A 56,482-nucleotide genomic window follows, 5' to 3' on the forward strand; every position below is an offset into this window, starting at 1 on the left:
GATTCCTTCCCATTCTGGCTGGATTAGCGTGAGGGGAACATGCGTTCTATCGAGACACACTTTTTGTCCTATAAGCCAAAATTGAGGCTGCAAAAACCCAGCCGAATTCATTCTGCTGGGTTTTTTTGACTTAAAACAAAGCAAAGACCTTAAATAAATAAGCTAACGTTTCATAATTTTTTTCCTATATTAGCTCGGTACTCCCACGTCAGAAAATCTCAATAATATTAGGACTCGTAAATTTATCTGCAATAATAGGTCGGGGGGGGGTATACTCAGAGATATATGGAAACTTTATGATACCAGTGTAGGAAATTGACCAACGTAAAGAAGTATGGATGAGGGGTGACTATCGTAAATAGGGCGAATACCGTTCGCGTACCAATTTGCAGATTAAACGTATGACACACAGGGGGAACGCATGAAGAAAACCGATACGTCGCTCAATAAAAAAGCGGTGAGCGTAGTCGCGGCTGGCGCTTTGGCGCTTTCGCTTACGCCGGCGATCGCTTTCGCTGACGCTGATGAGGCGAGCCAGGGTGGTGTGGCAGCGCAGCAGGCCAATGCGGCGGCAAGCGCTGAAGATTCTTCTGTCGATCCTGCTGCTGATGAAAGCGTTAATTCTACTAGCGATGCGAATGATGCGTCCGACACCGAAGCGGCACCTCAAGCGGAAGTTGCCGCTGCGGCTGCGACTGCCGCCGAACCCAAGGTTGCCAAAGCTGGAGCCGAGGCCGCTGAATTTAACGGCATCAAGTATGCGTCTTTCGATGAGGCGCTCGCTGTTGCCAAAAACACGAACGGCGCAACCATTAAGCTCCTCGCCGACGCCGAAACCGCCGGTCTTAACCTTGATAAGGATCTCACCATCGATGGCGATGGTCACGCCTTGAAATTCACCGACAAGGGCATCGCCCTTTGGGGCCATGCGCTCGTGCTCAAGAACGTCAATGCCAGCATGGCCGGTATTGGTTCCACCCCGTATACCGCCGAGTGGAATTGGCAGTCTGTGTGCGCAAGCAAGGGCGCATCCCTTACGCTCGATGGCGCTGCGCTTACCATGGACGGCGCGGGGACCGCTAGCAAAACGCATGCAATTTACTTCTGCAGCAACAACAAGCTCAACCTCAAAAACGCTTCGACGCTCACCATCAAGAATTACAGCCAGGACGCCCTTGAGTGGGATGGCGGCGACGGTGGCTACAACGTGAACATCGAAGGCGGTTCTACCTTCGTCTCCGACCACAACCGTTCCGGTTTCACGGGTTCGTTCTACGCCACCGTTGATTCGTCTACGGTAAAGGTGATCAACAGCACGGGCAATGGCTCGAACGGTACGTACTACACCATCAAGAATAACTCTGACGTCACGTTCGAGAACAGCGGCAATTGGGGTATTTCCGCTTGGCGAATCGATATGAGCAACGGCTCGAAGCTTCATGCGAACAACAACGGGTACAGTGGTGTTTGGACGCGCGTCCTTAACGTCGATTCCTCCTGCACTGTGGACGTAGAAGGCAACGGCGCAAAGGGATTTGCCGCAAAGACTAATGGTGGTATTTTCTTCCAAGGCAATGGAAAGATTGCCAGCGTGATTGAGAAGGGCGCAAATGTCATCATCGAAAATAACGCCGGTTCTGGTATTTACACTGCTCAAAAGGCGTGCAATCTGACTATCGGTTCTGCGACCATCATCAACAACGGCACCGGCGTCTGCAATGAAGACGGAATCGGAGCCGATATGGGTGGCGGTGTCTACAACGTGGGTACCATGAAGCTCGATCCGTCGGTTGTTATTTACAACAACCACGCCAAGAATGCAGGCGATGATATCTACGGCACTGGCGTTACCGAATTTGGCAATGTCGGTAACGATTGGGTGCTCGACGACTGCAATCATGCGATCGACGGTTGGTATGTTGATGGGGCGAGCTCTCGCTGGTCTGCCCATGGCGAGACTAAGCATGTAGAGGCTGCGCAGTCCGGCACATACGAAGCGACTGCGGAAGCCCCTGTTGCATTCAAAGCAGCCCATGGCTTGCTGAGTGTCGATTACCAATATGTCGGTGACGCTCCCGAGGGCGCCGTTCTTCCAGATGCCGACGCTGACCTTGAAGTCGGTACCACCTATACCGCTAAGGAGCAGCAGCCTGTCGATGGCTGGACGTTCGATGGTTGGTATACCGACGAAGACTGCACTGCTAAATGGAATGATGGCGCCGAGCTTGCAACTTCCATGACGCTGTTCGGCAAATGGACCAAGAATGCGGATCCCGTTGTGCCTGCCGAGCCTACTCAGCCTGCTGACCAGCAGAGCACCGATCAGAAGAAGGCCGACAAGCCTGCGAAGTTCGCAAAAACGAACGATACTTCTGCTGCTTTTGGCTTTGGAGCCGCCGGTGCAGCAATCGCGGCATCTGCTGCAGCATTCGCAGCTCGTCGTTTGGCTCGCCGTAAGTAGCATGGAGCAAAGTTGCGCGTCGAACGCGAAGTGGCGTTTGGAGTGGCAGCGTAAATGAAATAAATGCTACTGAAGGGAATGGTTCGAACGGCTCGAAAAGGCCGCAGGCGAACATCCTGAAAGCGGAAGAAGCAAAAGAGAATAATGTGTCGAGGAGGAACGGTATCGCTGTTCCTCCTCTTTTTATGCCCGAAAGACTTTGCGGAATCGGGGTCCGTTCTCCTATAGAAAGAAAACGAATGTGGCAAACAGGTGTCACCAATGCCGCATCTAGCCGCCCCGCGTTTTCGCTCGTTATCGCGTCATGGCTATTCTGATTCTCCGCCACACAAGTATCCCCATGAAGAACCATAGCGCGTTGAATCATACGAAGGGGGAGTGACATCGTGTCAAAATTCAATTTGTTGCGCAACTTCTGAGCAGTTCTCCCCAAAGCCGCAAATCTATGGGTTTTTATTGGGCGTGACGGCCGTTAAACGGGCAAAACAGGGTGTGGAAGTGGCCTTATACCCCATCTTTTACCGTAAAAATAAAACGAGTCCGCGTTCAAGTGATAAAATCACAGGTTGAGGAGCTATCTTTGATACCCCTGGTTCACTTTCTTTTAGGAACTATTCTTATTTTAGTATCGCAAAGGAGCTGCTCAACCATAAGAAGGCAACCGATTGAAGGTTAATACGGTTGATGGGGGACGGAAATGACTGAAAGAATGAGGAAAAAGACAAGAAGAGAAAGTGTGGCAGACCGCTACTCTTTTGGACACAAAGCCCTTTCGGTAGTGCTCTCGGTAGTGCTGCTGGGCTTCGGTTGGCCGGCGGTGAACCCGTCGGAGACTTTCGCGAGCGATGAATCGGCGCAGGCCGATCAGGTGCAAGCCGAAGTTGCGCAACCTGAAGAGACTCAAGCCCAGGAAGAGGCGGCAGACGATTCTTCCGCAATGGCTTTGGCGACTGTCGATGAGGCCGCCCCGGTTGTGGCTTCCGACGAGCAGGCTGTTGCTGAGCCGGCGGCTGATGAGCCGGCAGCGGCATCGGCGCCGAGCGTTTCCGGTGAGGAAAAGGCTTCTGCTGCGGAAGATGCTGTGGAAGAGGATTCCGCGGTAGACAACCAAGGCTCTTCGCAGGCGGCTGCCGCCCAGGCGAAAACTGAATACGACATTTCGCTTGTGCTGAAAAACGCCTCGATCAAGAAGGCCGACGGCACCGATGAACTCGTGAGCTTGCCCGCCACGAAGGTCGCGGTTTCCGCCGATAAAAATTTCAAATTCACAGTTGTGCCCGATTCTGCTTACAAGCTGAATCGCGTGCTCGTAAACGTTGATGGTCAGGAATCCCCCCTTACCCCTGACGCTGATGGCGTTTACGTTGTTGCATCGAACGATATCGCCAAGGGCGCAACGTTGACCGTTGAGGCCAACTCTGCTCCTGGAAACGTTGGCACCGTGCTTGGCGGAGTGCTTGGCGGTGGCGCTGCTGCTGCGAGCGATGTGAGCGGTAGCGCTGGGGAAACTACCATCGCCAAGGTTGGCGATAAGGTGACCCTGAATGGCACTTCCAACAACAATTGTAGCTATGCAGGAAAATGGACCGTTAAGAAAAATGGTGAAACTACCAGCGCTGGCACCGTTAAAGGAAACGGAAACAACGTTACGGCGGAATTTTCCGAGGCTGGAACGTTCACGGTCGAACATACATACTGCGAAGCCACTCATTTTCTTGGCTTCGGTGATCACACCGTGAAAACCGAGACGTTTACCGTCGAAGTTCAGCCCGCCACGCCCGCTCAGTCTATCTCTATTTCCGGTAGCGATACCGTTACGCAGTTCTCAGACACTCAGCTGACGGCAACGGTTGATCCCGCAGAAGCTACAGGAACGTATACATGGTCCTCGTCTAATGAAGACATCCTGACGGTTGACAACAGCGGTAACGTTACGGGCGTTCGCCAAGGAACGGCAACGGTCACGGTTTCATTCAGGAGCGCCGCCGATGGTTCGGTGATTTCTGCGTCTAAAGATGTGACGGTTACCGCAACGGAAGAAGCAACTGACCAAGCGCTCGTTTACTACCTGGTCGACCCCACCAAAGACGCCAACTCGAACGACTCAGGCAACTGGGGAGCAACATCGCTTGGCACCGCAATGGTGAATACCACCGGTGCTACGTGGACGGGTGGCAAGAATTGCTTCGATAACGTGGATCAGCGCGTTGTTTCGTGGCCCAATGGCACCAACGTTGTGCCGAGGGGCTCTGACGCTTGGAATGAAATCTTCAATAACTATAGGACGACCATCCAGGCCCAGCTTCCGGGCGTTACCTTTACTAAGGATGATGTAGAAGAGATCGCTCTTGTTCCCGCAAAAATCTCGAAGAACAACGGGACTAATCCCGACATGCATCTTGACTGCAACGTCTCCATCAAATGCAAGAACGTTTCGCTCGTGAAGTACTACCTGCGTGATGCGGGCAGCACGCAGTTTGAGCAAAAGGGAGCTAAAAACTACATTTCTGGTAACACCACGGAGCCTTCCGATGTGATGAATGAGCAGTTCCCTGAAACCAAGACGGTTGATGGCGTAACCTACACCTTCTCTGGCTGGTATTTGGATCAAAGCTTCACGCAGCCTGCAACGTTCCCGTATAAGGTTAACAGCTCTACGAACTTCTATGCTAAGTACGTGGGCGGTTTCCAAGTTACCTATGACCTTGCTGGCGGTTCATGGAACAACTCCGACGCAACCACATATATTGCCCAGGAAGGTTCGACGCAAACGGTGAAGAGCGAGCCCACTCGCGAGGGATACAAATTCACTGGTTGGACCATCGAGGACCTGCCCGATACCACCGCGCTTAAGAGCGGCGATGCCTTCGCTATGCCCGCAGGCAATGTAACCATCACGGCAAACTGGCAAGAGCTTCTTTCCTACCAGGTTAAATATCTTGAAAAAGATACCAAAGAACAGCTCGTCGACCCGGATACTCGATATGGCGATCAAGGTGAGACGGTTTCCGCAGATGCGAAGGCCATTGACGGCTATCACCTTGCGGATGGATGCCTCGGCCATATTGAGAAAACCCTCGAAAGCGGCAATAACGATATCATCTTCTGGTACGAGAAGGATTCCGTTGAATATACGGTGAACTACTACCTGAATGGTACCGAACAAAAGGTTGCTGACTCTGAAACGAAGAGTGCTCCTTGGGGTACCCAGGTAAAGGCGTCTGATCTTACGAAGGTTATTAACGGGTATACCGCCGTGCCCAACCAAGATGCGACCATCACCGTTAATCGCGATGGCAGCAATTCCATCAATGTGTACTACTACCAGAACGTTTCCCTCGAAGCCAATTCTGCAGAAGTGACCTATAACGGAAAAGACCAGAGTGTTTCTGGCTTTACCGGTGCGCCTGAAGGCGCTGATTTCTCCGACATTACCGTCGGCGCAAACGGCACCGATGCGGATACGTACCCTGCTCAATTTGCAGACGGCACCGTTGGTACCATTGACAAAACTGGGAAATATATTGTTGCAAGCGTCGAGAATGGCTCACTTGTAATCGGCAAGGCTGAGGTCACCCTGAAGTCCGCCGACTTGAGCAAGAAATACGATGGTACCGCGCTCGAAAACGGCGGCACCGCGCTCGAAACCGAATCCGGCTTCGCCGAGGGCGAGGGCGCGACGTACGAGTTCACGGGCTCCCAGACCCTCGTCGGATCTTCGGCCAACGCGTTCGCCTACACGCTGAACGAGGGCACCAAGGCCGATAACTACATTATTACCAAGAACGAAGGCACGCTGACCGTTGCCGACCGTGATGAGGCTGAAAAGTACGAGATTACGGTGACCGCCAATTCCGCGACGAAGACCTACGACGGAACCGAAAAGACCGCCTCTGGCGTGACCGGCACTACGTTTGCCAACGACAAGGGCGCTCAGTTCACTGTCGAGGGCCTTAGCGCAAGCGTGTCTGGAACAGATGCGGGCGAGTATGCGAACGAGGTTAGCGGCACCCCTGTCGTTAAGGATGCAGCAGGCAACGATGTGACCTCCCAGTTCAAGGTTAAGACGGTTAACGGCGAGCTCACCATCGACAAACGCGCCGTGACCATTAAGCCCAAGAATGCTACCAAGGCCTACGACGGCAAGCCTCTTAAGGCTACCGAGTGGGAGATTGTATCGGGTTCGTTCGTCGATGGCCAGAGCATCGCCGACCCGCAATACGACGGCTCTCAGACCGTGCCCGGATCCAGCGAAAGCTCGATTACGAAGTGGGGCTATGCCGAGGGTACCAACGCCGCCAATTACAACATCACTGCAGCGAAGGGGTCGCTGACTGTTACCGACCGCGCTGACGGTGAGAAATACAAGATTACGGTGAAGGCTCATTCCGCCGAATCAACCTACGACGGCAACGAGCATGCGGTCGAAGGTTTCGAGACCATCGAGTTCACGGTTGACGGCAATAAATACACCGTGTCGGGCCTTAGCGCGAGCGTGTCTGGAACCGATGCGGGTACCTATCCCAACAACGTTACCGGCACGGCCAAGGTTACTGACGCTGCGGGCAACGACGTGACCTCCCAGTTCTCCGTGACCACTGAGAACGGCTCGTTGCTAATCAAGAAAGCTCCGGCTACTATTGCGCCTAAAGACGCGACCAAGGCCTACGACGGCACCGATCTCAAGGCGAGCGAATTCACAACTACTGGCTTCGTGGAGGGTCAGGGCGTCAAGAGCGCCAGCTTTACTGGCTCCCAGCTGAATGTGGGTAAGAGCGAGAGTGGCATCGATGGCTACGTTCTCGCCGATGGAACGAACGCCAATAATTATGAAATAACGAAGGGAACGGGTACCCTCGAGGTAACTCCGGTCAGCGATGAAGTGACCGTTACCATTACGGGCAACTCCGCGACCCTGAAATACGATGGAACTGAGCAGTCCGTGACGGGCTATACCGTTGCATACTCCAATGGCCTGTATACCGCCAATGACTTCGCTTTCGCTGGCGAAGCCGTTGCCAAAGGCACGAACGTCGGTGCCTACGATATGGGCCTCGAAGCCGACCAGTTCTCCAATACGAGCGCGAACTTCTCGAATGTGAAGTTCGTGGTTGAAAACGACGGCTCGTTGACCATTTCTCCGCGAGAGATTGTTCTGACATCCGATTCTGCCGAGAAGAGCTATGACGGAACTGCGCTTACGAAAAACGAGCAGTCCAATGTGAAGGTGTCTGGTGACGGCTTCGTTGCTGGCGAGGGTGCGAGCTTTGACATTACTGGTTCTCAGACGAATGCTGGGTCGAGCAAGAATACGTTCAAGTACACCCTGAACGAGGGCACGCAATCTGCTAACTACGTGATCGCGCAGCTCGAGGGCGACTTGACGGTCAATGCCATTACCTCGCCCGTCGTTGTTGCTATTGTTGGCAACACCACGCAAGCAACCTATGACGGTGAAGAGCATACGGCCGAGGGCTACACCTTCGCTTCGGATAATAAGCTGTACACGCAGGACAAGGTGAACTTCTCTGGCGAAGCGAAGGCTAATCGCACCGATGCCGGTACGACCGCCATGGGTCTGGAGGGCCAATTCACCAACGCCGATGCGACCAACTTCAAAAACGTGACCTTTAAGGTGACCGACGGCTTTGTTCAGGTCGATAAGGCACAAGTGACCCTTAAATCCGCCGATTTGAACAAGAAGTACGACGGTACCGCACTCAAGAACGGCGGCACCGCGCTCGAGACCGAGTCCGGCTTCGCCAAGGGCGAGGGCGCGACGTACACGTTCACGGGTTCCCAGACCGTCGTCGGATCTTCGCCCAACGCGTTCACCTACACGCTGAACGAGGGCACCAAGGCCGATAACTACAACATTATGAAGTCCGAGGGCACGCTGACCGTTACCAACCGCGACGCGAAGTACGAAATCGAGGTTGAGTCGAACTCCGCCGAGTTCACCTACGACGGCAATGAGCATGCGGCCGAGGGCTTCAAGACCCTCGAGTTCACGGTCGATGGCAACAAGTACGCCGTGTCGGGCCTCAGCGCGAGCGTGGCCAAAACCGATGCGGGCACGTACTCCAACGCCATCACGGGCACACCCAAGGTCGTTGACGCCTCTGGCAACGACGTGACCGATCAGTTCTCCGTGACCACCAAGAGCGGCTCGCTGGTAATTAAGCAGGCTTCTGTGCATATGAAGTCCGCTTCCGGCGAGTGGGTCTATGACGGCAACGAGCACGCCAAGCATGAGATGGAATCTGTGACCGGCTTTGCCAAGGGTGAAGGCGCGACATATTCCTATACGGGCGCAATCACGAATGCGGGCACCGTCCAGAATATGTTCACCTACACACTGAACGAGGGCACCAAGGCCAGCAACTATACGTTTGACGGCCCTGAGTACGGTACTCTTGAGGTGACTCCGGTCAGCGACGAGGTGACCGTGACCATCAAGGGCAACACTGCGACCGAGACCTACGATGGCACCGAGAAGACGGTGCGCGATTACGGCTTCGAAGCTTCCAACGGCCTGTATGGGGCTGGAGACTTCGCCTTCTCCGGCGATGCTGTCGCCAAGGGCACGAATGTCGGTACCTACAAGATGGGTCTCGATAAGGGCCAGTTCTCCAATACAAGCGCGAACTTCTCGAACGTGACGTTCGTGGTTGAAGATGGCTGGCTCAAGATTGAGGGCGGTGAGATTGACACAAACGACGTCGCTTGGACTACGCAAGACGTGCAGAAGGTGTATGACGGCAAGCCGCTTTCGGCCTTCGTCGCTCGTGCGACCGATAAACACGGCAATGAGCTCAATGTTGAATACAGCATCGATGGCGAAGCGTGGACTTCTGACCCGGCCGAGATTAGCCTGACGCATTTCGGCTCCCAGAAGGTGCTGCTTCGCGCCACGGGCTCCAACTACGCTGCTGACCAATACGCAACGAGCTCTGAAAATATCGAGATTACCAAGCGTCCTGTCACGTTGACTTCTGCTGGCGCGAACAAGGTGTACGACGGCAAGCCTCTTACCAATGACACCGTCACCTCCACTCCGCTTGGCGTGGACGTTGGTTTCCTTGATGGCGAGGGCGTGACTTGCAACGTCACCGGCTCTCAAACGAATGTCGGCGAGAGCGATAACGAGTTCACGTTCACGTTCAATGAGGGTACGAGCGAAAGCGACTACCTGGTTACGTACGAGTTCGGCAAGTTGATCGTAACCCAGGACGATACCGAGGTCGTCGTTACCATCACCGAGCACAGCGGAGCCTTCGAATACGATGGAACCGAGAAGACGGTGAGCGGCTACGACTTCAGCGCTTCCAACGAGCTGTATAAGAATACCGACTTCGAGTTCACGGGCAACGACTCTGTGAGCGCGACCAACGTCGGCACCTATGACATGGAGCTCAAGTCCGAGGACTTCAAGAACACGAACGGCAACTTCTCCAAGGTGACGTTCGTAGTCGTCGACGGCCAGCTCACCATTACTCCGAAGAGCGTTGACCCCGAAGCCGGCAAGGGCATGAGCGTGGGCAAGCTTCCCAATGTCACGTACAACGGGAAGTCCCAGAAGCAGAAGCCTGAGGTGAAAGACGGCAACACGCTGCTTACGGAGGGTACTGACTACACGCTCTCGTACAGCAAAGACACGACCAACGTCGGCACCGTGACCGTGACCGTCGAGGGCAAGGGCAACTACGCCGGCGAGGCCGAGGTGACCTATGAAATCATGAAGCGCCAGGTGACTCTTGAGTCTGCGAGCGCCTCCAAGGTCTACGATGGCACGCCGCTCACTAAGCCCGAAGTCGCCATGGGTGGCGACGGCTTCGTCGAAGGCGAAGTGTCTGGTCTTAAGGCGATTGGCGCTGTGACGAATGTGGCCGATGGCGAAGTCGACAACGAAATCGTTTGGGATTGGGCCGAAGGCTTTGGCGAAGGCAACTATGACATCACCAAGACCGAGGGCAAGCTGAGCATTGAGTCTCAGTCAATCGACCCCAACAATCCGGAATCCTATACCGGTATTAAGGTTGGCGAGCTGTCCGACCTCGTGTACAACGGCGAAGACCAGCTTCAGGAGCCCACGGTTACCGATGCGAAGGGCAACCTGCTCGTTAAAGATCGCGACTACACGCTCGCCTTCGATGGCGATGCCAAGAACGTGACCGAGACTGGTGTTTTCGTGACGGTTTCGGGTATCGGCAACTACAAGGGTGATTTCTCGCGCAGCTACAAGATTCTTCCGCGTGAAGTGACTGTTGAGTCCGCGAGCGCTTCCAAAGCCTACGACGGCACACCGCTCTTCTCTCATGATGTTGTTGTGACCAGCGCTGCTGGTTTCGTCGAGGATGACGTGGCAAGCTTGACGGCACCTAATTCCATCACGGAAGTCGGGTCGCTCACGAATGAGATCGTCATCGAGTGGTCGAATGACGTTGCGGCTGGTAACTATGTTGTCTCTAAGGAAGAAGGCGTTCTCGAGGTAACTCCCAAATCGGTGACCGCAGAAGGCTTCTCCGTTGAGGATTTGAACGACGTTACTTACAACGGCCTTGTTCAGCAGCAAGAGCCGACCGTCAAAGACGGCGACAAGACGCTGACGAAGGACAAAGATTACACGCTGTCCTTTACCGAGGATGTCACGAATGTCGGCACGGTTCGCGTTACCGTTACGGGCAAGGGCAATTACGCTGGTAGCGTCGATGTGGCCTATCAGATTTTGCCTGCCAAGCTTATTGTGACCACTCCGTCTGAGTCGATGGTCTACAACGGCAAGCCCCTTACGGCCGAAGGCGGCGTCGAGGGCTTCGTCAACAACGAGACTGCGGTCTTCGAGACCACTGGCTCCCAGACCGAGGTCGGCGAGAGCGAGAACACCTACGCGATTTACTGGTCGGATGAGGGTACCACTGCCAAGCGCAGCAACTATACGGTCGAGGAGCATATCGGTACGCTTACCGTGACTGAATATGCAGATGAAATCGTGGCTGTTGCCAATGATGCGACCATGACCTACGACGGCATGCCGCATCGCGCTGAGGTTACCGTGACCGGTGTTCCCGAGGGCTATTCCGTGAAGACGGCCTGGTCTGGCGCGGAAGCAACCGACGTGACTGGTGCCGACGGCTTGGTCGCCAATGTTGATGAGATCGTTGTCGTGAACGCCGAAGGCAAGGATGTTACGGACAGCCTGAAGATCACCAAGAAGCCTGGCAAATTGGTGATTGAACCCAAGGAGCTCACCGTGGTTACGATGGGCGCGAGCAAGCCGTACGATGGCACGCCCCTCACAGCCAACGGCAAAATCGAAGGCTTCGTCAATGGCGAGACTGCGGCCTTTGCCGTGATCGGTTCCCAGACCGAGGTCGGTGAATGCACCAACGATTACGCAATCGAGTGGTCCGGCAATGCCAAGCAGGGCAACTACACGGTCAAGGAAGAGCTGGGCAAGCTCGAAGTGACGAAGAGCCAGGCGGCAATCGTAATCGTGCCGAAAGACGGCAAGAAGACCTACGACGGCACCCCGCTTGTGAGCGAGGGCGCTGATGCCTATGGCTTGCCTGCCGGGTTTACGTGCGAGGCAACGACCAAGGGTTCTGTTACGAACGTGGGAAGCGCCGTTGCCGAGATCGATACGTACGTCATCAAGAACGCCGACGGGAAGGATGCTACCGACCAATTCGGCAACGTGAGCACTGGATTCGCCACGCTCCTGGTTACCAAGCGTCCCGTGACCGTGACTTCAGAGGATGCTTCCAAGGTCTACGACGGCACACCGCTCACCAAGCACGAGGCTGGTGTAACCGAGGGCAGCATGGTTGACGGCGAGAGCTTCGTGTATGAATTCACGGGCACCCAGACCGTTGCGGGCGAGAGCGCCAACTCCTTCATGATCAGCGCTGGCGACGGCACGAACCTTGACAATTACGAGATTACCAAGCAGGACGGCACGTTGAAGGTCGAGCCGAAAGGCATCGTGCCTGGCGAGGACAACGGGATGAAGGTTACCAAGCCCGTCGACAAGGTCTATAACGGCAAGGAGCAGAAGTTCGTCCCCGTTGTGACCGACGGCGAGAAGGTGCTCATCGAGAACGTTGACTACGTCGTTACGTACACCGACGCTCTCGGCTTTGAGGATGACGCTGCGGCCAAGGATGACTTCACCAACGTAACCGGCGACATCTTTGTCACCGTTACGGGCATCGGTAACTACGCCGGCAGCCTCACGCAGAGCTATCAGATCACGCCGAAGCCTTACACGGTTACGACGGTTTCGGGTAGCAAGGTCTACGACGGCACGCCTCTCGAGGGCGCGTCGCTCGAAGGCAACTTCGTTGGCGGCCTGGTGAATAGCGACGATGCAACGTTCGTGGTTACTGGCACGCAGACCGAGGTTGGCGCTTCCGACAACACGTATACGCTTGAGTTCGTTGACGAGCAGATGGCCAAGAATTATAAGCTCGTTAAGGAAGACATCGGCACGCTTGCTGTGGTGAAGGACGAGAGCGAAGCTTCGCAGAATCCGAACGGTAATGGCGAGTCGAAGAACAAGGGCACGCTGCCCAAGACGGGCGACACGACGTTGACTACGCTGCCCTTCGCCCTGGCAGTCGTAGCGGGTGCTGTGCTTTGCGCGGCGCCTGTTGCCCGCCGCCGCTCGAAGTTCTAGAGCGAGCGCAGCGGCGAACTGGGTTTAAGCCTGCAGGATCGAAAGGCTTGCGTCTAAACGGCGAAGCCGGTTTTTTCGAAATCGTGGGCTTTCCCAGAAGGCCTTGATCCAATGCGTCAAGGCAATAGGGTATAGAAACCCGGTCGAGTACAGCTCGGCCGGGTTTTTTGTTGCCTCGTTTGGCGGCGAGTCGGGCTTCGAAATTGAAGGGGGGCACTCAAGTAAAACAAGGGCCATTTGCCTAAATATGCACTGCTACCTTGACTTTCTGCTAGTGGCGCGTGCGAATAACCCGATAAACCTGCTATAGTTCACGTCATAAAAGTGGAACCGCCATGGCTTACTGTAGCTAGGAATGGGGTCTGCGAGTTAATGAATGAATCCCGTAACAGGATGCATGTCGTGTTTTGGGAAAAGGAAGAGAGAAGGTGGGCTATGTTTTTGGAAGAGGGTAATGCCCGAAAAGCAGCATGGGGGTGGTGCGCTTTTGCCTCGCTGCTTTTTGCGCTGGCGGCTTGGGCTTTAATGCCGAATTCCGCGTTTGCGCAGGAGGATGCCGGATCGGGCGTATCCGATGAAGGTGCCGTTGCTGAGTCTTCGGTAGAGCCGGCGGTTGTTGCCGAAGCGTCTGAGACTGGAGCTGCGCCCGCCGCCGTGGCTACTATCACCAATGCTCGCACTGGCAAGGCATACACCGATCTGGCCACCGCAACCGCAGAAGCTCAGAGTGGCGACACCATCAAGCTCGGCGAGGGCAACTACACATTGTATAAGGTGCCCTCTGAGGGCCATACCAAGGGCAAAGACCTCACGTTCGAGGGGCTTGGTGCCGATAAGACGGCATGGAATATTGGTGCGCTCGTGCCTGACCCCGCCAATTATGGTACTGAGTACAACAGCGATTATTCGTTTGATGGCGCGGGCACTGTTACATTTAAGAACATGACGATGCGTTCCGCGAAGGCCGATTACCTTGGCTTTGTTCGCGCCGACAATACCGTGCTTGATGGCTGTGTCGTTAACGGCAAGACATTCTATTGGGGCTACAAGACCGCTGTTTTCAAGAACACCACATTCAACGCCCCGAGCGGCGATTACGCTCTTTGGACATACAGCTCGCCGACCATGACGTTTGATAACTGCACCTTTAACGCCAGCGGCAAGGTTATTAATGTCTACACCGATGCCGGTGCCGGCAAGCATGACATCACCGTTAACGTGAATAATTGCACGTTCAACTCGAAGGCGCTTTGGGGCCTTTATAAGCAGGCGCTGAACATCAACGATTCGAACATGGGGAACTATAAGTACATTCTCAACATTACCGGCACCAATAAGGTTACGGCCGAGCGCGACAACACCACCTGCTCTCAGCTCTTTGGCTTTGGCGGTAAGTCGGGTAACAACTCCGGCCGTACCGACGTCAACATCGATGGCGAGCTCGTGTGGTCCGGCGGCAAGATGCTTACCCATGACTACACCGACGGCGAGCACGACAATGCTTTCGATGTCACCTACACTGAGTGGACCTCTGACGATGCCGGTACTTGGACTCGCACGGGAACCCCTAAGTGCAAGTACTGCGGCTTCACCAAACCTGAGTTGGAGGAGAAGGCATTCGATCTTACCTATAACCTGAACGGTTCCGAGGATGAGCAGCCTGCCGATTTCGCTACCGTTGAGTGCGTTACCGAAACCGAGATTGCGGCCGATCAGCCGGTACGCAAGGGCTATTCCTTCGTGGGCTGGAATACCGCCGAAAACGGTTCTGGCACGGGCTATGCCGCGGGCGATAAGGTTGAGCTTTCTGCCCCGGTGACGCTGTTCGCGCAATGGGAGAAACAGGCATCCGAGCCTACGGTTACCCCCGCGACCCCTGGCGATCAATCTAAGCCCTCTGCAAACGCTGGCTCCAACAGTGCTACCTCGCAGGGCGGCTTTGCGAAGACCGCCGACACGTCTGCCCTTACCATTCCTGTCGCGCTGGTGATTGCTGCGGGCGCTGCGACGTGCATGGCCTTTGCTGCGCGCCGTCGCTCAAACCGTTAAAGAAGGCAGCGTCAAGGCGGCAATAGCTATAAGCGCATAGCTTTCGACACATAGCGTGCTGCGTAGGCGGGGTTTGTTTCGGCCGGGATTGAACGGCGCCGCGCTTAAATGCCGCCTCGCGCACTGAGTGATGCGATATGAAAAACCCGACCGGGCGTATGCCTGGTCGGGTTTTCTTTTTATGAGGGTTGCCGTTTGGCTGCGATTGGGCCGCTCGCTTGTGAGCTTGCCAGCTGCTCTCGTGTCGCCTGATGTCGTTCGGCGTTGCCGGCTTCGGTGTGCCACCTTCGATTGAGCGCGAAAGTGGTGGAATTCAGGGCAGGTGCCACTTTTAAGCGTCCGCCCTGTTCCGTATACCTTTACGGGTTGCACTGCTTGCAGGGCGAATAGCCTTCCGAAATAAGCTCGTCGCGGGTGGCTGTAGCCTCTTGTTTGTTGTTGTCGGCTATGTCGTCGACCGAAGAGCACGTCGGGCGATGGAACTTCATGCTCTTGGTATTGAGCACGTATTCTTGCGGCTCATGTGAGGTGACTGAGCTTTCCTCGGAACTCGCTCCGTTGCCAGAGTTCTTTGCGTCGCTTGAGCCGGCTGCGTTGTTTGCACGGTTGGTTTGGCTGCTTTCGGCATTATCCTTTTGGGCGCCATTTTCCGAGCGGGCATTTCCGTCGGAGCCTTTGGTGGACGCGCTGCTGGCTTCTTTGCCAGTCGCGTTCGGCGTCGCGCCCGCTCTGGTGGTGGTTGCTTCGCCGCCAGTCGCCACGTTTGGCACGCCGCTCGACTCCCAGCTTTTGCCCGTGACGTAATCGATTTCCACGCCGGGTTCCACGTTGTACACGAACACGTTGAAGCGAATGGCTTGCCCGCCGTCTTCGATTGATTCTGCTTCCATCTGCACGCCGCGCGCCACCAGGTCGTTCGCGGCAAAAATGGGCGTCACGCGATAGAGCACGTGGTTGCCCGTTTGCTTCACGTAATTGGCTACGATGTTTTCGTAATAGGTCATGCCAACGGAATTCATGGTGCGCGTGCCCGTGATGAGGTTTTTCTCGTTGGCGTCTTCGCCGCAAAGCTGATGCGCGATTAAGTGGCTGCGGTTGTAGAGCATTTCCTGGTCAACGAAGTCGTAGCGGTGCTGCTCCCAGCCGCTTGGATGCACCTGCGAAATATCGCCGCGAGGCGCATTGCTCAATGTGTCAGTGCCGATGCGCGCGAATGCCGCGCCGCAACGCCCTTCGAAATCGAGGTCGGAGAATTCCATGAATGCGCCGCGTTTGAAGTCGCCGTCGGTAAAGCCTGGCTCGCCGTCGTTGACGTCAATGCAAAGCGCTCCCGAGTACTCGGGGATGTCGGCAATCTGCACGGCGGCGGGGTTACTCGCCTGGGAATCGCCGAAAGAGTTGCTCTCGCATGCGGCGAGCGGCAACGTGCAGCACAGCGCAAGGGCGACGGCGGCAAACAGCGCCGCAAAACGCGCGGGTATGGTGCGAGACTCATGCTCGCGAGAGGGTGGCTGCATCAAAGCGATGCCTTTCCGAAAAAAGGCGGGATGACGAGCTCTTCACCCGTCATCCCGCTCTCGTCATGTTTGGCCCGGTTGCTTATTCCGCGAACTTCAACAGCTCGTCGGGCGCGTCGATGAGCGCGCCGGGGTTGTTGCCCGTAAGGTGATCGAGCGTTTGATAGCCCCATTTCGCGCCAATGGGGAAAGCGCCAGCGTTGTTCGCGACCTGCATGTCCACGTCGGAATCCCCGACATAGGCCACGCGCTCGACTGGCACGCCGAGCGTTTTCGCGACGAGCGTGAGGCCTTTCGGGTCGGGCTTGCGTGGCACGGGGCCATCGCCAAGCGCGAAATCCATGAGGTCGGCGAAATAATGCCTGGTAAGAATTTGCACGCCGCCGTCATATTTGTTTGACAGCACGGCGAGCTTCATGCCGCGCGCCTTCAGCTCGGCCAAGGTGTCGAGCATACCGTCGTATACGGTCGTTTTCCGGTTGCCCACTTCGTCGTAACGCGTTTTCCACCAGGCAAGCGCCGCCTCGGTGGCATCGTCGCTCAAGTTTTGCGGAAGCGCTTGCAGAATAAGTGAGCGCAGGCCGTTGCCAATCATGGCCAAGATTTCTTCGGTGGTGTGCGTGGGGTAGCCGAAATGCGTGAGCGTTTCGTTGGTCACGTCGACCAAATCGGGCAGCGAATCGAGCAGTGTGCCGTCCATATCGAACACGAACGCCTCGAGCGGTTCGTGGGTGCGAAGCAATTCCATCGTGGGATCCTTTCGTGTTGGCGCGGCCGTGCCGCGCAGGTTTTGACCGGCTCGCAGTATACCTGTCGCATTTGACGCGCGTGTGGTGGGTGTTTTCCGAAAAGGCGGAGGCTTCGGTAGTTAATGTGGTAAGGGATTCGTTGAATCTGAATCCGCCCCATTCCCGTTGACAAGTCGATTTCCGTTTCGGCATGGTGGCCGCAATGGGGGAAAGCGAGGCGGGTCATGGGCAATCCATCTCCCAGGCATACGACGGAATTCAAGCAGAGGGCCGTTGGGCCGTGCAGGAAATTGCGGCCGCCGAGCGCGCACGCCATGCGCGACGAGGAGTTTGCTGTCGCGATATCCCGAGTCAGGGACGAGGCTTGAGGCGTCTACGGCGCGCCCCGCCCAAAGGCGTTCAAGGAGGCGCGCGGCAGGGTTCGCGCCATCGACGCTCGCGCGGCCCAGCTGGGCATGCGCCGGTCGGATTACCTGAGGCAACTGGTCGAAAACGACCTGGAGTGCGCGGGCATCGCCTGAACCCGCTGCATGAGAAAGTCAGAGAAGCGCGTCGGCATTGGCTACGATTCCACCGGAAGGCTCCTCGAGGTCGTGACGGTGAGGAACGGTGCGGACGACTGGCTGGTCAAACACGCGCACCGATGCCTTTGCGAAAGAGCAGTCCAAATGGGGCCATTGAAAAATTGAATACGAGTACGGCGGCGGTCATGCGGCGGTTCCGTGGACCTATGCTGGCAGATTGAATTTCGCCGCCAATCCGGCAATGATGATTTCGAGGTCTCGATCGAACGTCTCTTCGGTGAAAAGCGAGATGAATCGCTGCGCTTCTGCGGACAGGCTGTCCTTACGGGCGGATTTCGCCATGCTCTCGACAAGCTGAAAGCCCGGGAGAAACGAGTGCATGACGCTCAAGAAAATGAGGGGCATGTCCTCAGGGATGTCCTGATGCCCATGAAGTGAGAATACGTTCTCGGTGTAAGAAAGAATCGGTTCTTCAAAAGAGGGTGTTTGCACGAAGAGCATGAACGCGCCCGGATGCGAAAGCGCCATGGCGCGATGGCAGTGGGCCACGCGCCGAAGCGTATCCTGCCATGCTTCGCCCGGAATCGCGTCGGCTTGATGTCCTTCGAGCATCGCCGACAGGACGGCTTTCAACAGCGACTCCTTGGATCCGAAGCGGTTGCAAATCGTCATCGTCGGAATACCGGTGGATTCGCTGAGCTTTCGGAACGACAAGGCGTCGATTCCGTGTTCGTCGATGAACGAGAGCGCTGCTCTCGCGATTTCCTCGTTGCTGACGGCGCTGCCGCTCTGTCGGACCATATAAGAACCTTTCCTTGTGCGTGTCGGCCATTATAAGGGCGGCTGCGACATGGCTGGGAAACTTCCTAAATTGCACTTGACCGTCCGTCTGTCCGAAATTACAATTTGGTACATCGTACCATGGTACGGTGTACCATACCTGTGCAGAAGATGGAGGGAGCATGAACGTAAGCAGGAGAAGTTTTCTGAGCGGAGCAACGGTTTTAGGAGCAGGGGCGGTGCTGGGCGGCCTCGCGGGATGCTCGCCACAAGCCGAGCTGAAAGAACCTGCCGAACAGGGCGGCGAAAAGACCGCGGCGCATAATCCCGTGCGGACCGAATCGTTCGACGTCGTCGTCGTCGGGTCCGGCACGGCGGGAACGTGCGCCGCTCTTCGCGCGGCCGAGTTGGGCGCCTCGGTACTTTGCGTCGAGAAGAACTCTGGCCTCTGCGGCACTTCGGCCTTCGCCGAGGGCCTTTGCGGCATCAGCACGCGCTTTCAGTTGGAGCAGGGCATCTCCATCGACAAGCTCCAGGTGGTCAAGGACACGATGGATTACCACCACTACGCATGCAGCGGCCCGGTGGTAAGAAGGTTCGTCGAGGAGTGCGGCAGGGTGGTCGACTGGGTCGAGGGCCAGGGAATCGCGTACGCCGCGGTCGAGGCCCTAGGCGAGTCATACCAGGTATGGCATCTTCCGGCGGGCGAAGGCGGGCCAACGAGCATGAAAGCGGTTCTCGACGTGCTGCAGGCGAAGGCGACGGAGCTTGGCGTCGAGTTCAGGACCGAATGCCCCATGACGGGCATCGTAGTTTCCGATGGCTCCGTGACTGGAATCTTCGCCACCATTGGCGGGGAAGAAATCCAAATCGACGCGAAGGCTGTCGTTCTCGCGACGGGTGGGTACGCAAACAGCCCCGAGATGTTCGAAAGGTTCACAGGCCGGCCTTACGATGCGGTTCACGTATGGGGCATGGAGGGGCGCGACGGCGATGGCATCGCGCTGGCCTCGTCCGAGGCGGCCGCAGACACCCATATCCCGAGTGCGGTCATGTACCACACGGGCATGTTGGATGGCACGAGCGCATTTTCCGACATCCCCAACTACGTCTTGACCATGCAGCCCACGCTTCGCGTGAACGAGACAGGGGAGCGCTATTTCAACGAGAGTGTCACCTCGAACTTCTCCGCGTGCGGCAACGTGCTCACCACGCAGGCGGAGAACTACGTTGTTTTCGATGACGGATTCATCGACTACATCGAGCAGAGCGGTCCTTTCATGCCCATGCCCAACTTGGGTGCGCTCGCGGGACAGCCCTTCGAGTGCCGCGAGGGACTGCTTTCGTGCGAGGGCATCGTAAAGGGTGACTCGATTGCCGATGTGGCGAAAGGACTCGGGCTGGACCCAGACGTGCTCGAATCGACAGTTGAGCGTTACAACGGTTTCTGCGATTCAGGAATCGACGAGGACTACGGGAAGCCCAAAGAACAGCTCCTCGCAGTATCCAAGGCACCGTTCTACGGCGCGAAAATCACCCCGACGTTGTTCACCACGGTTGGCGGCCTGCGTGTGGACGAGCGTATGCGCGTCATGAGCACGAGCGGCAATCCCATTTCTGGCCTGTATGCCGCCGGCGGTGATGCCGCTGGTTTATACGGTGCGAACTACGACGTCAATGTGTGCTCCGGCTCTCAGCAGGGCTGGGCGGCCACGTCTGGCGTGCTGGCCGCTGAAGACGCCTTGGCATAGGACGCTTGCGAAACAGCTTGACCTAAACGGGTGGTTACCAAATTGGGTCGCCGCCCGTTTTTCTCACATTTGCTAGAGAATTCAATTAATGCGGCCAAGTGGCAAATCATTCCATGCAGCTTATGCGGCAAGTCATCCCATGATAGAAATATGATACCTAACTAGGGACAACGCATTGAATGGTCTTCCCCTAACGCCAAAGCGTTCGGCGGTTTCTGAGTAACCTGTCGAAAGATATCTGATTGCCTTAACATTTTTTACAGCTGATAGCCTATTTGATACTTAGCTTAGAGTGCATTAGTTCGCTTTGTTTCTATTTCTACTCGATATAAGAAATCGCACTAAGTCATGGCATCCGCTTCGGGTTAAATGAAGGACCCAGTGCAACTTTCTTTCGAGTTGCATGCAAAGACGCATTGAGTCGATCAACACCCGCCTCGGATGACGAAATACACGTGCAGCGACTCCTTCAATTCGAAGATTCCGATGCGGAACGGCTTCCTTTGACGTACGCTAATCTACACGAGCTGAAACCCCTGGCAAGGCTTTGAACGAGTCATTGCACGTTTTTTTGCCAGGGACTTCGGCACGATGGCTATCCGGTTGAAATCCTGTCTCCCGGCGTTTTCTCGATTGATGGGCTGCTCCTTGCCTTCGCTTCTGCCAATTGGTTTCCTGCGACAACAGCAAGCTGCCAAAACCGAACCAGACGTCGACTCAATCGCTGCGGGCAACAAGATTGCAGCGAATCTCATTTCTCTTCAATCGCCACAATCAATCAGGTCAATAATGTCTTGTTTGGAATGCAATCCCATTTTCTTATATATTCGTTGTATATGCGTCGAAACAGTGGAAGGGGCCATGCCGAGCTTATTTTGAATGGTTTTTGAATCCCGTCCGCGGGCAAGTAAGAGAAGGACTTCGAATTCCCTAGGCGACAGCCCGGCCTCCATCGCGACTTTCCTCAAGGCATCGCTTTCCCCACGCGTTAATCCACCTTTTCCCGTATCGCCTGCCTCGTTTTTGCCGAATTCGATATATTCAGGAAGCACAAACAAAATCAGAGCGAACAGGAGAAGAGCGCTTGCGTACGCACCCGCCTCCGCCATCGCGAGCGTCGATGTCTCTCTGGAAAACAACATGAATCCGGCCGATATGCCTAAGCATTCCGCGAACGCCAGAGCGGAAAACAAGCCCCCGTTCGCCATTCTCCCTTTGCAGACGTCCCATGTGAAAGGAGCGATAATCCAAAAAAGAATGAGGAACATCGCATCCCCGGCAGCGACGCCTATGTAGGGCAAGAAAGCAACCTCGTAAGGACATACGTTCAAAAGCACGCAGCATCCCAAAGCAATGGGCATCACTTTGCAAAACGCAACGAGCCGCCTTGAATTACGGGGAGGAGCCACGAGGGGTATCCACACTGCGGCGCAGGCGATGATTCCGCAAAGCGCGACCAAATCATCCGGAGCCGAAACTCCGGAGTTTTTGAGCGCCTCTTGCGCGAAAGTCGGACATACCACGCTCGCAACACCCGCAATCAGGACCAATAGCAAAACAAGACCCAAACCGACCGGGCTGCGATTCAGATTCTCTCGGAAGAGTTGACCGCAGGACGAGTCCCCCTCTTTGCTTTCAACCATCAGGCTATACGCGCGAAAAACGCCGATTGCGCATAAAGGAGCGCTCAACAAGGCGACCACAGGAAATATCACAGGTTGTGACGGAAGGAAAAGACCTCCGCACTTCAGGATGGCGACAGAGCTCGACACAATCAAGATGCTTGCAGAGATATCGAGCATAGATAGCATCCGCCCGAGATGCAGCACCACGATGCCCTTGCCCGCTCCTCCCAAAAATGCAAGTGCCAAAGCGACCGCATGCGGCATTCCGACCACAGAATAAAGGGGGCTTATAGCAAGGAGGGTGGCAGCAACCGCAAGCGGCGCGAATTCGCAGCACACCGCCCTCGCCCGAACCGAGATGGCAATCGCAAACAGCGAGCACAGCATCCCGAACGAAAAAACATCGTACGGAGCAGGCGTGTATTCGACGAGATGGTTGGACACACCGTTGCTTGTCAGAGTGTCGACTCTTGTATACAGGTAGAAGCAGAAGAAGCCTATGAACGCATAGAAGGTCGTCGAACGGGACAGTTTTTGAAGGGAGAGCCTCCGAGGCAACACAAATCTACCCATCGCCCCTCCCTCATGAGGTTCCGCTTCGAGGCCCGAGCTCCATTCGTTTCGACAACCACCGCCGCATTCGCCAAGCGATTTCTCTCGATAGGCCGGCATAGTGGCAAAATCGAACAAGGGCTTTGGATAATACTACCCGCTTTAACCAATCCGTCAAGTCGTAAACGGCAACGCGACGCAACCCCGAACAGATTGCGTCGCGTTTTCAGCACTGATGTCTATCGGGTCGCGTGCAACCGGCCTATAAAGCGAAATCTCCTTCGAGAATCCTGCTGTATATCGCAGCAGCGAGATATCGATACTCATGAAGCTGATAGGCCTTGTTGGTCAAGCTGTTGGCGAACAAAACGGCATTCCAACCCTCGAACGTGCAATCGATGGCCTGCAGCGAGCCTTTGTATTTTTCAACGTGGTCAGCAGTCATGAATCCCTCAACGAACGGATTGTTCGTTATGGACAAGAGTCTTGCAGCGGCATCTGGCGCCTTTGTCATCATGGCTCCGCCATGTCCATAGAACCGAGAGTCACCACGCTTGGCGTACGCTACGGTCACGATGCTGTCGCTTTCGAACTTCACATTGGCCAAGGCATCGAAATCCCCCGATTTCGTCGGCTTATCGCCGTCGTCAAGAGAGCAATCAACCTCAAGCCCCGCATCCCTAATCGAGGAAACGGCGACGGAGCCATAACCAACATACGGCTTACCTTGGGCAACTTTTGCCGCCTCATCCTCGGACAACGCCCCATTGCCCACGATGATATCGGCCTCATCTGCGGACGCGGCAAGCGCAAACCCCATCTGCTTCTCAAGGGCGAATCGATCCCATGCGAGCGCGGTATTGAGCAGATTCCTGTAATTCTTGACCCCGTATTCCCTACCTGTCTCGTCTGAGTCGTATTCGGGAAGCGCACCAGGCACGTAGACTTTCACCCCCGACTTGATTATCTTTGCCGGAGGGACCGCATCCGTCTTGGTCACCTCTATGACGAAGCGATCGGCAACATCCGCAAGCGAATCTGAGGAAACAACGTAATCTCCTGCGTACTCGCCCTCAAGAATCAAGCCGACAGGCGTTCCGGCATCGAGGAGGGCATTCACCGCGAGAATCGCTTGCACCGTGGTGTTCGCAATAATGGCTGCGGAACCCTCGCCCGATACGGAGCTGGCCACTTCGGGAGACGCATCGACATCTACGAGCATATCCTCGGCGAATGCCCCAGGTGTATTGACGGATACCGCATCGAAATCATGGAAATCGGGGAAGTTGGTCACAGGCTCGGAATACAGTCCCGTCCAGTCATCGATGGTCAAATTCGAATAAAGAGCCACATGGGCCATGTTCCTCTTTGCCTGATGCATGTCGACCACTATCGACCCCGCTTTAAATGACAACGAATCGCGATATTCGTTCGCCTCGAGCGAGACATCCTGGGTCAAAGACTTCACTGCCACATCGTTGCGTAGCAGGTACTCCACGATATCAGCGGCGGCAGCTCTGTTTCTCTGAGATTCGCCGTCGATTGGAATCACGTAGTATTCTGGGAAGAAGTTTCCGTTTTCCTCCCTGCGAGGACGGAATGTCGAAGCATTGCCCCCCAGCTCATCCGCCTGCGAGACATAGTACGGCCGTAACGTGTCCGCGTCTATATTCTCTATACCGCGGCGATAGCGTTCGAGCTGATTAACGAACATCCTATCTTTATTCTCGGGTCGCGAGATGAAGTCTGCATTCCCTACGAATCCGAACAGAACCGCCTCGACAGAATCCTGCGAACCAAAAGGAACTTCAATGGTGAATGCATTGGCGCCGTGCAGCATCGCATACTGAGGGGTGTAGCTCGACGTCATGTCATCGAAGGGAGACACCCAATTTGTCGAACCGTCCTCGAGAATCTTCAAGTAATCCCTCATCGGCATCTGCGCGGAATTGATGGACACGTTATTTGCGATTGACGCCGAAATGAATGCCTCTCCCTGGCTAACTGCGGTATCAATAAACAGGTCGTATTCATTATTCGGATCATGCGGAGGAGTACAGGGTTCGACTTGATACTGAGTGTAGAAGCCATGGATTTCATGGAGCGAAATCGGATTCCAGGATGCGATGAATTTCGTCATCGCCTGGGTTTCGGGCTGGGTTTGATATGTGTTGTCGCGATTTAGATCGAAGCCGTTTCCATTTGTTCGGGTGTTGTACGTACGTCCATCGGGGTTTTCGACGGGTACAAGCAGGAAGAACACTTGATCAAGAATTTGAGCGGGATCGAACGTCCGTTTTTCGACCTCGTAGTAACGGCCGAATTCGTCTTCCGCCATATCGACGGTCATATGGTATAGGTCAAAGGGATCGAGAGAGAACTCTGCCTCTTCTGCGCCTGGATACGTTGGATTTTTCACACCTTCGCCTCGGATGTACCCTACGCCGCTGACCTGATCGGCTACCAGAAGAGACCAATCCGTCGAATCCCTGTTCATCTCGGCAGAAAGTGTATCCACCCCTTCCTTCGTCAGAGCTCCGATGTAGTTGTATTCAACGGGCTGATTCGCAGCAAGAAGACGGAGAAACTCCATTACGCCGTCGCTTCCCGGCGTTTCATCAGAATGGATATTGCTGTACATGATGGGCACCTTGTACGAAAGCGACCCAGTATTGACCTCTTCTTGTACTTTCGCGGGCTCCGATTTCATACGGTCGGAAAGTGAGCGGTAGTTTTCGACGTCAGACTGCTCCTTGGCAATAATCACAGCATAGATATCGCGCCCGTCGGCAGATTGGCCAATAGTCTGAAGTTCAGCATACAGTCCGTTTTCGTTCGCCTCCTGGACAAGTCCAGGTAACTCTTCGGCGATTTCGGCAAATGTGGCATAGGAATCATACGGACGCACTGGCACTTCAACGGACGCTATTTCATTTTCGCCGTCGATACATTTCAGGGTATAAACGCCAGTCCAATCGAGAATCGAATCCCGAACGAGCTTCCTGTCTCTGTTGTCAATCCCGTCATATCCAAACAACAAGTTGTTGGAAAAAACCAAGACGACAGAGGTCACTCCGTCAACTTCTTCGACGGTTGTAGAGACACCGGAGAAGAAATCCGTTTCGGGCTGAATCTTGGTGGCCACAGTTTTCCACTGGCCAAGCGGTCCTCCCAGCCATTGATGAGGAAAGAGTTCCACATCCTGCTGCCCCGCTTCGCGCACCAACTCCCAAGCAATAGACTCGCCATCTATTTTTTCTTGAATCTCCTCCTTGCTTCCCCCTATAGGAACGACCATCTTGAATGTTCTCGCCTCAGTAAAGGAAATCGCGTTAGGCCTGAGTCGACGCTCGACGCCTTCAGTGATGTTCTCGAAGGTCACTGCGCCATCCCCGGCACTAGTCGAGCATGAACTCAGAACACCCAGCGTGGTACCGGATATCGCTGCCATAGCGCCAATGGCAGCGGACCCCTTGATAAACGTACGACGCGTAAAGCCGTGGCCTACGACCATATCGCCCTTGCGCTCCTCCAGAATGAAACTCTTGCGCTCGTCCATAATGAACCCCTTCTTTGCGCTTTCCCTTTCCTCTGCGGCTTCGCGAAAGCTCTGTTGGCGATTCCGCCTTTCGAACGCTACGGGCATAAGTTAAACAAATCAATCGGGCTTTTTGCCGCAAGTCATATCATGCGCGATGCTCGATACCGATTTAGATGCTGTAGTGCAAAATACCCGATAGGGCCTGAGCTGGCTTTATTCAAATGAACGCCATATGTCGACCGCCTTGCACCCCTACGCGAAAGAAAATCAAAACCACCCTTCAAAAAGGTGCTTTGCTCTTAGGGTGCAACCCTAGGGATCCGGGCCAGGGGCTCAAGCCCCCGGCCCGAACTTCGTTCAGGCCCGACTGCATTTGACCCGTGGCAGCCGGTCGAACCGGCGTGCCGGGCGCGGCACTTCCTCTTGAACGGATTGGCCACACTGTCCTGGACAGATGTTTTTCATAAGGGTTTTCTTTCTGAAGGGGCTGCGTTGGAAATCCTGGACCAAGTGTTCAGTTTTAAGCTACCACTGACAGCCCGCCGCGCAGATTGGATAATCTGACGTTCTCGGCGAAGCGCGTGGCGAAGGAGAGCGCGTGCGAGGCCGCAATTGCCGCCGTCCCGGCTCTGATCTTTTCCGTCAGAACATAGCCCAGCAAGCGGATTGATTAGTCTGCGACGGCGCATCACATTATTTAGTTCGCATGGAAACAGTTAAAAACAAGTACCTAAAAGTGCAGTTCTACAGGTTGGGCTCCGATGTATATGCCCTATTTTCTGGAACCTCAAGGCTTTTGTTGCTTTCCCGCCGCACCTGGAAATTGCCGCGTGAGCATGTATTATGAATAGTCGCAAAATACAACGAAGAGAAGGATGCGTTCATGCAGATTTTCGTGACCAAAGACTATCAGGAAATGAGCGAAGCCGCCGCCGACATGATTGTCGACCTGGTCGAGGAAAAGCCTGGCTGCGTGCTGGGCCTGGCCACCGGCTCCACGCCTGAGGGCCTCTACGCCGAAATCGCCAAGCGCCACGAAGCCGAGGGCATCGACTTCTCGCGCGTTGCAACGTTCAACCTGGACGAATACCGCGGCCTGCCTGCCGACCACGAGCAGAGCTACCACTACTTCATGCAGAAGCACCTGTTCAGCAAGATCAACGTGCGCCCCGAGAACACGCATGTGCCCAATGGCGCCAACCCCGACGCTCAGGCCGCATGCGATGCCTACGAGGCTTCCATCCTGCTCGCTGGCGGCGTTGACCTGCAGCTTCTGGGCCTGGGCCACAACGGCCACATCGGCTTCAACGAGCCTGCACCTGAATTCCCGAAGGAAACCCACTGCGTCGACCTCACGGAATCCACCATCAACGCGAACAGCCGCCTGTTCGATTCTGCCGACGAAGTGCCCCGCCAGGCATACACCATGGGCATTGGCACCATCATGGCCGCCAAGCAGGTGCTCGTCGTGGTGAGCGGCGAAGACAAGGCGCAAATCGTGCGCGATGCTTTCTTCGGCCCCGTGACCCCCGAGGTTCCCGCGTCCATTCTGCAGTTCCACCCCAATGCGGTGGCCATCGTGGACGAGGCAGCGTTCTCGCTGTGCGGCGACCTTGCCGATGACGGCTGCGGTTGCGGCGATCCCGATTGCGATTGCGATCACGACCACGAACATGGCGAAGGCTGCGGCTGCCACGAATAGTGAAACCGAGGAAGCGGCCCCTGCGGCCGCTTCTTTTTTGGGCTAGGTGTGCGGGGCTGGCCCTCGCGCAACGTTTCGTCAAAGCGTTGACGCTGCGCGCGTGTCGCGGTTTCGGCTTCGCGGTTCGCGGCGTGCATTTCACCTGGCCCAGAATTGAATCGAGGCAGAGTTTTTCTCCGCCTATAACGAAAGGAAGCGCGACATGCTGAAAATTGCTGGTGCGAAAGTTTTTAAGAACGGCGAATTCGTTGAAGGCGATATCTTCATCGAGGGCGACCGCATTGTTGCGACCGGCGACGAGGCGGGCGAGGTCATCGACGCCAAGGGGCTGCGCGCCATTCCTGGCTTGGTCGACGTGCATTCCCATGGCGCGGTGGGACACGATTTCTGCGACGGCACGCATGAGTCGATTGACGCCATCACGCGCTATGAGGCCAGCCGCGGCGTAACCGCGTGGTGTGGCACGACCATGACGTTCCCCGAAGAAAAGCTCGCGGGCATTATGGAATGCGCCGCCGAGCATACCGACGCCCCCGATGCTGCCGCGCTGGTGGGCATCAATATGGAAGGCCCGTTCATCAGCCCCGAAAAGGTGGGCGCCCAAAACCCCGCCTATGTGCAGCAGTGCGATGCGGCGATGTTCCGTCGCTTGCAGAATACGTCGGGCGGCAAAATCAAGCTTGTCGATATCGCCCCCGAGGAGCCCGGCGCGCTTGAATTCATCGACGAAATGCACGATGACGTGCGCATTTCCGTTGCCCATACGTGCGCGAACTACGATCAGGCGGCCGAGGCGTTCCTTCGCGGCGCCAAGCATGTGACGCATTTGTATAACGCCATGCCAGGGCTGCATCATCGTAAGCCAGGCGTAATTCCCGCGGCGCTTGAGGCTGGCGCGACCCCCGAGATCATCGCCGATGGCGTGCATATTCACCCTGCTATGGTGCGCCTTGCGTTCTCGATGTTTGGCGCTGATCGCATGATTCTGATCAGCGATTCCATGGAAGCCACCGGCATGCCCGATGGCGAATATAGCCTGGGCGGGCAGGCCGTGACGAAGAACGGTTCGCATGCCACGCTGCACGATGGCACGCTGGCCGGCAGCTCGACCGACCTGATGGGCTGTATGAAAGTTGCCGCTACCGAAATGGGCTTGCCGCTCGAGGTGGCTGTGCGCGGCGCGACGGAAAATCCTGCGCGCGCAATCGGCGTGTTTGACGAGCGCGGCAGCCTCGACGCGGGCAAGATTGCCGACGTGGTGCTGCTCGATGCCGACCTGAATGTTGCGGGCGTCATTCTGCGCGGCAAACGCATTCGCTAACTTGTTCAAAAACGGCCTCGAATGTGGCAACAATTCATGTCTGCGCGCGCTTCTGCCGTCGCGTAGAGTAGTGTGGCCTGGGGTTTTCTGCAACGAATTGCTTAGCCTCGATTTGCGCGAGGTGAAAATGCCACATTCGAGCACCTTTTTGAACAGATTTGGCAAGCGGCGTGCCCCTCGCTAAGTTTTCGCTTCACTTTCGCTTTCGTCCCCTTGCCTTGTTTCGCCCTCGTTAAATTTCCACCCCGCCTCGTCCCACTACGCTTCCGCCCTCGCCCCGCGCTGCGCTTTCGCGCGCCCGCCCCGCTTCGTGCTCCTTCATGCGTGGTTTTGGCTTGCCGTTTTCCACACGTGTACATGTTCGCGCTATACTCGCAGATAGATGGCACTTTAGAAAGAGGCACTCATGAAATACGAAGAGCTCAAAGATGAAATCAAGGCTGCGATGAAGGCGCACGACAATGTGCGTCGCGATATTCTGCGCCAGGTGCACGGCGAGATCAAGAACATCGAGGTCAACGAGCGCCGCGAGGTGACCGATGCCGACGTCGACGCCATGCTCAAGCGCGTCATTAAACAGACGAGCGAAACGCTCGAGGGCTCTATTAAGGCCGCGAACAACGATGAGCGCACGGCCATGCTGAAGGAGCAGGTCGAGATTCTTGAGGGCTATCTGCCCAAGCAGCTCGCGGGCGACGAGCTCGTGGCGCTTGTCGAGAAGACCATTGCCGAACTTGGCGCCACCACCAAGCGCGAAATGGGCAAGGTCATGGGCGCGCTTACCGCTGCCACCGGCGGAAACTTCGACAAGGCTCAGGCCGCCAAGGAAGTTGGCAGCCGCCTGTCGTAGTTGGCGCTCAGCACGATTGAACAGAGTTTTAGCTACCGAGAAGCGCGGTTTTCGAATCGCGCTTCTTTGATAACGAAGCAACGCGGAAGAGCCTTGCGCCCCAGAGTTGTTCGTGCGCTCTTTTTGAGGTGCGACGGGAGCGCTCAATGCGGCGTATAATCGCACAAGCTTTCTGCAAACCATCTTTTGAAGGAACTGCATTTATGGCAACCGAAAAACCCGACTTCATTCCCGTTCTCATCGGCGGCGATATGAATTGCTACAGCGTCGCGCGCGCCATCCATGAGGAGTATGGCGTGAAGAGCTACGCGTTTGGTCGCTTCCCCGCGGGCGACACCATGCATAGCCGCATCGTGGAGTGCTTCTACGACGAGCATATGGACAAGCCCGAAGTGGTGTTGGCGAAGGTGGAGGAATTTGCCGCGCAGCACCCCGACAAAACGCACTTGGTGTGGGGCTGTGCTGACGTATATGCGCAGGTCATTTCTGAAATTCAGAACGATTTGCCCGAAAATTGCGTCACGCTCTACATTCAGCCCGACCTGCGCGACAAGCTCGAAAGCAAGCTGAGCTTCTACGAGATGTGCGACAAATACGGCATTCCGTACCCCAAAACGTTTGTGGTGCGTCCCAGCGAGTGGGAACAGGGCGTGGCCGAGGCCGACCTTACCGAGGAGAAAATCGGTTTCAAATACCCCATCATTGTGAAGCCGTCCATGAGCTCCACGTATTGGGAGCACCCGTTTGACCACATGAAGAAGGTGTACACCGCGCAAGACCCCGCCGAAGCGGCGCACATTCTGGGTCTTATTTTCGGTGCGGGCTATCCCGACGAAGTGCTGCTGCAAGACATGGTTGTCGGCGAAGATTGCAACATGAACGTGCTCACCGCGTACTGCGACCGCAACTGCAAGGTGAAGCTTATCTGCTTCGGCCGCGAGGGCCTCGAGGAGCACACGCCCACCGCACTTGGCAATCCGTGCGCCATTATCACGCAGCCCAACCCCGAGCTGCAGCAGCTCATTAAGAATTTCCTTGAGGAGATTCATTTCACGGGCTTCGCGAACTTCGACATTAAGCGCGACGATCGCGACGGCTCGTACAAGGTGTTCGAGGTGAACCTGCGCCAAGGCCGCACGAACTACCATGTGACCGCCGCCGGCCACAACCTCGCAAAGTTCGTCGTTGAAGATCGCGTGTATAAGCGCGACCTGGGTGAATGCGTTGAAAACACCAACGAGGTGTTCTGGCATTCCGTGCCGCGCAAGGTCGTTTACGATTACGTGAAAGACCCCGAGTTCGTCGAACGCGCGAAGAAGCTTGTGGCTGCTGGCAAGGAATCAATGACGTTCGATTACCCGTATGACCTGCGCTTCAATCCTATGCGTTGGGCTTGGGCGAAGATTCACGTGTTCCGTTACTTCGACAAGTTCAAAAACCCCGAGAACTATCGTTAAGTGAAAGTTGAAAGGCCAGCTTGTGCTGGCCTTTTGCATGCGCGGACATGCGAGGCGGGTCGCGGCACTCGGGCTTTCTGTGCGCTTGCTCCGACTTGAGCGCTTGTGGTTTTGGCAGTTGCCGATCCTGGTCGTTTCCGCGATCGCGCCGGAGCCAGTTGCTTCTGCGGTTGCCAATGCGGTCGTTTCCGCGATCACGCGGCGTCGGTTTCTTCCGTACGCGCGAAAACGGCGGCGGCATTAGGCGTTTTGACGAAGATTCGCGCGAAGGTGCGCAAGCGCGGTAGAATTCTGGTTTCAGCGATTTATCGGCTTTAATGCCGTGCCATACAAACGAAAGGTGCCCTATGTGCGGATTCGTCGGATTTACCGGTGATGTCGAAAACAAGGAGCAAGTGCTCACGAGTATGATGGACCGCATCGTCCACCGCGGTCCCGACATGGGCGATACGTTCTTCGCGCCGGGCGTGGCGCTGGGCTTCCGCCGCTTGTCGATTCTCGACCTTACGCCGGCGGGCTCCCAGCCCATGAGCAACGAAGACGGCAGCGTCGTCATCGTGTTCAACGGCGAAATCTACAACTTCATGGAGCTTCGCGGCGAGCTCGAGGCGAAGGGCTACACCTTCCATTGCGGCGCCGACACCGAGTCGCTTCTGCATGGCTATGAGGAGTGGGGCGAGGAAATCGTCGACAAGCTGCGCGGCATGTACGCGTTCGTTATCTGGGATAAGAAGAAGAATCGCCTGTTCGGTGCACGCGATATTTTCGGTATCAAGCCGTTTTATTACTCCGAGGCCGAAGATGGCAGCGGCCTGATGTTCGGCAGCGAGATCAAGAGCTTCCTCGCGCATCCGAAGTTCCATAAGGCCGTGAACCACAATGCGCTGCGCCCTTACCTTACGCTGCAGTTCTCCGCGACCGACGAAACGTTCTTCGAGGGTGTGTACAAGCTGCCGGCCGCGCATTGCTTCACGTACGACCTGGCCACCCATACGATGGATGTGCGCCGTTATTGGGATTGCGATTTCTCGGAAATCGACAAGCCGTTCGAGGAATACGTCGATGAGCTCGACGAAGTGGTGCATGAAAGCGTGAGCGCGCACCGCATCGCCGACGTGAAAGTGGGCAGCTTCCTTTCGGGCGGCGTCGATTCGAGCTACATCGCCGCATGCCTCATGCCCGACAAAACGTTCTCGGTCGGTTTCGATTACAACAAGTTCAACGAAACCAATTACGCCAAGGAGCTTTCCGACAAGCTGGGCATCGAGAACTATCGCAAGATGATTTCCGCGGATGAATTCTTCGAGGCCCTGCCCGAGATTCAATACCACATGGACGAGCCGCAGTCGAATCTGTCCAGCGTGCCGCTGTGGTTCTTGGCGCAAATGGCTGCCGAGCAGGTCACGGTTGTGCTTTCGGGCGAAGGCGCCGACGAGATTTTCGGCGGCTACGCGTGGTACGAGGACAACCCGTCGGTTGCGAAATACAAGCGCATGGTGCCGTTCGGCGTGCGCCGCGCGCTGGGCAAGGCTGCGAAGCACATGCCGTATTTCAAGGGCCACAACTTCCTTATGAAGGGTGCCGAAATGGCCGAGGAATACTTCGTTGGCCAGGCGCTCGTGTGGCCCGAGCGCGAAGTCTCGAGCGTGCTGCGTCCCGAATACGACAAGGGTGAAGGCGCTTTCGAGCTGGCCGCGCCCATCTATGCGCGCGTTTCCGATAAGAGCGAGCTCATTCGCAAGCAGTACCTCGACATGAACATGTGGCTGCCGGGCGACATTCTGCTCAAGGCCGATAAGATGTGCATGGCGCACTCGCTTGAGCTGCGCGTTCCGTTCCTTGATCGCCGCGTGATGGAATTCGCCGAGCATATTCCCGATCGCTATCGCGTGAACGAAAACGGCAACAAGCTCGTATTGCGCCACGCCGCGAACAAGAGTCTGCCCGACGAGTGGGCGACGCGCCCGAAGGTCGGCTTCCCCGTGCCCATGATTTATTGGCTGCGCGAAGAGAAGTGGTACAACTGGGTGAAGGAATACTTCACGGCGCCATGGGCGAGCGAGTTCTTCGACTGCGACGTGCTTATGGGCCTGCTCGATGAGCACTACGAGGGCAAGGCGCAGAACCAGCGCAAGATCTATACGCCACTCGTGTTCCTTATTTGGTACAAGCGCTACTTCATTGACGAATAGCGAACGAAAGAAAGCCGCTCCAGGGCGGCTTTCTTGTTTGCGGTTGGTTTCGTATTTTCGATGCGCTCGCTGCGTTAGGCGCCCAGAATTTCGTGGGCAATGGCTGAGTCGCTCTTGATGGGCTCGAAGTTGTCGCCGCGATGCTGCAGCTCTTCTTCGCCCTTGGCGAGAAATGCGATAACCGTGGGCTTGCCGCTTTCGTGGGCGACTTCCACGGCGCGCTTGAAGGCTTCTTCGCGGTCGTAGATGATCTCATGCGCAACGCCTTCAGGGGTGTTGCTGGCCAGCTCGGCGCAAATGTCTTCCACGCGATCGTGCACGGGGTCTTCTTCGGCGTAAATGAGCAGGTCGGCATAGGCGCCGGCGGTTTGCGGCAGCACCTCGCGGCGCTCGTACGCCTTGCCGCCCGGAGCGCCGAAAATGGCAATGATCTGCTGGCCAGGGTATTCCTTCTTCAGCGACTTGAACAGCGTCTCGAAAGAGAGCTTGTTGTGCGCGTAGTCGACGATGGCGGTGATGGGTTCGTTCGGCGAAGCGATGATTTCCATGCGGCCAGGCACGCGTACGTGCGAAAGCCCCTGTTCAATCGCGTTCCAGCCGATGCCCAAAAGGCGCGCGCATGCGATGGTGCACAGCGCGTTTTCTGCATTGAACAGGCCTGCGATGCTCAACTTCACCGTGTGGGCGCTGGTCGAAGCGTCGGCTTCGCCTGCCGCTGTGGCGAGTTTGGCGCTTTCTTTGATGTTGAACTCGATGCCGCCTTTGACCGTGTGCGCGTTGCTGGCGACCAGGTCGGCGCTGTCGCAGTCGACGCCGACGGTGAACAGCTGCGGGGCGGCTTTCGCGGCGGCCATGACCTCGTCGGTATGTTCGGTGCCAAGGTTTACGACGGCGCATTCGCATTGGTCGAAAATGCGGAGCTTGCTTTCGAAATAATCCTCGAACGTGGGGTGCTCGGCGGGCGAAATATGGTCGCGGCCGATGTTGAGGAAGCAGGCGATGTTCAGAGTGAGCCCCAGCACGCGGTCGTATTTGAGCGCCTGGCTGGAAACTTCCATGACCATATGGGCGCGGCCGGAAGCCACGGTATTGGAAAGGTGGCGCCACAAATCGGGCGATTCAGGCGTGGTGTTGCAGCTCTCGAATTCCTCGATGCCGTCGTCGGTTTCGATGGAGCCTAGAATCGAAGTGCTCACCTGGGCGGCGTCCATAATGGCATGCAGCATGTACGAAGTCGTGGTTTTGCCTTTGGTGCCCGTGATGCCCACGATATTCAGCGCGCCGCTCGGGTCGCTATAGGCGACCTTCGATGCAGCGGCCATGGCGCGGCGCACGTCGGCGGCCACGATTGCGGGGGTGCCAGCGGCCGCGGCGGCCAAATCGGCGGGCGCGGTTAGCTTGCCCTGCTCGTCGAGTTCGCCCTGGCACAGATAGGCTGCGGCGCCGCTTGCGATGGCGCTTTCAAGAAAAGCCGGCTTGAATCCAGCGCCTTTGCAGATGAATAAGCACCTCGCGGCGGCTTTGCGCGAATCGATCGCGACGCCGCGAATTTCGGTGGACGCATCGCCCGCAATTTCGCAGTCGGTACCATTGGCGCGAATCGCTTCGGCGATGGCTTGAAGTGAGACAAGGGGCGTGCCGCCAAAATCATTGGTCTGGGGCAGGGTGGTGCTCATGATGACTCCTTGTTTTCGGTGGTGCAGCCGCGGGCGGCTCTCAGCGCGTGGCGGCTGCGGTTTTCGGGCGCTCTTTCGGCTCCGGTTTCTCGCGTGGTGAATATTCCAGCATTGTAGTCTTCTTTTCCAGGTGGGCTTGCGCCGCGCTCCCGTATTCACGCTCAAGCCAAAACCGCGACTCGCTCAACGCTACGAGCATTTAACGGGTTTCGAGGTTTACAATGGCCTGGTTTGAAGAATCGCCGATTCATTTTCGCGATACGGCATGCATAGAAAGACCCACTCATATGAACGCTTCCGAAAACACGTACGCTTATCCGAACGGAATCGCCGGCCCTGCTCCCGAGCCTGCGCCAGGCGACGATGCGGCCGATTCCCGCTTGCGTCGAATTATGGGCGACGACGGCATGAATCGCCTGGCGAACGCGACGGTCATGGTGCTGGGATTGGGCGGCGTGGGCTCGAGCTGCGTCGAGGCGCTCGTGCGCGGCGGCGTGGGCCGTTTGGTGCTCATCGATCGCGATGTGGTGTCGCCGAGCAATGTGAATCGCCAGGTCATCGCATTCCAGAGCACGATGGGTCGTCGGAAAATCGACGTGATGCGCGAAATGTGCCTAGATATCAACCCCAATGCGCGCGTCATTACCAAGCATTCGTTCGTGCTCGCTGAGACCTTCGACGATCTGTATGCCGAGTGTCTCGAAGAGTGCGACGGTCGCATCGATTTCGTGCTCGATTGCATCGATACCATCTCGACGAAGATTTTCGTTGCGGAATTCGCGCAAAAGCACGGCCTGCGCTTGATAAGCGCCATGGGTGCCGGAAACAAGCTGCAACCTGAGTGCTTGCGCGCGACTGATTTGTACGAAACCGTGAACGATCCCATTTCGCGCATCATGCGCAAGGAATGCCGCAAGCGCGGTATCAAGCATCTGCGCGTTGTGTATTCCTGCGAACAGCCCGTGCCAGTGCCGGTGCGTGAGGGTGCTCCCCGCAGCGAGCGATCGAACTTGGGCACGGCATCGTACATGCCGCCCATGATGGGCCAAATGATCGCGGCCGAAACGCTTCGCGCTATCGCGCACGTGGGGGAATTCGCCGACTAGCTGGGGATACGGGCCTTCCTCGAAAATCTTTCGCGCCGGTGCGCATGGGCCGTTTGCGCCCTTTGCCCTTTGGGTGGTATAACTTCATTGAGAACAGCGCTGGGCAGCGCGTGCATAAAAAGGGGAGACGCTATGACGGGCTTTGATTTGTATGACATGCATTGTCACCTGGCTTTTTCCCCCGATACTCGAGCAGCGGCAATCGCGATGCGCCAAGAGGGAATAGGCGGCATGTGCGCTACGGTGACTCCTGATGAATATCATTTGGCGTCACTGGCTTTGGCCGATGAGCTCAATCGAAATTCCAACTTCAAACTTGGCGTAGGCCTGCATCCGTGGTGGCTTTCCGATGGCTCGTGCGGCGCCGATGCGGTTGACAAGCTCGTTGCCTACGCTGCTGAAACGCGTTTCGTTGGCGAGATTGGCCTCGATTTCGCGCCCCGTCGCGCCGAAAGCGCTCAGCTGCAGCGCACGGTGTTCGCGCGCATCGCGGCGGCTTCGAAGGGCAAGGTACTCTCGGTGCATGCCGTGAAAAGCGTGGGTGTGGCGCTCGACCTTATGGAAAGCGTGGAGCTCGTGGCGCCGGGGGTGCCGCAGGGCCCTCAAAACCCGCAGGGCACCGCGGTAGTCTTCCACTGGTTCTCTGGTTCGGGCGTCGAGCTTACGCGTGCCATCGAATGCGGCTGCTATTTCTCCATCAACCCCCGCATGCTTTCGACCAAGCGCGGTCGCGCGTATGTGCAGCAAATTCCCGAAGAGAGGCTGCTGCTCGAAAGCGATCTGCCGCCTGCTGCGGGCGCGGAGTTCAACGCCCGCGAAGTGCGCGCGGTCTTGGAAGCGTCCCTTGAGCATATGGCCGAGTTGCGCGGACGCCACTTCGATGTGCTGAAGGAAAAGGTGGCAGCGAACAGCCGCGCCCTTATTGAAGGTTCGCCAAACGTGTAACGATAGTGCCACCGACGTAAAATCACCGCCGCTTTCCGCGGTGCTTTCAATATACTCACTATGAGGGAATATTTGAGAAATCGTGCCGCGTGAGGGGTCGCTATGGCATTCGTCGAATTTAAAGATGTGCGCAAGATTTATACCATGGGCGAAGTGCAGGTGGCTGCCGTCGATGGCATGTCTTTCGAAATAGAGCAAGGTGAACTCGTGGTGGTTGTCGGCCCCTCCGGTTCGGGCAAAACAACCCTGCTCAACATGATGGGCGGCATGGATTCGTGCACATCGGGTTCAATTACGCTCGATGGCGCGCGCGTCGACCAATTCGACGAAAAGCAGCTCACCGATTACCGCCGTTACGACATCGGCTTCGTTTTCCAGTTCTATAACCTGGTGCAAAACCTTACCGCGCTCGAAAACGTGGAGCTCGCGAGTCAGATTTGCCGCGATCCGCTTCAGCCTGCCGACGTGCTGGCCCAGGTGGGGCTCGCGCATCGCATGGACAACTTCCCCGCGCAGCTCTCGGGCGGCGAGCAGCAGCGTGTGGCTATCGCTCGCGCCATCGCGAAAAACCCGAAGCTTTTGCTGTGCGACGAGCCCACGGGCGCGCTCGATTACAAAACGGGCAAGGCTATTCTGAAACTGCTGCAAGATACGTGCCGCGAGACGGGCCGCACGGTAGTGCTCATTACACATAATTCCGCGTTCTGCGCTATTGCCGACCGCGTGATTCATGTGAAAGAAGGAAAAGTCGAGCGCACGGAACTCAATGCCCACCCGCAAGCCGCCGAGACGGTTGAGTGGTAAGTATGGCAAGCGCATTCGGAAAAGACCTACGGCGTTCTATCACCCATTCATGGGGCCGTTTTTTGGCGATTGCGATTATCGCGGCGCTGGGTGCTGGCTTTTATGCCGGCCTGCGCATGACGGGCCCCGACATGCGCCTTGCGGGTGATGAATATTACGACGGCACGAGCTTGGCTGACGTGCGCGTGGTATCGACGATTGGTTTCGATGAGGAGCAAATCGACGCGCTGCGCGATGTGGAAGGCGTTTCGGCCGTTATGCCCGCCCGCGAAGCCGACGCCATTTCGGAATTGGATGGCGTGCAATACACGCTGTGCTTCCAGTCGCTTGATGTTGACGCGGCCCAGGCGAGCACGTGCGACGATGGCTTCACGGTGCAGTCGAACGACGATTCGTATTTGAACAGGCCTGTTTTGAAGAGCGGCACCTGGCCCACGAAAAGCGACGAGTGCCTGCTTTCTTCCGACACGGTGTGGCAGACCGATGTGCATATCGGCGACAAGGTGCGCCTCATCGAGGGCACGCAAGACTTGGACGACAGCTTCGCCGTGCGCGAGTTCACGGTGGTCGGTTTCGTGAATTCGTCGTATTACACCTGCTCGACCAACGTGGGCTCGACGTCGCTTGGAAGTGGGCGCCTCACGAGTTTCGTGTTCGTTCCCGATTCGGCCTTCACCGACGATTACCCCATTACCGAAGCATTCGTTGCGGTCGATGGCGCGCGCGATTTGTTGTGGGCAAGCGATGCTTACCAGGCGAAAGTCGACGAAGTGGCCAATCGCATCGACGCGATGGCCGACGATTTGAAGGCGTCGCGCATCGAGGGTCTGCAGGCCGACGCCCAGGCCACGCTCGATGAGAAGCGTGCGGAATACGAGCAGAAGAAGGCCGACGCGCTCGCACAGCTCGACGATGGCCAGGCGACGCTCGACGACTCTAAGGCGCAGCTCGATTCTGCGGCCGCCGAGCTTGAATCGGCGAAGGCAACCATTGCCCAAAGCGAATCGCAGCTGGCGAGCGGCCGCGCCCAGTATGAGTCGGGCGCAGCGGAGCTCGCCGACCAGCGTTCGCAAGCGCAGGCGGCGCTGGCTCAGGCGCAAGCGGCGATTGACGAGGGCTGGGCGCAGTACCACACCGCTCTGCAGACGCGCGAAATGCTGAACAGTAAGCTCGCCGAGGCGCAGAAGGGCCTCGGCCAGGTAAACGATGGCCTTACGCAGGTTGCGGCTGGCATTGACCAGGCGCAGCAGGCGGTTGATGGGCTGCCGTTGGCGATTGCGGGCGTGCAGGCGCAAATCGATGCGCTGAATCCGGCCGACCCTGCTTACGAGGAAACGAAAGCGCAGCTCGAGGCGCAAAAGGCAGCTCTTGAGCAGCAGTTTGCTCAAGCTCAGGCGGCTTTGCCTCAGCTCCAGCAGCAGCAAGCGCAGCTTGGATCCCAGAAAACTGAAATTGAAGCGGGCATCGCTCAGCTTCAGGCGGGCATCGCTCAAATCGATACGGAAACCGCGGGCGTGCCTGAGCAGCTTGCGGCGGGCGAGCAGGAGCTTGCTGCCCAGAAGGCTGCGGCCAGCCAGGGCTTCGCGAGTGGCCAGGCTTCGCTTGACGCCGCCGCGGCGCAGCTTGCCCAAGGCCAGGCGCAGCTCGATGAGGGCCGCGCTCAGCTCGAAAGCGGCCAGGCTGAATACGCCGATGGCTTGTCGCAGTGGGAAAGCGGCGCGGCCGAGCTTGCCGATAAGCGCGCCCAGGCCGAAGCCGAATTCGCCGATGCCGAAGCGCAGCTCGCCGACGCCCAGGCCGAGGTGGACGACATCGCCACCATGGATGCTGACATGTATGCGCTCGATTTGAAGAAGAACATCGGCGCTGAAAGCTTCCGTTCCGACGCGGGTCGCATCGATCAAATTGCCCAGGTGTTCCCGCTGTTGTTCTTCCTCGTAGCTGCCTTGGTTTCTCTCACGACTATGACGCGCATGGTCGATGAGGAGCGCGTGCTTATTGGCACGTTTAAGGCGCTGGGCTATTCCAACGGCCGCATCGCTTCGAAGTATTTGGTGTATGCCATGGTCGCCAGCGGCGTGGGCTCAATCGTGGGCATTGCGCTGCTGTCACAATTCCTGCCGTGGTTCATCATGAACGCGTACGCGATTATTTATGTTGTGCCGTGCAGGCCTACGCCCATCGACCCCGCGCTGTTCTTGCTGGCAGCGGGCCTTTCTGTGGGCATCACGGTTGCGGCAACGCTGTTCGCTGCGATGGCCACCCTGCGCGAAAAGCCGGCGGCCCTTATGCTGCCGCGCGCGCCGAAGGCCGGCAAGCGCATTCTGCTCGAACGCATTCGTCCGCTGTGGAGCCGCATGTCGTTCAGCTGGAAGGTCACCGCGCGCAACCTCTTCCGCTATAAGCGTCGTTTCTTCATGGCGATTATCGGCATTGCGGGCTGCACGGGGCTTTTGCTCACTGGTCTTGGCTTGCAAAACGCCATCAACGACATCATCGACAAGCAGTATGGCGAGCTGTACCACTACAACGCCATCGTGCGCATGGATTCCGATGTTGCCGATGCTGAAAAGAATGCCGTGGCCGAACGTGTCGAGGCCGACTCCGAAGGCCCGAAGGCATGGGTGCTTACCGAGAACAGAATCGTGCGTATCCCGGGCGCGTCGGATGAAATCGACCAACGTGTCGAGCTGAACGTGCCGCAAGACACGCAGGAATTCGGCAACTTCAACACGCTGCGCACGCGCGTGGGCCATGAGTCCCTCGCGATTGACGATGAAGGCGTGCTCATAAGCGAGAAACTCGCGACAAAGCTGGGCGTTTCGGTGGGCGATTCCATCGCGATCTATGACGAGGATGCCATCGGCAACGCGACGGGCGAAGGTCGCGAGGTGCGCGTGTCGGGCATTATGGAGAACTATGTGGCGCAATACGTGCTCATGTCGCCCGCGCTGTATGAATCCACCATGGGTGAAGCGCCTTCGTATGCGACGCTGCTTGCGAACGTTGCCGAGGGCGATGACGTGCGCGAAGCGTTCAGCGACGACGTGCTTGCGATGGACGGCGTGAAAACCGTGACGTACAACGACGAAACCATCAACAGCTATCGCAGCATGTTGAAGAGCGTCGATTCGGTTGTGGTGGTGCTCGTGGTTGCCGCGGCTCTGCTCGCGTTCGTGGTGCTGTACAACCTCACGAACATCAACATCACCGAGCGTGTGCGCGAGATTGCCACGCTGAAGGTGCTTGGCTTCACGCCGCATGAAGTGAATGCGTATATCTATCGAGAAACCATGCTGCTTTCGCTGATCGGCGCATTTGTTGGTTTGTTCCTTGGCATTGCGATGGAGGGCTTTGTCGTAATCACGGCCGAGGTCGATCAGGTGATGTTCGGCCGCGAAATTCATGCTTTGAGCTTCGTTATTGCGTTTGCGCTCACCATGCTGTTCTCGGTTATCGTGACCTTGGCGATGAAGTTCAAGCTCAAGAAGATCGATATGGTCGAAAGCTTGAAGAGTGTCGACTAGCGGGCGCGCATGGCACGTGGCCAAGCGATATGCCTATTGACTTTGAATAGTGGCGGGCCTGCAGAACGATGCAGGCCCGCTTTTTTCTGCACGAAGCCGCAGGGCCCGTGCAATCGCGGCTTTTCCGAGCGACGCGTCTCGCTGCGGTTTATTTGCCCGATTCCGCTTGCGACTGCGATGATGCGCTCGATTCCGACCCCGTTGACCCTGAGTTTGCGGCATTGCCGTTTGAACTCGTTGAGCCAGAGTTGTTTGCGTTGTTGGAATTCGAATTCGTGCTATCGCTGGAAGTTTGGCCAGAGCCCGAGCTGCTTGAGGATGAGCCGTTGTTGCCGCTTGCGGAGCTCGAGCTTTCCGATCCCGAATTCATGGTGCTGGAGTTTCCGCCCGACTCGGTTGTAGACGAGGAGCCGGAAGCGTTCTGCGTCGAATTCTGTTGGGCGGACTGAGAGGGGCTGTTCTTCTCGCTCTTGTTCTGAACCGTTGTGTCGGCATTCTTGTCCCCATTGGGCTTTTCGGCGTTTCCGCTGGTTGCTGCGCTGTTTTCGTTCGCAAGCTGGCTCGTTACGATTTCGCCGGTGAACGGGGCTACTTTAGTGCCGATGCCTTCGCCGCCGGTAAACATAAGCACGAGGCCCGCGAACAGCAGGATTGCTGCAAGGGACGAGGCGACTGAAACCGCGAGCACGCGGCGCTGCATGGTCTTTTGCTTTTGGGCTTCGATTTCAACAACGCCCGTTGCGTGGCTCGCATTTCCCGTATGGCCAGCTGCGCTATTGATGCGCGGCGTATTCGACTGGGCGCCTTGAACGGCTTGGCTGTCGCGTATGTCGCGCGCATCGGCTCCAACGATGTGGCCTGCGGAAAGAACGGTCGTTTCGGCGGAATTGGCCGATGGCGCCGCTGCTCCGCTGAATGCGCGCGTCGCTGCGCCCACCGAAGGCAGTGTGGTGGTTTCGGCGCCTTCGAACGGCGCGCGTGAAATGGGCATAACGGTGGTTTGCGCGTGCGCAAAGTTTTGGGTTGCGCCTTGGATTGCGCTTTGGGCTGCGCCCTGGGTAGCGACGGCGCTGACCGTCGCGTTTTCTTCCGCATTGTCGTTCGAAGCCAGGCCACGAAGCTTTTCGGCTGACCCTGCCAGGAATTTCTTGTAAAGCTGCGATGAAACGGTCGACACGACCGAGCCTACGGCGACGCCGATGACCGAGCCGGCAATGCCGATTTGCGCAGAAAGCAGCATCGAAGTCACAGCCGCCAACGCACCAGCGGTGACCTGCGAAACCGAAAGCCCTTCAAAAAGGCCCTTGATCCCGGTTGGTTGGGGTGTTTCGGCTTCGGCCTTGGGCGAGATAACGACGGTTTTCGCCGCCGAATCGGCGCGCTGGCTGCGGTTTTCTTGACTGTATGCGCGTCTGTCCACGGTTGCCTCCTATCAAATAAAAGCAAGCGTTCGATTAGCTTGCGGCAAATGCGTTTGGTACGAGTCGAACATATCGCGCGTTCGCGCAATGGGAAGAATCTGAATCGAAACGTTACCTCGGCGCCACGGAACCGCGACAAACATAAGAGATGGGTTTTTGTAGGGATGGTTTTTTCGGGCATGGGTTTCTTGGGGGAGTTGGCTTTCTCGGGCGTGGGCGTTTGCGGGGATGGGGTTTTCGAGCGCGAGCTTTCGCGGCGACGGGCTTTTGGCGCCGACGGGTGCTTGCGGTGATGGGGAAGAGGAACGAAGCACGAGAGGTGAGAGGAGGGAGGTGAGAGGAGGGAGGTGAGAAGTGCAGAAGGTCCGTTCATATGCAAGCAATACGAGTCTGCTACGATTGATCGTGACAGGCAATTGCGAAAAGGGGCTCCAATGACCGAGAAGAAACCGCTGGTCGCGGCAGATGCGACGCTTGAGCAAATTCGAGATCAATTCAAGAACGATCGATACGCCACTGAATCGCTCGGCGCGGTAATTGAAGAGGCACGTGAGGGCTATGCGCGCGTGTCGATGGAGATTGGCCCGCAGCACCGCAATGCTATGGGCGCGGTAATGGGCGGCGTGTACTTCACGCTGGGAGACTATTCATTTGCCGTTGCTTCGAATGTGGGCCAGCCGCCTACGGTTTCGGTAAATAACTCGATCGATTACCTTACGGCCGCCAAGGGCGATTGCCTTGTGGCGGAATGCCATATGGAAAAGGCAGGTCGCGCCATGTGTTTCGCGCGTATCGATGTGTGCGACGGAGAAGGAAGATTGTGCGCCCGCATGAACGTGACGGGTGCGCGCGTGTAGCTTCTCGATTTTCGATTCCTGGCTGAGCGCGGTTTGAGGCTCACCCAGGCCTCAACGAGGGTATTGCTCGCCGAGCTTTAGTTGCCATTGGAAGAAATGGTTTGAATCGTGCGGTCACACCGCTGGCGCCGGCTAGCCTCCTGGACTTGATGGAGTACTGCCCGCCGCCCTCGGAGCGGGGTTGGGCCAAGACCGTCGGTGCTCACTTCTGCTCTTCATTTCAAAGTGAAACACCGCCAAGCGGGCGCATAGTGAGCGAAGCGATCGGTAGCCCGCTGTGGTCCTGGCGCAACCCCGCTCAGGGGCCGACGGGACGACGGTAGCGAGCAAGGTTCGCAGAGCGCCTTGGTGCCCCGCGAACCCGGCCTGGCTGCGCGATCGACTTGTTAGCCGCGCTTGATCTTCGCGGCGATGCGGTCGGCGACGGACATATTTTCACGGCGGTCGCCGCCCCAGAACGAAATCGACACCATGCCGGGCCCAACGTGGCTGCCGATGGTGGCACCAATATTGTGCTGTACCACGGTGATGCTCTCGTCTTGTTTGGCCAAAAGATCCCGCAGCGCTTCGGCGTCTTTCGGGCAGTCGGCGTTGCCGATGAGCACGACGGGCGAACCACCTTGCGTGTCATGCTCTTTTGCGAAGAAATCGGCCATTTGCTTCAGGCCCTTCTTGCGCCCACGCGCGGCGCCCGTGAGTGCCAAGTGCCCCGACGTATCGAAGGTGAGCAGGGGTTTCACATTGAGTGCCGAGCCTGCTGCGGCAACCGATGCGGGAATGCGTCCGCCGCGGTGCAGCGCATCAAGGTCGTCAACCATGAAAGCGGTTTGCACGAAGTAGCGCGCCTGTTCGGCCCACTCGACCAGCTCTTCTGCAGAAAGCCCCGAATCGCGCTGGCGCAACGCCTCAAGAACGAGCAAGCCCTCGGGCGTAGAGCCGATCATAAGGTCGACCAAATAGAGCGGCGCATCGTGGAATTCCTCTTTCACCTGGGCAAGCAGTGCCGCCGCAGTGGAGTAGTTCGACGAAAGGCCGCTCGAGAAACATAGGTATACCGTGGGAATGCCGCTTTCGGCAGCGCGGCGCCATGCCGCTTCGATTGCCGCCGGCGAAGCCTGCGAGGTGCTCGGCGTTTCTCCATTGCGAATCTTCTCGTAGAACTCGTGCGGCGTGATGGATTGATAGAAATCGTCCTCGTGGTCGCCATCGCTCATGACGTAATTGAAATTCAGCGTATCGACGCCTTCGATTTGCAGCATGCTCAGCGGCAAATCGCAGCATGAATCGATGATCAAATTGCATTGCGCGGCCATGGAATCCCTTTCTCTCGCACATGTACGCAAGAGTCTACCATGGTTGACGCGGGGAACCGCTAGATATTCCAGCGGGCTTCGAATCGCTGAAGCAGGAACGAATAGAACTTATCGGCCTGCTCGTTCGAGCCGCCGTGGCGCGTTCGCGCGACTTCGATGGCGCGTACGAATCCCGGTTCAAGAATGGGAGCAAGGCGCGCGCCGGCGCCAAGCTCGCCCCAGCTATGTTCGGGCCAAAAGCCAACGCCGAGGCCAAGGCCGATCATCTTGCGCACGACCGATGGGTTATCGCTCTCGAAGGCGATTGTGGGGCGAAACCCCAGTTTGGCGCATTGCGACAGACAGAGGTTGCTGATGTTGCGCGAGCCTGCGAGCATGATGAAGCCGCTGTTTTGCACCTGGGCCAGCGAAATCGCTTCGCCGCGTTCGTTGGCCAAAGCGTCGCTCGCTGCGATGTCGCGCTCTTCGCCTCCAGGTCTTTCACCTTTTCCTGAATTGTCGCGAAAGCCTGCGTCGGGCTCTTTGGTTTCGCGCAGCGCGCGCTCCTCGGTTTCGTCGCCGTTCGTTGTGGGCACGGCGAGCATGATGCGTTCCTTGAATAGGCGCGCGCCCTTCGCTTCCGGCGTTTTTCCCGTTTGCATGCGCACTTCGATGTCGCACGGTTCAATTTTGCTGACGGTTTCGCTGCTCACAATCTGAAACTTTGCCGCGGGGTGTTGAGCGCGCCATTCCGCGACGGCGTCAACGACGATGTTCGAGGCCGAAACAACGTTGATGCGCACAATCGAGCTGCGCTCTTCGTCGAACCGCGCAAGCTCGCTGGTCGCCGAGTCGATTTCCCCCACCGCTTTCGCGATGCGTTTGCTGTAGAAGCGTCCTGCTTCAGTAAGGCGAATGCCGCGCCCTTCTGGTTCGAAAAGCTGCACGCCCAGTTCTCGCTCGAGGCGGCTAATCGCTTGGGTGAGCGAGGGCTGCGATACGCGAAGTTTCTGGGCGCTGTGCGTGACGTGCTCGCTTTCCGCAACTTCCAGAAAATATCTCAACTGCAAAAGCTCCACGGCGCTCCCCTCGTTTTCTTGAATTATAACGTCAAAGTGATAATAAATAACCAATTCATATATTAGACGCTATGATGCGCGCGAACTATTCTCAAAGGGTTTGAAATCCGAGAAATCGAGGGTGCAATGGCGGAATTTCTTGAAGCGGTCATGCTGGTTTGTTTTGGCTTGTCGTGGCCGATGAATGCGTATAAGGCGGCGAAGGCGCGCACGGCTGCGGGCACAAGCTGGCAGTTCATTTTGCTTATCACGTTGGGCTACGTTGCCGGTATTGCGGCGAAGTTCGTATCGGGCCAAATCAACTGGGTGCTGGCGGTCTATTTCCTGAACATGATTGCCATCGCGGCGAACTGGATCGTGTACTTCCGCAATGTGAAGCTCGATGCTGTTGCGGCGGGCCGCTATCAGGAAAAGCACGATGCGCGACGCGAGGCGCTGCGTGCGGAAAGCGTCGATGAACTGCTCAAAGATGGCGGCAAAGATCCGAAAACCGCGAAATATGGCGCCTCGATGGAAGGCGTTGAAGCCGAAGAGGCCAAGAAATTCCAGAAGCGATAGGGTCGAATGGTGCGGCGCTCGCGCGACCGCGGCCCAGCGCCGCCTGTGCGCGGGCGCTAAGCTTGCGTAAGTTCGCAGCCCATGCGGCCGCGATGCGCGAAATACTCAGCCTGCTTTTTCCGAGCGGGTTCGGCGCCCCTATACAACGAAGGCTCGCCTACTGCAGGCGAGCCTTCGTGTTTTTTACGCCAAAAGGCGCGTTGCCCAAGGATCGTTATTTCGTTTGATACTCGCGCATGAGTTCGGCAAATGCGGGCATTGAATTCACGATGGTCTCGTGGGCGACGCAGTAGCTTACGCGCAGCCAGCCCTCGACGCCGAAGCTGTTGCTGGGAACGAGCAGCAGCTCATGTGCCTTCGCGGCCTCGGCGAAAGCCTGAGCGTCGGATTCGAGCGCGCGAACCCACAAGTAGAATGCGCCTTGGGGCGCAACGCACTCGTAGCCGAGTTTCGTAAGGCCGCCATACAGGGCTTCGCGGTTCTTCGCATAGGCCTCAACATCGCTCGGCTCGTCGACGCAGCGCTCGATGACGTACTGCAGAAGCGACGGGGCGCACACGAAGCCAAGCGCGCGGCCCGCGCCGCACACGGCGTTGAAGGTGCGTTCCCAGTCGGGCATGGTGTTGGGAACCAGAATGTAGCCAATGCGCTCGCCTGGCAGGCTGAGCGATTTGGAATACGAGTAGCATACGAGTGTGTTCTCGTAGATAGGCGGAACGAACGGCACGCGCACGTTGCCGTAGACGATTTCGCGATACGGCTCATCGGCGATGATGTAAATGGTGATGCCGAATTCGTCCTGCTTGCGGCGCAGCGCGTTGGCGAGTTCGATCAAGTCGCATTCGGGGTACACCGAGCCAACTGGGTTGTTGGGCGAATTAATCACGATGGCCTTGGTTTTCGGCGTAATGGCGTCTTCGATGGCTTCGATGTTCATTTGGAAATCGTCGCGGCGAGCGGGCACCTCGATGCAGTTGCAGCCGGCGTTCTCAATCCAAACCTTGTATTCGGGGAAATAGGGCGAAATCACGATGAACTCGTCGCCTGGGTTTCCAACGGCGTTGAAGCAAATGGAAAGCGATGCGGCGGCGCCGCAGGTCATGTAGATGTTCGCACCTTCGTACGACGTGTCGAAGCGGCGGTTGAGCGATGCGGCCACGGCGGCGCGAACGCTCGGCGCGCCCTGGCTGGGGGTGTAGCCGTGCACTTGGGCGGGGGGCTGCTCCATCACATCGAGAATTGCCTGTTTAACCGCTTCGGGCGCCGGAACGCTGGGGTTGCCAATGCTGAAGTCGAAGACTTTGTCCTCGCCGATTTCAGCCTTGCGCGCTTGACCGTATGCGAACAGCTCGCGAATTGCTGACGGTTCGCTGCCCAACTCGTACATGCGTTGATTGATCATGGTGCCCTCGTTTCCCCACGCGCGCCCACGGGCGGCGTTGCTGGTTTCCTTCACGCATCTATGATAAAGCGCAAAGGGCGAGAAAGTTGGGGAATGGAACCTTTTTTCTGCAGATGGAAACGCAAGCCAGGGAGGAACACCTCAAGGCGACGCGTTGCTTCGGGCGTCTGTCGACGATGCGAAGTTGGTCGGGGAGCTGCGCGCCGTTGTGCGTTTTGCCGGCGCAGATGACTCCCTCTAGCTCTTCCTCGTATGGATAAGGTGGCGAATTGCTTCAATCGCGTGCCCGCGGAACATTGCCCTGGGGCCCGCATAGGCCATGGCGCGGCGTTGCCATGCCGATTCGGTGGGTGTGTAGCAATGGCTCTTGCATGTTTTGCATGCAGGGCGCGGCTCGCGTCGGCACAGTGCTCGGCGAACTTCGCCGTAGCGCAAATGTGCGGCGCATTCGGAGCAAAGGCGCGGAATCTTGTGCTGGGGATACATGCCCACGGCGGTGGCTTCGCTTTCGTATGGCGTGCGGTCGGCGGCGGCGTGGTGGTCGGCGCAGTAGATTTCCGTCATGCCAGCGAGCGTTACGATGTCGCGTGCGATTTCCTTTTCGGCAATGCGGTTAAGAATGCGCGCACGATGCTTGTCCCACGCTTTTGCGGCGGCTTGGTTTGCGGCCGCGGCTATGTCGGCTCCATCGAGGCGAGGGGCGTGGAGTTTGGCGGTCGTTTCGGCTTCAGCCGGGGCTGCTTCAGCTGGGGCCGTTTCGGTCGAAGCCACTTCGGCCGAAGCCATGCTGGCCGTGGCCGTTTCGGCTGCGCCCGCTTCGCTTGGGGTTGCTATCGTCGCGCCGGTCGCGCTCGATTCCTGTTCGGGCTCGATGCGGGCATCGTATTCGTTCGTTTTGGCCATCAATCCTCTGCCTTTCGCAGCTGCGCATTGCGTGCTCCATCGAGAATGCCCAGCTCAAAGCACTTTTCAACATAAATTTTATTCGCGACGCTCGTTGCCGCCGAAAGCGCGAGCCGCCGCTCGGGGGAAAGGTCGGCGGCGTTGCTCACCTGAAGGGCGAACGCGGGGCCGTCTGGTTTGCGAATGCCGCACGACCCAAGGCTCGTGTGGGCAACTTCGCCGCAAAAGAGCTGGCGAAGGGTTTCCTCTACCGCCTCGCAGAAGAAGTTATACGCGTGGTCGATGCCGTGGGTTGCCGCCGAAACTCGCAGCAACGAATGGATATCGTCCATCGAGAATGCGCGCTTCATCAGGCAAATCACGGTAAGCATGGCAACGTGGTTCGCGGTATAGCGCTTGGCCTTCGGCGCGGGGATAATGCCCTGCTTCACATAGTTGTTCACCATGGAGGCCGTGAGCAGCTTTTCGTCGGGTGCCACGAGCGGGCGCACTTGCGCATCTATATAGGTGAGCAGCTGGTCCATATACAAGTCGATCGCGGGAATGTCGGCATAGCGCGGTAGGCGCAGCTCGCGAATAAGCTCGACGTATTCCGCCTCGCTGAGTGCTTGGATATGTTTTGCTTTGCGTGTCATGGGCGCAAGCGTAGCACGTTGCATGCTCCTGCGCGGGTACTGGAAACGCTACCGTTGCGAAGCGTCCAATCAAACTCCATATTGCTTGACACGGTTTTGCTGCACACATAAGCTGGTTTTCAAAACGAGATGCATCAAACGCCGGCATCGCGCAAGCGTTGTTGGGTGAAGAAGGGAAGGCTCCATGATCGGCAACAACGGCATTAATGGCGCCATTAAGCAGGGGATTGAAAAGGTTCGCGACCTCGGCGACGCCGTTGCCGCCGACGCATCTGCGGTTCTCGGCGAAGCGGCGGAAGCGGCCGCAACTGCTGTGGCTACGGCGTCTGACGCCGCCGAGACGGTTGCCGCCACCGTGGCTGCCGCAGCGGGCGAGGGCGACGCGGAAAATCAGCGCATCGCCGTGCTGGTCGATTCCGCGACCGACGTGCCGCCAGAGGTTGTCGAAAAGTACGGCGTGTTTATCGCGCCCCTTCATGTGAACTATTCCGATGGCGACTTCCTCGATCGCGTGACTATTCAGCCCGAAGAGGTCTACCGTCGCTTCGAAACCGAGATTCCTAAAACCTCGACGCCGGCACCTGCCGATATCATGGCCCTGTTCGATCAAATTGCCGCTGAAGGCTACACCCACGTGATTGCCGTCACGATTTCCTCGGGGCTTTCGGGCACCTACGACTTGGTGCGCAGCATCGCCTCCGGCCGCGCCGATTTGCAGTGCGCCGTGGTTGACACGAAAAGCATCGGCATCGCCGCGGGCCTTACCGCGGTGCTCGTGTGCGAGCTCGTTGGCTCTGGCATGTCGTTCTCGCAGGTGGTCGCCCGCGCCGAGGGCACTGCCGAGCGCTCCGATGGCTTCTTCTGCGTGAACACGCTCGAGTATCTTTATAAGGGCGGTCGCATTGGCGCCGCGACGTATGCGATTGGTTCGAAGCTCGATATTCGTCCCACCATCAAGTGCAACGAAGAAGGCAAATACGTGGTGTGCGCGAAAAGCCACGGCCGCAAGGGTTCGCTGAAGAAGACCGTTTCGCTTGCGAAGAAGGTTGCCGCCGCTGCCCTCGAAGAAGGCCGTTCGGTTCGTTTCGCCGTGGCCCACGGCGACGCCGAGGCCGAAGCGCGCGTTATCGCCGACGACTTGAAGGCCGAATTCCCCCAAGCGATCGACGTGATTTTCTGCCAAATTTCGCCCGCGCTCGTGGTGCATACCGGTCCTGGCTTGGTGGGAGTTGGAGTTTCCGTTTTATAGCGCCCGGCGCGGTAGAATTCGGTTCGACACATTTGTCGGCATAAAGCCGAATTCATAAAGGAAGAAACCTCCATGGCCACACTGCAACAACTTCGCTACCTTATCGCCGTCGCGGAATACGGCTCCATCAACGCCGCCGCGCGCGAGCTGTTTGCGACGCAGTCGAACTTGTCCACGGCCATCAAAGACCTTGAGCAGGAGTTGGGCGTCACCATTTTCACGCGCAGCAATCGCGGCGTGGCGCTGACCAACGACGGCACCGAGCTTTTGGGTTACGCGCGCCAGGTAATCGAGCAGGCCGACATGCTTGAGCGACGCTATGCCGAGCATGGTTCGAGCCATGTGCGCCTGGCCGTTTCCACGCAGCATTACGCTTTCAGCGTGCAGGCGTTCGTAAATGTGGCCGAAACCTGCACGGGCGACGAGTACGACCTGGTGCTGCGCGAGAGCACCACGGCCGAAATCATCGAAGACGTGCGCAGCTTCCGCAGCGAAATTGGCGTGCTGTATACCGACGATTTCAACAGGCGCGTGCTCGAACGCGCTTTCGAGGAAGCCGACGTGCAGTTCCACCCCCTGTTCGAGGCTTCCGCGCATGTATTTGTGGGCGAGAACCATCCGCTCGCGAAGCGCGAGATCATCTCGCCCGAAGAGCTGGCAGCCTATCCTCGGTATTCGTTCGAGCAGGGCACGGTGAACTCGTTCTATTACGCCGAAGAGCCGCTCGCGTGGCTTCCGGCCGCGCGCAATATTCGCTGCTCCGACCGCGGCACGCTTTCGAATTTGCTTGTAAGCCATAACGGTTACACGCTTTCCACGGGCGTGCTTTCGAGCGAAATGTCGCACGGCATCGCAAGCGTTCCCCTTGATGCCGTCGAGCGCATGCGCGTGGGCTATATCATGCATCGCGAACGCCGTCCGAGCGAACTTCTGCTGCACTATATCGACGAGCTGCATGCCATCGCGCAAACCGACCCCGATGTCGAGATGCTTGGATAGCGCGACGCTTGGATAGAGCGACGCTTGGATAGAGCGATACTCGGATAGCGCAATGTGCCGCTCGCTTTCGCTTTGGCGCCGTTTACCCGTCTAGCGTGTAAACAACCTGTGACGACCTCCCTTTCCGCGGCTTTCCCGACACTACAATGAAGTGTTGTGTCAAGCTCACATTCCCAATAAGGAAAGGAATTTTCCCTATGTGCGGCATCATTGGATACACCGGAAGCTTGCAGGCGAAGGACGTTTTGATTCGCGGCCTGAAGCGCATGGAATATCGCGGCTACGACTCGGCGGGCATCGCCGTGCAAACGCCGCTGGGCCTCAACGTGAAGCACAAGGTCGGCAAGGTCGCAGGTCTTGAAGCCATGATTGAGAGCATGGACATCGACGGCACGTGCGGCATTGGCCATACGCGCTGGGCAACCCACGGCAAACCGAGCGAGAATAACGCGCACCCGCATACGGCCTGCGCGAATGATATCGCCGTGGTGCATAACGGCATCATTGAGAACTATGCCACGCTCAAAGAAGAGCTCATCGGTCGCGGGCATGTGTTCTCGAGCGAGACCGACACCGAAGTCATCGCCCATTTGGTTGAAGAAGCCTACGACGGCGATTTGCTCGAGGCTGTGCGCCAGGCGACCTATCGCTTGGCCGGCGCGTATGGTATCGCGGTTGTGTGCGATGTCGAGCCAGGCGTCATCGTGTGCGCCCGCAAAGACTCGCCCATTGTAGTGGGCCAGGGCAAAACCGGCGCGCTCGTCGCGAGCGATATCGTGGCGCTCATCGATGAGACGCGCGACGTGGTCGTGCTTGAAGACGACACTTTCGCGAAGCTCACGTGCGCGGGCGGCGAGTCGACGATTGAGTATTTCGATCAAGAAGGTGGCGAAATCCACCCGTCCGTTACGCATGTCGATTGGGATGTTTCCGCAGCTGAAAAGGGTGGTTTCCCCGATTTCATGCTGAAGGAAATCTACGAGGAGCCGCGCACGATTCGCGACACGCTTGCCGGCCGCATGGTGAACGGCCATTTGCAGTTCGACGAGTTGTCGCTCAATTACGACGAGTTGGCGGCCATCGATCGCGTGTATATCATCGCGTGCGGCACGAGCTACCATGCGGGCCTTATCGCGAAGAACCTCATCGAAGCATGGAGCCGTATTCCTTGCGAAGTCGAGGTGGCGAGCGAGTTCCGCTATCGCAACCCCATTATCACGCCTTCGACGCTGGTGGTTGCCGTGTCCCAGTCGGGCGAGACGGCCGATACGCTGGCCGCCATTCGCGACGCGCGCATCAAGGGCGCCAAGGTGTTCGGCATCACCAATGTGGTGGGCAGCCCCGTGGCGCGCGAGAGCGATGGCGTAATTTACATCAAAGCGAACAAGGAAATCGCCGTGGCGGCGACGAAGAGCTTCTTGGGCCAGGTGGCGGCGCTCACGCTGCTCGCGATGCTGCTCGGCCAGCTGCGCGGCGGCCTTACGACGGCTCAAATTCGCATGCTGTTCCGCGAGATGGCCGATACCGCTCAGCACATTGAGCAGATTCTGGCCGACACGAGCACCATCGAAGAGGCGGCGCTCGCATGCAAAGATGCGCAGAACGCCCTGTTCATTGGCCGTGGCATTGGCTCCACCATTTGCTACGAGGGCGCGCTGAAGCTCAAGGAAATTTCCTACCTGCATGCCGAGGCCTACGCGGCCGGCGAAATGAAGCACGGGCCCATCGCGTTGCTCGACGAGGGCTTCCCCGTGATCGTGGTTGCTACGAAGAGCCCCACGTACGACAAGGTGATTTCCAATATTCAGGAATGCAAGGCTCGCGGCGCCCTTGTGGTGGCGATTGCCACCGAGGGCGACGAGGAAATTAAGAAGCACGCCGACTACGTGATTTATATTCCGAAGGTGCGCGATTGCTTCAGCGCCATTACGGCGAGCGTGCCGCTGCAGCTGTTTGCTCGCGATATCGCCATCGCTCGCGGATGCGACGTCGACCAGCCCCGCAACCTCGCCAAGAGCGTCACGGTAGAGTAATTTGTGCCGCCGTTCTGTCGAACGGCGGCGTTGTCGACGCTGCGCTGGGCTCTGGCGGCGCATTTCGGGCTCAAGCTGGGCGCGCCCGCTCGGGCGCATAGGCAGGAATTGAAAATGCCACAGGCATTTTCAACGCTCGAACTGCACTCGCCAGAGCCCATGCTCGCTGACGCGTGGGCGAATGCAGCTCATCCAAAAAACAGGTCAATGGAGCCACTTATGCGTTCCGCGCTTTGTGGAATTTGACGTGGTGTTCATTCGACGTCGTACGCGCGGCTACAATTATTCATTGTATGAATCCCTGCGAGAAAGGTGCGATGTGTCGGTTGGTTTGGGTGTAGATATCGTCGAAATCGAACGCATGCGACGCATCTTGGATCGCACGCCGTCGTTCGCGCACAGGGTGTTTACCGATGCTGAGCAGGACTATTGCAACCGAAAGGGCAATCCGGCGACGCATTACGCCGCCCGATTCGCCGCGAAAGAAGCGGTGTGCAAAGCGCTCGGCACGGGCATTTTGGCAAGCGGCATAGGCATGCGCGACGTCGAGGTCGTGCGCGATTCCCATGGCAAGCCTGCCATTGCGCTGCATGGCGCTGCCGCTCGCATCGCCGAAGAGCAGGGCGTCGTCGACGTGCCCCTGTCAATTACCTATACCCATTCGGTTGCCGTGGCCAATGCCGTGGCCATCACGAAGGCGTCGCAGGCCGAACGCGAAAAGCGCCGCGACGTGAAAGCCGAGCTTGCCCAGCAGTTCAAGGAAATGCGCGGCATGCTCGACGATTTGGGCGAGCAAACCGCAACGAGCGCCGAGGCCAAGGGCGCCGGAGAGCCGGTGCAACCCGGGGGCGCAGGCAAGCGTTCGGAAAACACGGACTAGAACCCCCTGTGCGCTTCGCTCGCGCAGTCTTGCCGAAAGGCATTCCCGATAAGAGTTCGGAAAGGCACACGCATGAAGAAGATCACGAAAAAGCTCGCGGCGGGCCTTCTGCCCCGGCTTTCCGCCGACGCCAACAAATACACGCGCGGCACCTGCGAGCTCGTGGTGGGCCAGCCGTCGTACCCGGGCGCCGGCGTGCTCGCGACTATGGCGGCCACGCGCATGGGCGCCGGGTATGTGCGCGCGTACACCTGCTCCGAGGCCGCAGCTGCGTTGCGCGTCGTGCAGCCGTCGTGCGTGTGCTGGCCGTTCGACACGTTCGCGGAATGCGACCACCCTTCAAGTTCGCGCCATCCGCGTGCCGTGGTGGTGGGGAGCGGATTCGCCACGGGCGAGGCGTCGGCCGATATCGTGGTCGATGTGCTTCGCCACGCGCAAGAGCCCGCCCTTGTCGACGGCGGCGGCTTGGCGGCGCTTGCGACCGCCGAGGGCGCTGCGGCGCTGCGCGAACGCTTCGTGGCGGGCTATCCGACGGTTATTACTCCGCATGGCGGCGAGGCGGCGCGTCTGCTTTCGGCCTTCGATACGGCCGATGTCCAGGTTGCGCGCGCCCATGCGAAAAAACAGGGCGTACCTGAAGCTGCGGCCGATGCGCTCTTTATTGCCCAGGCCTTCGGCGTGGTGTGCGTGCTCAAGGGCCCCGACACCTATATCGCCGACGGCAACGAGGAAAGCGTCGATGACGTGATGGTGCTTACGTGCGGTACGCCTGCGCTCGCGAAGGCGGGAACGGGCGACGTGCTCGCGGGCGCGATTGGCTCGCTGCTTGCGTGCGGCATGGATCCTAAAGATGCCTGCGCCTTGGGCGCATTCGTGCATGCTCGCGCTGGTGTGCTTGCGGCCGCCGATTCCGTTGAACTGTGCGTAACGACGGAAGACGTGCTCGCGCATCTTCCGCATGCTGTGCGCGCGCTCGACGGAAGGCTGTAGGCGCTGGCAAGCGTGGTGAATTGTTGGTTCGGCGGCTTTTTGGCAGCGTGGCGTGCGGGTGCTCGCGGGAGGCTTCCTCTTTGGTATATTCCTCGAACCCGATACCCTTTGCCTTCCTTGTCTGATGGGGCCTGTTTTGGCCGATTACGGCATTTGGCTTTCGGGTGTCGCGCTTTGGTTTATGATCATTTCGGTTTGGAAACAATCCGCGCAAAACTCGTGCGTGTAGCGGGAATTGGCCACATACTCGAACCATGCCGAATAAGTGGCTTGAGCGTAAGGAGGCTGCGATGGCAAACAACAACATTCAAGTAGAGGTGCTCGATTCGAGCAGCGAGTTCCGTCCCGGCCGAAAGGGCGGGTCGGTTAATTGGATG

32 protein-coding genes are annotated in these 56,482 nt (G+C 57.5%); 20 read left to right on the top strand and 12 right to left on the bottom strand.

Annotation, left to right across the window (positions count from 1 at the left end; translation table 11 throughout):
- Positions 1-421 precede the first annotated feature (421 nt).
- From Q0D41_RS08795 to Q0D41_RS08805, 3 genes are all read left to right on the top strand, one after another.
- The gene (locus Q0D41_RS08795; protein ID WP_294378072.1) at positions 422-2,461 is read left to right on the top strand and encodes an InlB B-repeat-containing protein; all 2,040 of its coding nucleotides are present in this window, start codon (positions 422-424) and stop codon (positions 2,459-2,461) included.
- A 736-nt stretch (positions 2,462-3,197) separates the two neighbouring features.
- Positions 3,198-13,139, top strand: coding sequence for an Ig-like domain-containing protein (locus Q0D41_RS08800; protein ID WP_294378074.1), 9,942 nt, complete (start codon positions 3,198-3,200; stop codon positions 13,137-13,139).
- A gap of 525 nt (positions 13,140-13,664) precedes the next feature.
- Entirely contained in the window at positions 13,665-15,188 is a 1,524-nt protein-coding gene (locus Q0D41_RS08805) for an InlB B-repeat-containing protein (protein WP_294378076.1), read from the top strand.
- Between the two features lie 359 nt (positions 15,189-15,547).
- Here the strand turns inward: Q0D41_RS08805 and Q0D41_RS08810 are convergent, their stop codons facing one another.
- The 3 genes from Q0D41_RS08810 to Q0D41_RS08820 all read right to left on the bottom strand — a co-directional run bounded on the left by Q0D41_RS08810 (position 15,548) and on the right by Q0D41_RS08820 (position 18,779).
- Positions 15,548-16,705 carry a DNA/RNA non-specific endonuclease gene (locus tag Q0D41_RS08810; RefSeq protein ID WP_294378079.1) on the bottom strand — a complete coding sequence of 386 codons (1,158 nt, stop codon included), beginning with the start codon at positions 16,703-16,705 and terminating at the stop codon, positions 15,548-15,550.
- 82 nt (positions 16,706-16,787) lie between these two features.
- Complete coding sequence (locus Q0D41_RS08815) at positions 16,788-17,453, bottom strand: HAD family hydrolase (RefSeq protein ID WP_294378082.1); 666 nt, start codon at positions 17,451-17,453, stop codon at positions 16,788-16,790.
- A 729-nt stretch (positions 17,454-18,182) separates the two neighbouring features.
- A complete protein-coding gene (locus Q0D41_RS08820) occupies positions 18,183-18,779 on the bottom strand; it encodes a TetR/AcrR family transcriptional regulator (protein ID WP_294378084.1) in 597 nt (198 codons plus the stop codon).
- 161 nt (positions 18,780-18,940) lie between these two features.
- Here Q0D41_RS08820 and Q0D41_RS08825 point away from each other — a divergent pair, with 161 nt between their 5' ends.
- Positions 18,941-20,509, top strand: a complete 1,569-nt coding sequence (locus Q0D41_RS08825) for an FAD-dependent oxidoreductase (RefSeq protein WP_294378087.1) — start codon at positions 18,941-18,943, stop codon at positions 20,507-20,509.
- Between the two features lie 761 nt (positions 20,510-21,270).
- On the opposite strand, the gene Q0D41_RS08830 is transcribed toward Q0D41_RS08825, so the two are convergent.
- Together Q0D41_RS08830 and Q0D41_RS08835 are read right to left on the bottom strand one after the other, a co-directional pair.
- Positions 21,271-22,707 (bottom strand): response regulator transcription factor, encoded by a 1,437-nt coding sequence (locus Q0D41_RS08830; protein WP_294378088.1) that lies wholly within the window; start codon positions 22,705-22,707, stop codon positions 21,271-21,273.
- Positions 22,708-22,948: 241 nt separating this feature from the next.
- The gene (locus tag Q0D41_RS08835) at positions 22,949-26,245 is read right to left on the bottom strand and encodes a twin-arginine translocation signal domain-containing protein (protein WP_294378091.1); all 3,297 of its coding nucleotides are present in this window, start codon (positions 26,243-26,245) and stop codon (positions 22,949-22,951) included.
- Positions 26,246-27,110: 865 nt separating this feature from the next.
- Here Q0D41_RS08835 and nagB point away from each other — a divergent pair.
- The 5 genes from nagB (at position 27,111) to asnB (ending at position 33,749) form a co-directional block, all read left to right on the top strand.
- Positions 27,111-27,929, top strand: coding sequence for a glucosamine-6-phosphate deaminase (gene nagB, locus Q0D41_RS08840; protein WP_294378094.1), 819 nt, complete (start codon positions 27,111-27,113; stop codon positions 27,927-27,929).
- A gap of 202 nt (positions 27,930-28,131) precedes the next feature.
- Positions 28,132-29,250 carry an N-acetylglucosamine-6-phosphate deacetylase gene (nagA, locus tag Q0D41_RS08845; RefSeq protein WP_294378097.1) on the top strand — a complete coding sequence of 373 codons (1,119 nt, stop codon included), beginning with the start codon at positions 28,132-28,134 and terminating at the stop codon, positions 29,248-29,250.
- A 406-nt stretch (positions 29,251-29,656) separates the two neighbouring features.
- Positions 29,657-30,100, top strand: a complete 444-nt coding sequence (locus Q0D41_RS08850) for a GatB/YqeY domain-containing protein (protein ID WP_294378100.1) — start codon at positions 29,657-29,659, stop codon at positions 30,098-30,100.
- Between the two features lie 203 nt (positions 30,101-30,303).
- Complete coding sequence (locus Q0D41_RS08855) at positions 30,304-31,557, top strand: ATP-grasp domain-containing protein (RefSeq protein WP_294378103.1); 1,254 nt, start codon at positions 30,304-30,306, stop codon at positions 31,555-31,557.
- A 347-nt stretch (positions 31,558-31,904) separates the two neighbouring features.
- Positions 31,905-33,749 (top strand): asparagine synthase (glutamine-hydrolyzing), encoded by a 1,845-nt coding sequence (asnB, locus tag Q0D41_RS08860; protein WP_287538010.1) that lies wholly within the window; start codon positions 31,905-31,907, stop codon positions 33,747-33,749.
- Between the two features lie 74 nt (positions 33,750-33,823).
- Here asnB and Q0D41_RS08865 read toward each other — a convergent pair whose 3' ends face one another.
- Positions 33,824-35,425: a Mur ligase family protein gene (locus Q0D41_RS08865; RefSeq protein WP_294378110.1), complete on the bottom strand. Its 1,602-nt coding sequence runs from the start codon at positions 35,423-35,425 to the stop codon at positions 33,824-33,826.
- A 287-nt stretch (positions 35,426-35,712) separates the two neighbouring features.
- Here Q0D41_RS08865 and Q0D41_RS08870 point away from each other — a divergent pair, with 287 nt between their 5' ends.
- From Q0D41_RS08870 to Q0D41_RS08885, 4 genes are all read left to right on the top strand, one after another.
- Positions 35,713-36,531 (top strand): ThiF family adenylyltransferase, encoded by an 819-nt coding sequence (locus Q0D41_RS08870; RefSeq protein WP_367113834.1) that lies wholly within the window; start codon positions 35,713-35,715, stop codon positions 36,529-36,531.
- A gap of 132 nt (positions 36,532-36,663) precedes the next feature.
- Positions 36,664-37,476, top strand: coding sequence for a TatD family hydrolase (locus Q0D41_RS08875; protein ID WP_294378113.1), 813 nt, complete (start codon positions 36,664-36,666; stop codon positions 37,474-37,476).
- Between the two features lie 102 nt (positions 37,477-37,578).
- On the top strand, positions 37,579-38,280 hold the full coding sequence (locus Q0D41_RS08880) for an ABC transporter ATP-binding protein (RefSeq protein WP_294378115.1): 702 nt from the start codon (positions 37,579-37,581) through the stop codon (positions 38,278-38,280).
- Between the two features lie 2 nt (positions 38,281-38,282).
- On the top strand, positions 38,283-41,807 hold the full coding sequence (locus Q0D41_RS08885; protein ID WP_294378117.1) for an FtsX-like permease family protein: 3,525 nt from the start codon (positions 38,283-38,285) through the stop codon (positions 41,805-41,807).
- Between the two features lie 148 nt (positions 41,808-41,955).
- Here the strand turns inward: Q0D41_RS08885 and Q0D41_RS08890 are convergent, their stop codons facing one another.
- Positions 41,956-43,227: a hypothetical protein gene (locus tag Q0D41_RS08890; RefSeq protein WP_294378120.1), complete on the bottom strand. Its 1,272-nt coding sequence runs from the start codon at positions 43,225-43,227 to the stop codon at positions 41,956-41,958.
- Between the two features lie 435 nt (positions 43,228-43,662).
- On the opposite strand from Q0D41_RS08890, the gene Q0D41_RS08895 reads away from it, so the two are divergent.
- Positions 43,663-44,085: a PaaI family thioesterase gene (locus Q0D41_RS08895; protein ID WP_294378126.1), complete on the top strand. Its 423-nt coding sequence runs from the start codon at positions 43,663-43,665 to the stop codon at positions 44,083-44,085.
- A gap of 386 nt (positions 44,086-44,471) precedes the next feature.
- On the opposite strand, the gene Q0D41_RS08900 is transcribed toward Q0D41_RS08895, so the two are convergent.
- Positions 44,472-45,398, bottom strand: a complete 927-nt coding sequence (locus Q0D41_RS08900) for a DegV family protein (protein ID WP_294378131.1) — start codon at positions 45,396-45,398, stop codon at positions 44,472-44,474.
- 59 nt (positions 45,399-45,457) lie between these two features.
- Complete coding sequence (locus tag Q0D41_RS08905; protein ID WP_294378134.1) at positions 45,458-46,456, bottom strand: LysR family transcriptional regulator; 999 nt, start codon at positions 46,454-46,456, stop codon at positions 45,458-45,460.
- A 150-nt stretch (positions 46,457-46,606) separates the two neighbouring features.
- Here Q0D41_RS08905 and Q0D41_RS08910 point away from each other — a divergent pair, with 150 nt between their 5' ends.
- Positions 46,607-47,014 carry a hypothetical protein gene (locus Q0D41_RS08910; protein WP_294378138.1) on the top strand — a complete coding sequence of 136 codons (408 nt, stop codon included), beginning with the start codon at positions 46,607-46,609 and terminating at the stop codon, positions 47,012-47,014.
- Between the two features lie 214 nt (positions 47,015-47,228).
- On the opposite strand, the gene Q0D41_RS08915 is transcribed toward Q0D41_RS08910, so the two are convergent.
- The 3 genes from Q0D41_RS08915 to Q0D41_RS08925 form a co-directional block, all read right to left on the bottom strand.
- A complete protein-coding gene (locus Q0D41_RS08915; protein WP_294378141.1) occupies positions 47,229-48,416 on the bottom strand; it encodes a pyridoxal phosphate-dependent aminotransferase in 1,188 nt (395 codons plus the stop codon).
- 237 nt (positions 48,417-48,653) lie between these two features.
- Entirely contained in the window at positions 48,654-49,319 is a 666-nt protein-coding gene (locus tag Q0D41_RS08920; RefSeq protein ID WP_294378146.1) for a nitrous oxide-stimulated promoter family protein, read from the bottom strand.
- The gene (locus tag Q0D41_RS08925) at positions 49,319-49,954 is read right to left on the bottom strand and encodes a DUF1836 domain-containing protein (RefSeq protein ID WP_294378148.1); all 636 of its coding nucleotides are present in this window, start codon (positions 49,952-49,954) and stop codon (positions 49,319-49,321) included. Before Q0D41_RS08925 ends, Q0D41_RS08920 begins: the two co-directional genes overlap by 1 nt.
- Positions 49,955-50,138: 184 nt before the next feature.
- Between Q0D41_RS08925 and Q0D41_RS08930 the strand changes: the two genes are divergently transcribed.
- The 5 genes from Q0D41_RS08930 (at position 50,139) to Q0D41_RS08950 (ending at position 56,105) form a co-directional block, all read left to right on the top strand.
- Positions 50,139-51,203, top strand: a complete 1,065-nt coding sequence (locus tag Q0D41_RS08930) for a DegV family protein (RefSeq protein WP_294378151.1) — start codon at positions 50,139-50,141, stop codon at positions 51,201-51,203.
- A 72-nt stretch (positions 51,204-51,275) separates the two neighbouring features.
- Positions 51,276-52,202 carry a LysR family transcriptional regulator gene (locus tag Q0D41_RS08935; protein WP_294378154.1) on the top strand — a complete coding sequence of 309 codons (927 nt, stop codon included), beginning with the start codon at positions 51,276-51,278 and terminating at the stop codon, positions 52,200-52,202.
- Between the two features lie 197 nt (positions 52,203-52,399).
- Positions 52,400-54,235, top strand: coding sequence for a glutamine--fructose-6-phosphate transaminase (isomerizing) (glmS, locus tag Q0D41_RS08940; protein WP_294378156.1), 1,836 nt, complete (start codon positions 52,400-52,402; stop codon positions 54,233-54,235).
- A 319-nt stretch (positions 54,236-54,554) separates the two neighbouring features.
- Complete coding sequence (acpS, locus tag Q0D41_RS08945) at positions 54,555-55,115, top strand: holo-ACP synthase (protein WP_294378159.1); 561 nt, start codon at positions 54,555-54,557, stop codon at positions 55,113-55,115.
- Positions 55,116-55,187: 72 nt separating this feature from the next.
- The gene (locus Q0D41_RS08950; RefSeq protein WP_294378162.1) at positions 55,188-56,105 is read left to right on the top strand and encodes an NAD(P)H-hydrate dehydratase; all 918 of its coding nucleotides are present in this window, start codon (positions 55,188-55,190) and stop codon (positions 56,103-56,105) included.
- Positions 56,106-56,482 lie beyond the last annotated feature (377 nt).

The organism is uncultured Slackia sp., assembly GCF_934630525.1.
Classification (GTDB): domain Bacteria; phylum Actinomycetota; class Coriobacteriia; order Coriobacteriales; family Eggerthellaceae; genus Slackia.

Bases quoted from the DNA above. Each gene is read 5' to 3' on its own strand.
- Q0D41_RS08915 (WP_294378141.1), bottom strand. From the start codon at position 48,416: ATGATCAATCAACGCATGTACGAGTTGGGCAGCGAACCGTCAGCAATT.
- Q0D41_RS08925 (WP_294378148.1), bottom strand. From the start codon at position 49,954: ATGACACGCAAAGCAAAACATATCCAAGCACTCAGCGAGGCGGAATAC.
- Q0D41_RS08805 (WP_294378076.1), top strand. From the start codon at position 13,665: ATGCCGAATTCCGCGTTTGCGCAGGAGGATGCCGGATCGGGCGTATCC.
- Q0D41_RS08830 (WP_294378088.1), bottom strand. From the start codon at position 22,707: ATGGGTAGATTTGTGTTGCCTCGGAGGCTCTCCCTTCAAAAACTGTCC.
- Q0D41_RS08875 (WP_294378113.1), top strand. From the start codon at position 36,664: ATGACGGGCTTTGATTTGTATGACATGCATTGTCACCTGGCTTTTTCC.
- asnB (WP_287538010.1), top strand. From the start codon at position 31,905: ATGTGCGGATTCGTCGGATTTACCGGTGATGTCGAAAACAAGGAGCAA.
- Q0D41_RS08880 (WP_294378115.1), top strand. From the start codon at position 37,579: ATGGCATTCGTCGAATTTAAAGATGTGCGCAAGATTTATACCATGGGC.
- Q0D41_RS08950 (WP_294378162.1), top strand. From the start codon at position 55,188: ATGAAGAAGATCACGAAAAAGCTCGCGGCGGGCCTTCTGCCCCGGCTT.
- Q0D41_RS08855 (WP_294378103.1), top strand. From the start codon at position 30,304: ATGGCAACCGAAAAACCCGACTTCATTCCCGTTCTCATCGGCGGCGAT.
- Q0D41_RS08920 (WP_294378146.1), bottom strand. From the start codon at position 49,319: ATGGCCAAAACGAACGAATACGATGCCCGCATCGAGCCCGAACAGGAA.
- Q0D41_RS08870 (WP_367113834.1), top strand. From the start codon at position 35,713: ATGAACGCTTCCGAAAACACGTACGCTTATCCGAACGGAATCGCCGGC.
- Q0D41_RS08900 (WP_294378131.1), bottom strand. From the start codon at position 45,398: ATGGCCGCGCAATGCAATTTGATCATCGATTCATGCTGCGATTTGCCG.
- nagA (WP_294378097.1), top strand. From the start codon at position 28,132: ATGCTGAAAATTGCTGGTGCGAAAGTTTTTAAGAACGGCGAATTCGTT.
- Q0D41_RS08935 (WP_294378154.1), top strand. From the start codon at position 51,276: ATGGCCACACTGCAACAACTTCGCTACCTTATCGCCGTCGCGGAATAC.
- glmS (WP_294378156.1), top strand. From the start codon at position 52,400: ATGTGCGGCATCATTGGATACACCGGAAGCTTGCAGGCGAAGGACGTT.
- nagB (WP_294378094.1), top strand. From the start codon at position 27,111: ATGCAGATTTTCGTGACCAAAGACTATCAGGAAATGAGCGAAGCCGCC.
- Q0D41_RS08865 (WP_294378110.1), bottom strand. From the start codon at position 35,425: ATGAGCACCACCCTGCCCCAGACCAATGATTTTGGCGGCACGCCCCTT.
- Q0D41_RS08910 (WP_294378138.1), top strand. From the start codon at position 46,607: ATGCTGGTTTGTTTTGGCTTGTCGTGGCCGATGAATGCGTATAAGGCG.
- Q0D41_RS08820 (WP_294378084.1), bottom strand. From the start codon at position 18,779: ATGGTCCGACAGAGCGGCAGCGCCGTCAGCAACGAGGAAATCGCGAGA.
- Q0D41_RS08885 (WP_294378117.1), top strand. From the start codon at position 38,283: ATGGCAAGCGCATTCGGAAAAGACCTACGGCGTTCTATCACCCATTCA.
- Q0D41_RS08850 (WP_294378100.1), top strand. From the start codon at position 29,657: ATGAAATACGAAGAGCTCAAAGATGAAATCAAGGCTGCGATGAAGGCG.
- Q0D41_RS08825 (WP_294378087.1), top strand. From the start codon at position 18,941: ATGAACGTAAGCAGGAGAAGTTTTCTGAGCGGAGCAACGGTTTTAGGA.
- Q0D41_RS08815 (WP_294378082.1), bottom strand. From the start codon at position 17,453: ATGGAATTGCTTCGCACCCACGAACCGCTCGAGGCGTTCGTGTTCGAT.
- Q0D41_RS08835 (WP_294378091.1), bottom strand. From the start codon at position 26,245: ATGGACGAGCGCAAGAGTTTCATTCTGGAGGAGCGCAAGGGCGATATG.
- Q0D41_RS08895 (WP_294378126.1), top strand. From the start codon at position 43,663: ATGACCGAGAAGAAACCGCTGGTCGCGGCAGATGCGACGCTTGAGCAA.
- Q0D41_RS08930 (WP_294378151.1), top strand. From the start codon at position 50,139: ATGATCGGCAACAACGGCATTAATGGCGCCATTAAGCAGGGGATTGAA.
- Q0D41_RS08810 (WP_294378079.1), bottom strand. From the start codon at position 16,705: ATGCAGCCACCCTCTCGCGAGCATGAGTCTCGCACCATACCCGCGCGT.
- Q0D41_RS08795 (WP_294378072.1), top strand. From the start codon at position 422: ATGAAGAAAACCGATACGTCGCTCAATAAAAAAGCGGTGAGCGTAGTC.